The organism is Enterobacter sp. B79-1 (assembly GCF_057444735.1).
In genome coordinates this window covers 1-57671 of the sequence record NZ_JBYAZJ010000003.1, presented here as the reverse complement: position 1 = coordinate 57671, position 57671 = coordinate 1, and the positions used below count along the sequence as shown (strand labels likewise).

Sequence of the window (57671 nt, the reverse complement as noted above, 5' to 3'; positions counted from 1 at the left end):
CCTGCCGCCTGGACAAGCTATCAGCTCAGCGGTTCTCAGCAGCACTATAGCTCGGGCAATACCTCTTCAACCTGGCTCGGTCTGGAGTCGGGGATTAACCTTGGGGCGTGGCGACTGCGCAATAACAGCACCTGGAGCGACGCTTCCGGCTGGGAGGCTATCGCCAGCACGTTGCAGCGTGACATCAAAGCGTTGAAAAGCCAGCTTGAGATGGGGCAGACCTATACCAATGGCGAGCTTTTTGACAGCGTCCAGATGACCGGCGTGAAGATGGAAACGGACACCGCTATGCTGCCCGTCAGCCAGCAAGGCTTTGCGCCTGTTGTGCGGGGTATTGCTAATAGCGACGCGAAAGTCACCATCAAGCAAAACGGCTACATCATCTATCAAACAAACGTCTCGCCGGGGCCTTTTGAGATCCGCGACTTGAGCCAGGTGACATCCGGCGCCGATCTGGAAGTGACCGTCGAAGAGGCGGATGGCAGCGAGCACAGCTTCATACAGGCCAGCGCCTCGGTGCCAGTGTTACAGCGAGAAGGCGGTTTTAAGTACTCGCTGGCCGCTGGGCGCTATCGTGGTAACGAAGGTGAAGATGAACCTATCTTTGCGCAAGGTACGGCTATCTATGGTCTGCCTTACGGTGTGACGGCCTATACCGGCGCGCTGGGAGCGTCACTGTATAATGCGCTGCTGCTGGGGATTGGTGCCGACCTGGGGCACTTCGGCTCCGCATCTGTCGATCTAACGACCGCTCGTACCGCGTTTGATGACGGGCGTGACGATGCCAGCGGTTTATCGTGGCGGGCTCAGTACTCAAAAGATATTCCCGACACGGATACGACCGTCACGCTTGCCAGCTACCGCTACTCCACCTCGGGGTTTTATACCTTTCAGGAGGCTATCGATCGGCGTGATAGTGAGATCGATGACGGCATTTATACCTACCGCAGAACCAACAATCGCCGTAGCCGCATGCAGCTAAACCTTTCTCAGCGTATTTCAGACTGGGGCTCGGCGTATCTCAACGGCTATCAGCAGGATTACTGGGATATGGACGGCCATGAGCGTAGCGTCAGCGCCGGGCTGAGCTCCAGCTGGCGCGATATCACCTGGTCGATAAGCTACAACCTGACCCGCACGCCGGATGCCGATACCGACCGGCAAATGGCGTTGACGGTCAACATTCCGTTCTCAAAGTGGCTGCCTGATACCTGGGCAACCTACAGCGCGAACACCGCCAGCGGTGGGTTTGTCTCGCATCAGGTCGGGCTCGGCGGCACCGCGCTGGAGGACAACAAGCTGAGCTACAACCTCCAGCAGAGCTATGCCAATCAGAACACCGGCTACGGCGGCAGCCTGTCCGGGCGTTACCGTGGCGCTTCCGGTGAAGTCGGGATGGGGTACAGCTACGGTGGCGATAACCGACAGTGGAACTATAGCGCGCAGGGCTCGGTTGTTGCCCATGAGCATGGCGTGACGCTGGGACAACCGGTGCGTGACGCCTTCGCCATTGTGCACATCAATAAGGGCGAAAACGTCAAGGTGCAAAACGGGCGTGGCATTTATACCGATGCTTTTGGCAATGCAATTGTCCCCTCTCTGACGGCCTATCGACACAACACCATCACGGTGAATACCCAGGATCGGCAGGATATCGATATTGACGCGGCAACACAGGATCTCGTGCCGACGAAAGGGGCAGCCATAAAGGTCTCGTTCGATGCACGCGTTGGACGGCGCGCGCTGGTGACCCTGCTCTTTGCGGGCAAGCCTGTTCCGTTTGGCGCAGTGGTTGCGCTGGATACCACCACCGCCATTGTCGGAGATGGCGGAGAAGCCTATCTGACGGGGCTTCATGACAAAACGACGTTCAGCGTGCAGTGGGGAGAAGAGGCTGAACAACAGTGTCAGGGGGAAATCGACATGCCCGACGACGGCGTGACTGACATGGTTAAGGCAACGGTAACGTGCAGGTGAATAAGGAAACCCGATGAGCCAACGTATGACGATACACTCCCTTTGCGCAGGGGTTGCGCTGCTGCTCGCCACCGTTTTTCTGCATCCGGCGTATGCTAACTGCACCTTCACAGGCGAGGGGGGAAAGGACGGGGTGGTTACGTTCCAAATCCCACCCGCAATTGTTCTCGATCCCGATACGCCGGTGGGGACGGTGATTTATGATAACAACGCGGAAAGCGGCGAAGTCAGAGTGGATTGCGGCGGCGCTGACGCCCAGATTCGACGAGGGTATCTGACGCTAACGGAGGGGGATGCTCGCGAAGATGTGTTGCCGGGAGTGTATAAAACGAACGTGCCGGGGATTGGGATCCGCGCGGCCTCTTCTTCCGAGCAATTTCCTGATTATACTGAAGAAAACCTGACTCGCCCGTGGCATAGCGTTGGATCGATTCACGGCTATTCTCATTACACATCCGTTTTTCGTGCCGCCGCGCAGCTCATCGTCATTGGCGATATTCAGGAGGGGGATCTGGATACCTCGCGGTTAACCGCTCAGGATACGTTAGGGGGAGTCGTGATTGGTGAAATGCGTTTTTCGCCCACCAGCGTTCATATCACCACCAACACCTGTAATCTGGTCGACCGTAACATCTATGTACCCCTGAAAACGGTTAATGTGCAGGATTTTAACGGACAATACTCAGACATTCTCACCGACGGCAGTTTTAAGATTGAAATCACCGACTGCGCGGCGGGGACAAAGGTCGATTATCAGTTCACCAGCGCGGGTTCGACGGGGGTGACGAACGGTAATATCCTCGGCATTGCCGCAGGAGATGCCGCCGCTGCGGGTATCGGCATCCAAATTCTCGACAAGAACGATACGGTGCTGCAGTTTGACCAAAATTACACGGCGATAACCAGCACCCAGGACAAGGTTCCCGTCGAAATTCCCCTTAAGGCGCGCTACGTCAAAACGGGGGAAGTTAAAGCAGGCAAAGTCGATTCCGTCGCCACGTTCGAGGTGTTTTACCGTTAATCCTTTCCGCCCGTTTCGGCGGGCTTTAGCGATCATTTCGCTAACTCCATTAACCCCCTGTTTTCATCTGGTTAATTCTTAAACCCTTAAATCTTGTAGGGCCGCTTACTGCTTGCTATGCAACCAGCGTTTCGCATATTATTCTGCGGTCATAATAATAATTCTCGTTTACGTTATCATTCACTTTTCCATCAGAGATAAACATGGCGCTTTCCAATACTGCTCAGCCAATTAACACGTCGCTGCGTAAAATCGCGGTTGTCGTAGCCACAGCGGTTGCCGGCATGTCTACTTACGCACAGGCTGCCGAAACCCCGAAAAAAGAAGAAACCATCACCGTTACTGCCGCACCTGCTGCGCAGGAAAGTGCCTGGGGGCCAGCGCCGACAATTGCAGCAAAACGGACCGCGACAGCGACCAAAACCGATACTCCAATTGAGAAAACCCCGCAGTCCATTTCCGTGGTAACCCGTGAAGAAATGGACATGAAACAGCCGGGTATGGTTAAACAGGCTCTGGCCTATACGCCGAGCGTATTTTCAACGCGCGGCGCATCAACGACCTATGATGTAGTTTCTATTCGTGGTTTCACCACCTCCAGCACCGTAAACACCAACCAGTATCTGGATGGCATGAAGCTGCAGGGTGATAACTATTCTGAAGCCTCTATGGATCCCTATTTCCTTGAGCGCGTTGAACTGCTGCGTGGCCCAACGTCCGTGCTGTATGGTAAAAGCCATCCGGGCGGAGTGGTGAGTATGGTGAGCAAGCGTCCAACCACGGAGCCGTTGAAAGAAATCCAGTTCAAAATGGGAACGGATAACCTGTGGCAAACCGGGTTTGACTTCAGCGATGCGATTGACGATGACGGCGTATGGGCGTATCGCCTCACCGGTCTGGGGCGCAGCGAAAATGCGCAGCAGGAGATGGTGAAGTCTACCCGCTACGCGATTGCGCCTTCCTTCAGCTGGCGTCCTGATGAGAAAACCGATTTTACTTTCCTGAGCAACTTCCAGAGCGATCCGGATGCGGGCTATTACGGCTGGCTGCCGCGGGAAGGCACCGTTGTGCCTTACTACGACGCCAACGGCAACGCGCATAAACTGCCGACCGACTTCAATGAAGGCGAGGAAGATAACAAGATTTCCCGTCGTCAGAAGATGGTGGGGTATAGCTTCTCGCATCAATTCGACGACACCTTCACCGTGCGTCAAAATCTGCGCTACAGCAAAATCAATACCCTGTACCGCTCTGTCTACGGCAATGGCTATATCGCTCCGGGGCAGATCAGCCGTGCCTATGTCCGTTCTGATGAAAATCTGAATTCTTTCACGGTTGATACGCAGCTTCAGTCCAAATTTGCGACCGGCGCAGTTGATCATACCCTGTTAACGGGTGTCGATTACCTCCGCATGCGTAATGACATTAACGCTGACTATGGCACCGCTGATCCTATCAGCATGACGAAGCCTGAGTACGGTAATCCGAACGTCGATGTTTACTACCTGTATCAGATGCTTAACCGTCAGGAGCAAACGGGTCTGTATGCTCAGGATCAGGCTGAGTGGGATAAGTGGGTGCTCACGATGGGTGGACGCTATGACTTTGCAAAAACGTCAGCCCTGAACCGTGCTAGCGGAACCACCGCGGAAATTAACGACCAGGCATTCACCTGGCGCGGGGGCATTAACTACCTGTTCGACAACGGTATCACGCCGTACTTTAGCTACAGCGAATCTTTCGAACCGGTTTCCGGGACGACCCAGGACGGTAAGCCGTTCGATCCGGCTCGCGGCAAGCAGTACGAAGCGGGCGTGAAGTATGTCCCGAAAGATCTGCCAGTTGTTGTCACTGCTGCGGTGTACCAGCTGACCAAGAATAACAACCTGACCGCCGATCCTGCGAACCCGACCAGCGGCTTTAGCGTGCAGGGAGGAGAAATCCGTTCCCGTGGCTTCGAACTGGAAGCGAAAGCGGCCGTGTCTGCCAACGTGAACGTGACGGCATCCTACAGCTACACCGATGCGGAATATACGCACGATACCTGGTATGAAGGCCGTCGCCCGGCAGAAGTGCCACGCAACATGGCCTCTCTGTGGGCGGATTACACTTTCCACGAAACGGCGCTGAGCGGTCTGACTGTCGGTGCGGGCACCCGTTATATCGGCAATACCGTGTCCTACTACTCCGCCGCCTCGCCGAAAGCCTACGAGTCGTTTAATGTGGCGGGTTACGCGCTGGCAGATGCGACGGTGAAATACGATCTGGCGCGCTTCGGAATGCCAGGCTCTTCAGTCGGCGTCAACGTGAACAACATCTTTGACCGCGAGTACGTTTCCAGCTGCTACAGCGAATATGCATGCTACTGGGGCGCTGGACGTCAGGTTGTTGCCACCGCGACCTTCCGCTTCTAATCTCTCTTCGGGCACGGTTCGCCGTGCCCTTTTTATTTAAGTTGGCTGATATGCAGGATAATCAAACGCAATCCGACACCACCTTTTCGCTCAGCAATCTCTCCTTTCGCGTACCCGGGCGCACCCTGCTGCATCCGCTCTCTTTGACATTCCCTGCCGGTAAAGTCACTGGCCTGATTGGTCACAATGGCTCGGGTAAATCCACGTTGCTTAAGATGCTTGGACGCCATCAGCCGCCGTCGGAAGGCGATATCCTGCTGGACGGTCAGCCGCTGGAAAGCTGGAACAGCAAGGCCTTTGCCCGCAAGGTGGCGTATCTGCCGCAGCAGCTACCGCAGGCAGAAGGGATGACGGTGCGTGAGCTGGTGGCGATTGGTCGTTATCCGTGGCACGGGGCGCTTGGTCGCTTCGGCGTGGCCGACAGAGAGAAAGTGGAAGAGGCGATTGCGCTGGTAGGATTAAAGCCGCTGGCGCACCGTCTGGTGGATAGCCTGTCCGGCGGTGAGCGTCAGCGCGCGTGGATTGCGATGCTGGTGGCGCAGGACAGCCGTTGCCTGCTGCTCGACGAACCGACCTCTGCGCTGGATATTGCCCACCAGGTTGACGTTCTGGCGCTGGTGCATCGTTTAAGCCAGCAGCGTGGGCTGACGGTGATTGCGGTACTGCATGATATCAACATGGCAGCGCGCTACTGTGATTATCTCGTCGCGCTGCGCGGTGGCGAAATGATTGCGCAGGGAACGCCGTCCGAGCTGATGCGAAGCGAAACGCTGGAAACCATTTACGGTATTCCGATGGGGATTTTGCCTCACCCAGCCGGGGCTGCACCGGTGAGCTTCGTCTACTGATGCTGGATTCAATCTCAATGAGCCGCCGTCGCCTGCTGATGGCGATGGCGCTGTCACCGCTGCTGTTAAAAATGAATACCGCCCGTGCCGCCGGGATAGATCCACATCGGATTGTGGCGCTGGAATGGCTGCCGGTCGAGCTGATGATGGCGCTCGGCGTCACGCCGTATGGCGTGGCGGACATTCCTAACTATAACCTCTGGGTGAACGAGCCGAAGCTGCCGGACTCGGTCATCGACATCGGCCTGCGAACGGAGCCAAACCTCGAACTGCTTACCCAGATGAAACCGTCGTTCCTGTTCTGGTCAGCGGGCTACGGTCCGTCAGAAGAGACCATGGCGCGCATTGCGCCAGGGCGCGGATTCTCTTTCAGCGACGGTAAAAAACCGCTCGCGATGGCAAAAAACTCCATTAACGAGATGGCTCATTTCCTTAACCGCGAGGCGGAAGCCAAAAAACACCTCGACGAATTTGATGCCCTGATTGACTCCCTGAAGCCGCGCTTTGCTCACCGGGGCGACCGTCCTTTACTGATGGTGACGCTGCTGGATGCCCGACATATGCTGGTCTTCGGTAATAACTGCCTGTTCCAGGAAGTGCTCGACAGCTTCGGTATTCGCAACGCCTGGGAAGGGGAGATGACCTTCTGGGGCAGTACCGCCGTTGGCATTGATCGCCTGGCGGCATTTCGCGATGTGGACGTGCTGTGCTTCGATCACGGCAACGAGCGCGAAATGCAAACCCTGATGGCGACCCCGCTCTGGCAGGCGATGCCGTTCGTACGCGAGAAACGTTTCCTGCGCGCGCCGGCGGTGTGGTTCTACGGCGCGACGCTGTCGGCGATGCATTTTGCCCGCGTGCTGGACAACGCGATGGGAGGCAAGGCATGAGTACTCGCATTGCCCGTTTCCCGGCGCTTCTTCTGACGCTGCTTTGCCTTGTCGCGCTGGCGTTAACCTGGTTCAACCTCTCGACCGCGTTACCGCGCGAACAGTGGGGCGCTGCCTTTGCCGCGCCGGATATCGATAATATTCAGCAAATGCTGTTCCACTACAGCCTGCTGCCGCGTCTGGCGATCTCCCTTTTAGTCGGCGCCGGTTTAGGGCTGGTGGGCGTGCTTTTCCAGCAGGTTTTACGTAACCCGCTGGCCGAACCGACCACGCTGGGGGTCGCAACCGGCGCACAGCTTGGGATCACCATTACCACGCTGTGGGCGCTACCGGGTGCGTTAACCTCGCAGTTTGCAGCACTCGCGGGGGCATGCGTGGTGGGCGCGCTGGTCTTTGGTGTGGCCTGGGGTAAACGTCTTTCACCGGTCACCCTGATCCTCGCGGGTCTGGTGGTCAGCCTTTACTGCGGGGCGATCAACCAGCTGCTGGTGCTGTTCCATCACGACCAGCTGCAAAGCATGTTCATGTGGAGTACCGGGACGCTCACCCAGACCGACTGGAGCATCGTGCAGCGCCTGTGGCCACAGTTGATTGGCGGCGTGGTGCTGACGCTGCTGCTGCTACGTCCGCTGACCCTAATGGGGCTGGACGACGGCGTGGCGCGCAACCTGGGTCTTGCCCTGTCGCTGGCGCGTCTGGGCGCGCTGGCGCTGGCGATTGTGCTAAGTGCTTTGCTGGTAAACGCGGTCGGCATCATCGGGTTTATCGGCCTGTTTGCGCCGCTACTGGCGAAAATGCTTGGGGCGCGTCGTTTGCTGACGCGTCTGATGCTGGCGCCACTGATTGGGGCGCTGATCCTCTGGTTTTCCGATCAAATCATTCTCTGGCTGGCGCGAGTCTGGATGGAAGTGTCTACCGGGTCGGTGACCGCACTCGTCGGTGCGCCGCTGCTGCTGTGGCTGCTGCCGCGCCTGCGCAGCATGAGCGCGCCCGCCATGGATGCGGGTGATAAGGTCTATGCCGAGCGGCAGTCGGTCCTCTGGTTTAGCCTGGCGGGACTGGCGGTACTGATCATTGCCTCGTTCGCGGCGCTCTCCTTCGGACGCGATGCCTCGGGCTGGCACTGGGCAACGGGTGATTTACTCAATGAACTGCTGCAGTGGCGCTGGCCACGTATCTTCGCTGCGCTGATCGCAGGCGTGATGCTGGCGGTCGCGGGGTGCATTATTCAACGTCTCACCGGCAACCCGATGGCAAGCCCGGAAGTCCTGGGTATCAGTTCTGGCGCGGCGTTTGGCGTGGTCCTTATGCTGTTCTTCGTGCCGGGCAATGCGTTTGGCTGGCTACTGCCTGCCGGAAGTATCGGTGCGGCGGTCACGCTGATGATTATCCTGATTGCTGCCGGTCGCGGCGGATTTTCACCTCACCGCATGCTGCTGGCCGGGATGGCGCTGAGCACCGCCTTCACGATGCTGCTGATGATGCTGCAGGCCAGCGGCGATCCGCGTATGGCGAAGATCCTGACATGGATTTCTGGCTCAACCTACAATGCCACCGGCAGTCAGGTTATTTGGTCAGGCATCGTCATGATAGCACTGCTGGCGGTGGTTCCGCTGTGCCGTCGCTGGATGACCATCCTGCCGCTTGGCGGTGAAACCGCGCGTGCGGTGGGGATGGCGCTGACGCCAGCGCGCGTGGCGCTGCTGCTGCTGGCTGCCTGCCTGACGGCGACGGCAACCATGACGATTGGACCGCTAAGTTTTGTGGGGTTAATGGCGCCACATATTGCCAGAATGATGGGCTTCCGCCGGACGATGCCGCATATTGTGATGTCGGCTCTGACGGGCGGGGTGATGCTGGTGTTCGCGGACTGGTGTGGAAGAATGGTGCTTTTCCCGTATCAGATCCCGGCGGGTCTGCTGTCGACCTTTATCGGTGCGCCGTACTTTATTTATCTGTTGAGAAAGCAGAGCCGGTAGTCAGGTGCGGCCCTCTCCCACGGGGAGAGGGAGAGCATCGTAGGCCGGGTAAGCGTGAGCGCCACCCGGCAATGCCCTTACAGCTTCGCAAACACCTTACGTGCCGCGTCGATGGTGTTATTGATATCTTCTTCACTGTGCGCCACGGACATAAAGCCCGCTTCGAACGCTGACGGTGCCAGGTACACGCCTTCGTCCAGCATCAGGTGGAAGAAGCGCTTGAAGCGTTCAACGTCGCACTTCACCACGTCCTGATAGCAGGTCACGGTTTTCGCCTCGGTGAAGAAAATCCCGAACATCCCGCCCACGTGGTTGACCACCAGAGGAATACCGGCCTCTTCTGCCGCTTCCAGCAGACCGTTTGCCAGCTGCGTGGTACGGTCGGTCAGGGTTTCGTGAATACCCGGCTGAGCCACTTCGGTCAGGCAGGCGAAACCCGCTGCCATCGCGATGGGGTTGCCCGAGAGCGTGCCCGCCTGGTAAACCGGGCCGGTTGGTGCCAGCGCTTCCATGACGTCTTTACGACCACCGAATGCCCCGACCGGCATGCCGCCGCCGATGATTTTGCCGAGGCAGGTGAGGTCTGGCTCAACGCCGTAGTAAGACTGAGCACCCGCCAGCGCCACGCGGAAGCCGGTCATCACTTCATCGATGATCAGCAGCGCGCCGAACTCGTCGCACAGGGCGCGCAGGCCTGGCAGGAAGTCAGGTTGCGGTGGGATGCAGTTCATGTTGCCCGCAACCGGCTCAACGATGATGCAGGCGATCTCCTGCGGATACTGCTCGAACGCCGCGCGAACGGTGTCCAGATCGTTGTAGGTACAGGTCAGGGTATGCTTAGCGAAATCGGCCGGTACGCCCGGCGAGTTTGGCTGGCCGAGCGTCAGCGCGCCAGAGCCCGCTTTCACCAGTAGACAGTCGGCGTGGCCGTGGTAGCAACCTTCGAATTTGATGATTTTATCGCGACCGGTAAAACCTCGCGCCAGACGAATGGCGCTCATGGTGGCTTCGGTGCCGGAGTTCACCATACGTACCATGTCCATGGTGGGCACCAGTTCGGTCACCAGCTCCGCCATTTTGACTTCCATTTCGGTTGGTGCACCAAAGCTCAGGCCGCGCTGAGCCGCTTCAATCACCGCGTTACGAATGGCTGGGTGGTTGTGCCCCAGCACCATCGGGCCCCAGGAGCCGACATAATCGATATAGGCTTTGCCATCGACATCATACAGATACGCGCCGTCAGCACGTTCGATAAACAGCGGCGTGCCGCCCACGCCGGTAAAGGCGCGCACAGGTGAGTTCACGCCACCCGGAATAAGCTCGCGGGCTGCACTGTAGAGGTTTTCAGACTTGCTCATGGCGTCGTTCCTGGTTCGTATAAAATGATTAAGCACACTATTCTAAGTGATTCGGGGATGGTTATGAAATTTTTACCCTGGCAATGCTTTAAGATTTGTTAAGTAATTTTCAGGAGACGGTGGGGCGGTCTCTGGTAAAATCCTGACGGCGATTTGTATGACGAAAAGAACAGGCAATGAAATCAGACTCACCCTCATTTGAAGAACAACAGTTTGCGCGCGCGCGACACCGTATCAGCATCCGACGACTGCTCAATCGCGACAAGACGCCGCTGGCGATTCTGCTGGGCGCTGCCGTGGTGGGAACGCTGGCGGGGCTGGTGGGCGTCGCGTTCGAAAAGGCCGTCAATGGCGTGCTTAACTGGCGTATTGGCACCGTTGCGGGTTACGCCGATCGCGAATGGCTGGTCTGGATCCTGGCGTTTGGTTTATCTGCACTGCTCGCCATGGTGGGCTATTTTCTGGTACGGAAATTTGCCCCGGAAGCGGGCGGTTCAGGGATCCCGGAAATAGAAGGGGCGCTCGAAGAGCTGCGTCCGGTCCGCTGGTGGCGCGTGCTTCCCGTGAAGTTTATCGGCGGGTTGGGGACGCTTGGTGCGGGAATGGTGCTCGGGCGCGAAGGGCCGACCGTACAACTGGGCGGTAATGTTGGCCGTATGGTCAGCGATCTGTTCAGGATGCGCAGTGCTGAAGCCCGCCATACGCTGCTGGCAACCGGTGCCGCCGCAGGCCTTTCCGCCGCGTTTAATGCCCCGCTGGCGGGGATCCTGTTTATTATCGAAGAGATGCGCGCGCAGTTTCGCTATAACCTGATCTCGATAAAAGCGGTGTTTACCGGGGTGATCATGTCGAGTATCGTCTTTCGCCTTTTCAATGGCGAAGGGGCGGTCATCGAGGTCGGGAAGCTCACCAATGCGCCGGTCAATACGCTGTGGCTGTATCTGATCCTCGGCATGATTTTTGGCATAGTTGGCCCGCTGTTTAACAGCCTTATTTTACGTGCTCAGGACATGTTCCAGCGGATCCACGGCGGCAACACGACCAAATGGGTGCTGGTGGGGGGGCTGCTCGGCGGCATGTGTGGGGTTCTGGGCTTTATCGAACCCAACGCGGCAGGTGGCGGCTTTGGCCTTATCCCCATTGCGGCGGCGGGAAATTTCAGCATTGGTCTTTTGCTGTTCATGTTCATCTCGCGGGTGATCACTACCGTACTCTGCTTCTCCTCCGGCGCACCTGGCGGCATTTTTGCCCCGATGCTGGCGCTGGGCACGCTGCTGGGAACCGCTTTTGGCATGGCGGCGGCCGTGGGTTTCCCGGCCTATAACCTTGAAGCCGGGACATTTGCCGTCGCCGGAATGGGGGCGCTGCTCGCCGCGTCCCTGCGTGCACCCTTGACCGGGATCGTGCTGGTGCTTGAGATGACGGACAATTACCAGCTCATTTTGCCAATGATCATTACCTGTCTCGGCGCGACACTATTAGCCCAATTCCTGGGTGGAAAACCGCTATACTCCACCATTCTTGCACGGACCCTGGCGAAACAGGAGGCTGAACGGGCCTCAACGCAGAATACTTGAATGAATTACCAGGGTATTAGATAATGAAAAAAAGAATTGGGTGATTTTTACCCAATAGCAGTATGCAGTATTCATGGGAGCATAAGATGAGTGATGACGTAGTAGCTGTACCGCTCGAATTTACCGAAGCAGCAGCCAAAAAAGTAAAAGTCCTGATTGCCGATGAAGACAATCCGGAACTGAAACTCCGTGTTTATATTACCGGTGGTGGCTGCAGCGGCTTCCAGTATGGTTTTACCTTTGACGACCAGGTGAACGAGGGCGACATGACCATCGAGAAGCAGGGCGTCGCGCTGGTGGTTGATCCGATGAGCCTGCAATACCTGGTCGGTGGTTCTGTTGATTACACCGAAGGTCTGGAAGGTTCGCGCTTTGTGGTGACCAACCCGAACGCAACAAGCACCTGTGGGTGTGGTTCGTCGTTCAGTATTTAAGAGGGTGCGGGATGATGCCCTCACCCCGGCAAAACGCTAAAAACGGTAACCTTGCGGTTACCGTTTTGCATTTACCTGCCATTCTCATCCAGCGCAAACGTCGGCAGCTTCAGGTGCCAGCGTATCGCCGCTAAACGTATTACCAGCGTCACGACCATCCCCAGCATCGCGGCATTTTCCAGCGGGACCGCAAAGGTGTAGTACGCGGTGGCGTGAACAATTCCCCCTACAATACAGGCCGTCGCGTAAATTTCAGTACGCAGGATCATCGGCACTTCACGCGCCAGAATGTCGCGAATGATCCCGCCGCCCACGCCGGTTAATACACCCATGCAGATCGCCACCATCGGACCGGTACCTGCATTAAACGCCTTATTAACGCCAATACCGACAAACACGGCGAGGCCGACGGCATCCAGCACCGGTAATATCCATTTGGGTAATCTGCGGGGCTGACGAACCAATACAATGGTCAACATGCAGGTGACCATCGCTACCACCAGATCGGTGGGATCTTTTACCCAAAACACCGGGCCATTTGCCAGCGCCATATCACGGATTGTTCCGCCGCCCACGGCGGTCACAACGCCCAGCACCAGCACGCCAAACGGATCCATGCGCAGTTTTCCGGCGAGTAAAACGCCGGAGATAGCAAAAACGGCTGTGCCAAGAATATCCAGCCAATACACGAGCATCGTTAAATCCTCGAAAAGTATTTATCTATGTTAGTGACTCTCTGCCAGCGCGGCACAGAGTTGTTTTGCGGCGAGGATAATACGCGGGCTGGCGCGTTCAAACCAGTCACCGTTGAGCGGGATCACCGGAATTTTAAGCTGGCTTTGCCAGAAGTGTTCAACTTTAGGAATATCGCTCGCATTTCCGACCACGACGATGGCCTGCGGCTGGCGTGCAAGCACCTGTTCACGGCTAACCTGAGGCCAGGGTACCCGGCTGGCTGCAAAGATATTTTCGCCGCCGCAGATTTCCAGCACCTGGTTCTGAATCGACCCTTTTCCGGTGGTGAACAACGGCTGGCTACCAAATTGCAGAAAGATGCGTTTTTTGGCGGGGGTGTTGTACCGGGATTTCAGCGCTGCATAGTCGCTGAGCATCTGTTTCGCAGCGTCCTCGGCTTTTTTGGGCGTGGGGCTAAAAGGGGCCAGATCGCGCAGCGTCTGGGCGATTTGCTCAATACTGACTGCGTCCACCCACATGACCTTAATACCCAGTGAGGTCAGTTGGTTGACCTGCCGCTCGGCATTGCCGCCACGCCAGGCCAGCACGAGGTCAGGCTTAAGCGCCACAATGCGCTCGAGATTCATTCCTTGCCAGGTCGCGACCTGCTCAATGCTGGCGGCCTGGGGGGGATAATTCGAAAAGCTACTCACGCCCACAGGGGTGATCCCGGCAGCAAAGGCCAGTTCGGTATTCGCGGGGGAGAGAGTAATCACACGCGGCATGGCGAAAAGCCATGCCGGTGCGAGAAGAAGCAGGGCGGCCAGCGCCCTGACGGTATGTTTAGCCACGAGCCAGTTTCTGCACCAGACGCTCCACCATCACGGTGGACTGTTTTGCCGCCACAACAAGGAACTCGTCAAAGCTAATGTGGGACTGCTGGTCTGCCACGTCAGAGATCGCGCGAACCACCACAAACGGTACGCTAAAGTTATGGCAAACATGAGCAATCGCGGTTGCTTCCATCTCAACGGCAACCGCCTGCGGGAAGTTATGGCGGATTTTCGCCAGGCTCACGGAGCCGTTAATGAACGCATCACCGCTGACAATGAGGCCGCGTACCGCGTTGAGGTTCAGTTCTGCGATGCAGCTTTCTGCCGCGGCAATCAGGTTGTCGTCGGCTTTAAACCCGGCCGGGCAACCCGGAAGCTGACCATATTCGTAGCCGAAGGCGGTCACGTCGGCATCGTGGTAACGTGCTTCGTCGGAAACGACGATATCACCCACTTTCAGCGTCGGCGCCAGACCGCCCGCAGAGCCGGTATTAACGATCACGTCCGGCTTGCAGCGTTCGAGCAGCAGGGTCGCACCCAGCGCAGCCGCAACTTTACCGATGCCAGATTTCAGCAGAGCCACGTCAACACCGTTCAGCTGGCCGGTGTAGATCTCACAACCACCCAGAGAGAGAGTCTGACGGTTCTCAATTTTGTCACGCAGCAGCGTAACTTCTTCTTCCATTGCACCAATAATGCCGATTTTCATAGATTTACTCGCGATGTGCCTTGTTAAGATGCATAGTCTATCATGCGGTTAAGGGGAAACGCATTCTCACGCGGGGGAGCACATGGCACCAATCAATTTTCGCACCAAAATTAACTGGCACCGACGTTTCCGTTCGCCGCAGGGCGAAAAGAGCGAACATGAGATCCTGCGTATCTTCGAGAGCGATCGCGGGAGGATCATTAACTCGCCCGCTATCCGGCGCTTGCAGCAAAAGACCCAGGTGTTCCCGCTGGAGCGTAACGCCGCGGTGCGCACGCGCTTAACCCACTCTATGGAAGTTCAGCAGGTTGGGCGCTACATTGCCAAAGAGATTTTGAGCCGCCTGAAAGAGCAGCGGCTGCTGGAAACTTATGGTCTGGATGAACTGACCGGGCCGTTTGAAAGCATCGTTGAGATGGCCTGCCTGATGCATGACATCGGCAACCCGCCCTTCGGGCATTTCGGCGAGGCGGCAATCAACGACTGGTTTAAGCAGCGGCTTTTCCCTTTGGACGCGAAAAGCCAGCCGTTGAGCGACGATCGCTGCGTGGTGAGGGATTTACGCCTGCGTGAGGGTGAAGAGAGCCTTAACGATCTGCGTCGCAAAGTCCGTCAGGATCTCTGCCATTTTGAAGGTAACGCGCAGGGGATCCGCCTGGTGCACTCCCTGATGCGCATGAATCTGACGTGGGCGCAGGTGGGCTGCATACTCAAATACACGCGCCCGGCCTGGTGGATGGGAGAAACGCCTGCCACGCACAGCTACCTGATGAAAAAGCCGGGCTACTATCTCTCTGAAGAGGCCTATATTGAGCGGCTGCGTAAAGAACTTTCATTAACGCCAAAGGGGCGTTTCCCATTGACGTGGATTATGGAAGCCGCCGATGACATTTCCTATTGCGTGGCCGACCTGGAAGACGCCGTTGAGAAAAGAATATTCAGCGTCGAGGAGCTTTATCAGCATCTTTATGATGCCTGGGGTAAACATGAAAAAGGGTCGCTGTTTTCTCAGGTCGTCGAAAATGCCTGGGAAAAATCGCGCTCGAATTCCCTCAGCCGCAGTACCGAAGATCAGTTCTTTATGTATTTGCGGGTCAATACATTAAATAAGCTGGTGCCTTACGCGGCGTCGCGCTTTATTGATAATTTGCCGCTGATTTTCAGCGGGGAATTCAATCACGCGCTGCTGGAAGATGACAGCAGTTTCAGTCAACTCCTTGAGCTTTATAAACATGTGGCGATGCGCCATGTGTTCAGCCATCCGGACGTGGAGCAATTAGAGCTGCAGGGATACCGGGTGATCAGCGGATTACTGGAAATTTATTCCCCGTTGCTTCACTTATCAGTCGATGAATTCAGCGAGCTGGTGGAACACGAGCGCGTGCGGCGAATACCTATCGAATCCCGGCTTTATCAGAAACTTTCTACCCGTCATCGTCTGGCGTATGTCGAAGCGATTGGTAAGCTGGAACGCCACTCCCCGGAATGGCCAGTGATGGAATATTATTATCGCTGTCGCCTTATCCAGGACTATATCAGCGGCATGACAGATTTATATGCCTGGGATGAGTACCGCAAGCTCATGGCCGTGGAATAAGCGCTGAGTTTTGTAAAGACGACCAATAAATTTTTACTTTTTCCATAAACTTAATCCCGGAACTAAGCGGTATAAAACGAATCTGAGTTACACAGCAATTTTGCGTTATCTGGTAAATCGAGATTGAGAAACATGAAAAAAACCACATTAGCAATGAGTGCACTGGCTCTGAGTTTAGGTTTAGCGCTGTCTCCTCTGACTGCTACTGCAGCCGAGACCGCGTCGTCGGCAGCAACCGCGCAGCAGATGCCAAGCCTGGCACCGATGCTCGAAAAAGTGATGCCATCGGTGGTGAGTATTAACGTTGAGGGCAGCACGACCGTCAATACGCCGCGTATGCCGCGTAACTTCCAGCAGTTCTTCGGCGACAACTCGCCGTTCTGCCAGGACGGTTCGCCATTCCAGAGTTCCCCGTTCTGTCAGGGCGGTGGGGCAGGAGATGACAGCCAGGGCGGCGGCCAGCAGCAGAAATTCATGGCGCTTGGCTCGGGTGTCATCATTGACGCCGCAAAAGGCTACGTAGTAACCAACAACCACGTTGTGGATAACGCCAGCACCATTAAAGTTCAGCTGAGCGACGGTCGTAAGTTCGATGCCAAAGTCGTGGGCAAAGATCCGCGCTCCGATATCGCGCTGATCCAGATTCAGGATCCGAAAAACCTGACGGCGATTAAGCTTGCCGATTCCGACGCGCTGCGCGTGGGTGACTACACCGTGGCAATCGGTAACCCGTTTGGCCTGGGCGAAACTGTGACTTCAGGTATCGTCTCTGCGCTGGGTCGTAGCGGCCTGAACGCGGAAAACTACGAAAACTTTATCCAGACGGATGCGGCGATCAACCGCGGTAACTCCGGCGGTGCGCTGGTGAATCTGAACGGTGAACTGATCGGTATCAACACCGCCATTCTGGCACCGGACGGTGGTAACATCGGGATCGGCTTTGCTATCCCAAGCAACATGGTGAAAAACCTGACCGCGCAGATGGTCCAGTATGGCCAGGTGAAACGCGGTGAGCTGGGTATCCTCGGGACTGAGCTGAACTCCGAGCTGGCGAAAGCGATGAAGGTTGACGCCCAGCGTGGGGCATTCGTCAGCCAGGTGATGCCAAATTCCTCTGCAGCGAAGGCGGGCATTAAAGCGGGGGATGTGATTACCTCCCTGAACGGTAAGCCGATCAGCAGCTTTGCCGCCCTGCGTGCAGAAGTGGGCTCGATGCCGATTGGCAGCAAAGTCACCCTCGGCCTGCTGCGCGACGGTAAGCCGGTTAACGTAAGCCTGGAGCTGCAGCAGAGCAGCCAGAATCAGGTGGATTCCAGCACCATCTTCAGCGGGATTGAAGGTGCCGAGATGAGCAATAAAGGCGCAGACAAAGGCGTGGTGGTGAACAACGTGAAAGCGAATTCACCGGCAGCCCGTATCGGCCTGAAAAAAGGTGATGTGATCATGGGCGCTAACCAGCAGCCGGTGAAAAACATCGCTGAACTGCGCAAAATTCTCGACAGCAAGCCTTCCGTGTTGGCGCTGAATATCCAGCGTGGTGATACCTCGCTTTATCTGCTGATGCAGTAATCCTCTCAAGCCCCTGTTCGCAGGGGCTTTCTCGTTTCTGTGACTGTTACCACAACTCCATACTTCTCCCTCTCTCTTTGTGCATTCGCACAATGCAGCCGTCGCTGAACTTCCCTATGCTTGAGCTCTGCTCACAGGAGGGTTACATGGCTGGCTGGCATCTTGATACCAAAATGGCGCAGGATATCGTGGCGCGCACCATGCGCATCATTGATACCAATATCAACGTGATGGATGCTCGCGGGCGCATTATCGGCAGCGGCGATCGCGAGCGTATTGGGGAATTGCACGAAGGTGCATTGCTGGTGCTCTCCCAGGGCCGCGTGGTAGATATCGACGATGCGGTAGCGAAACACCTGCATGGCGTACGTCAGGGCATCAATTTGCCGCTGCGCCTTGAAGGTGAGATTGTGGGGGTAATCGGTCTGACCGGCGAGCCGGAGTCGCTGCGTAAATACGGCGAGCTGGTCTGTATGACGGCGGAGATGATGCTGGAGCAGTCGCGCCTCATGCACCTTCTCGCCCAGGACAGCCGCCTGCGCGAAGAGCTGGTCATGAACCTTATACAGGCGGATGAGCATACGCCTGCACTCAGCGAATGGGCGCAGCGGTTGGGGATCGATCTGAACCAGCCGCGCGTGGTGGCGGTGATTGAGGTCGATAGCGGCCAGCTTGGCGTGGACAGCGCCATGGCAGAGCTGCAGCAGCTGCAAAATGCGCTGGCGACGCCGGAACGCAATAACCTGGTGGCGATTGTGTCTCTGACTGAAATGGTGGTGCTTAAACCCGCGCTCAATCAGTTTGGCCGCTGGGATGCAGAAGACCATCGCCGCCGTGTGGATCAGCTGATTGCACGCATGCAGGAGAACGGCCAGCTGCGTTTTCGCGTCGCGCTGGGCAACTACTTCACCGGGCCGGGCAGTATCGCCCGCTCCTGGCGGACCGCACGCACCACCATGATGGTGGGTAAACAGCGTATGCCGGAAAGCCGCAGTTATTTCTATCAGGATTTGATGCTGCCGGTGCTGCTCGACAGCCTGCGCGGCGGCTGGCAGGCCAACGAGCTGGCGCGGCCATTAGTGCGCCTGAAAGCCATGGACAACAACGGCCTGCTGCGCCGTACATTGCAGGCCTGGTTCCGTCACAACGTGCAGCCGCTGGCGACCTCGAAGGCGCTGTTTATTCACCGAAATACCCTGGAGTATCGGTTAAACCGGATTTCGGAGCTGACGGGACTGGATCTGGGGAATTTTGACGACAGGCTGCTGCTGTATGTGGCGCTGCAGCTGGACGAACAGAGATGATGGTGTGTACGGTTTTCACCCTCTCCCTGTGGGAGAGGGCCGGGGTGAGGGCATCAGGCCGCACCCAACTTATTTGTTGCGAGTTAATTTCTCAAGATCTGCTTCAATCTCGCTGATCTTATTCGTCACAACGCTTTCAAGGTGACGCAGATCGTCAAGGATCTTACGCTTGAGATCAACTTCAGTGCGGTCGCGCTGGCAGATCTGATCGAGTTCATCGATCACATAGCGCAGGTTAGGGCTGATTTCCTGTACTTCTTTGTAACCCTGACCGATGCCGTCAGCCACCACGGTTTTGCGCTGGCGTGGATATTTAAACTTCACGCTTTTGGCGAAAAACTCACCTTTGTCCTTGTGAAAATAGATTTTAAGAATATCGTTATTGGCTTCCTGACGGAGGCTGTAACGATCAATTTCATCAGGATTGGTAATGCCCAGACTTTTCAGATTATCGTACATAGCGGTACCCTTGATCTCAACATAACCTTTGAATAATTAACGAAAAAATCTATTTTCGCCACCCTCAGATACAAAAAAAGCGGGGTTGCCCCCGCTTTTTGTTATACCCGATTAATCGATGGTGCGCAGCAACTCGTTGATGCCCACTTTACCGCGGGTTTTCGCATCCACTTTCTTCACGATAACCGCGCAGTACAGGCTGTATTTACCGTCTTTAGACGGCAGGTTGCCGGAAACCACCACAGAACCCGCTGGAACGCGACCGTAGTGAACTTCACCGGTTTCGCGGTCATAAATACGGGTGCTCTGGCCGATGTAAACGCCCATGGAGATCACGGAGCCTTCTTCCACAATCACGCCTTCAACCACTTCAGAGCGTGCGCCGATGAAGCAGTTGTCTTCGATGATGGTTGGGTTAGCCTGCAGCGGCTCCAGTACGCCACCGATGCCGACGCCGCCGGACAGGTGAACGTTTTTACCGATCTGCGCGCAAGAGCCGACGGTCGCCCAGGTGTCCACCATGGTGCCTTCGTCAACGTAAGCACCGATGTTCACGTAAGATGGCATCAGCACGGTATTGCGTGCGATGAACGCGCCCTGACGCACTGCCGCAGGTGGTACCACGCGGAAGCCTTCTTTCTGGAAGCGCGCTTCGTCGTAGTCAGCGAATTTCATTGGCACTTTATCGAAGTAGCGGCTTTCTGCTCCATCGATAACCTGGTTATCGTTGATACGGAAAGAGAGCAGCACGGCTTTCTTCAGCCATTGATGAGTGACCCACTGACCGTCGATTTTTTCTGCCACGCGTAATGCGCCGGAATCCAGCAGGGAAATAACCTGGTTTACCGCTTCACGGGTCACGGTATCCACATTTGCCGGGGTGATCTCGGCGCGACGCTCAAAAGCGGACTCAATAACGTTCTGTAACTGCTGCATTGTTTACTCTTTCCATTTCACTAAAAAACACGTCACCCTTTATCGTTTGGATTGAGGGCTGCTGTCAACCGTTGTTGCACTTCAAGCTGCAGGTCATTATTAAGGGCACGCCGGTCCGCTGTGGCGATTATAAATAAATCTTCTACTCGCTCGCCAATGGTTGTAATTCGGGCCCCGTGAAGCGAAATTCCCAGATCGGCAAAAACCTGGCCGACGCGAGCAAGCAGCCCTGGCTGGTCGAGCGCGATCAGCTCCAGGAACGATTTACGGTCGGTGTGGGTCGGCAGGAAATTGACCTCGGTATCGACGGTAAAATGACGCAATTTTGCAGGCTGGCGACGCGGCTGCGGCGGTTGCCAGCTGCGCTGGGTAATGGCCTGCTCCAGACCAAAACGAATCCCTTCATGCCTGTCCGACGACAGCGGGCTGCCGTCCGGCTCCAGCACAATAAAGGTGTCCATTGCCATGCCGTCGCGGGTGGTGAAAATCTGCGCGTCATGAACGCTCAGATTACGCCTGTCCAGTTCGGCGCAGACGGCGGCAAACAGATAGGGGCGGTCCGGGCTCCAGATGAAGATCTCCGTGCCCCCGCGCGTGGCCTGCGGGCTGAGCAGGATCATCGGCTTCGACAAATCGTGCTTCAGCAGATGCCGCGCGTGCCAGGCAAGCTGGTTTGGGCTGTGGCGCACAAAGTAGTTGGCGCGACAGCGCGCCCAGATCTGATGCAGCGCCTCTTCATCAATATTATCCATCCGCAGCAGCGCCAGCGCCTGCAGCTGATGGTGACGCACGCGCTCGCGCATGTCCGGGGTGTTTTGCATACCACGGCGCAGCTGTTTTTCGGTAGCGAAGTACAGTTCGCGCAGCAGGCTCTGCTTCCAGCTGTTCCACAGGGTTTCGTTGGTGGCGCAAATATCCGCCACCGTCAGGCAGACCAGATAGCGCAGGCGGTTTTCCGTTTGCACCTCTTCGGCGAATTGCTTAATGACTTCAGGATCCTGAATGTCACGACGCTGTGCGGTAACCGACATTAGCAGGTGATGACGGACCAGCCAGGCCACCAGCTGCGTTTCGCGTGAGTTCAGCCCGTGCAGCTCAGCAAATTTCAGCACGTCCTGCGCCCCCAGCACCGAGTGGTCGCCGCCGCGACCTTTGGCGATATCGTGGAACAGGGCGGCGATCAGGATCAGTTCAGGATGGGAGAGGCGTGGCCACAGTTCAACGCACAGCGGGTGGCGGGATCGCGTCTCTTCTTTCGCAAAGCTTTCCAGCTTAAGCATGACGCGGATCGTGTGTTCATCCACGGTGTAAGCGTGGAAAAGATCGAACTGCATCTGACCAACAATATGCGACCACTGGGGCATATACGCCCACAGCACGCTGTGGCGGTGCATCGGCAGCAGGCCGCGGCTGACGGCACCCGGATGGCGCAGCATGCTCAGGAACAGGGCGCGCGCTTCCGGGATATAGCACAAAGGCTGAGTCAGATGACGGCGCGCATGGCGCAGATGACGCAGGGTGGTGGAGTAGATCCCGGTGATCGTGCTGTTGCGAACCATGGTATAGAACATCCGCAGAATCGCTTCCGGCTCGCGGATGAACAGCGTTTCGTCGCGCAGATCGATAAGCGTCCCGCGCAGCTGGAACTCATCATCAATCGGGCGCGGTTTCTCGTCTGCCGTCAGGGCCAGAATGGCCTCGTCGAACAGCTGCAGCAGCATCTGGTTCAGCTCGGTCACCCGGCGGGTGACGCGGAAGAAATCCTTCATCATGTGCTCAACCGGCTCGTTGCCTTCGCCCTGGTAATTCAGGCGCTGCGCCACGCTGAGCTGGCGATCAAACAGTAGGCGGTTATCGTAGCGGGTGACTTCCAGATGCAGGGCAAACCGGATGCGCCACAGCAGGTGCAGGCACTCGTTTAGCTCGTTACGCTCGGCCTCGGTGAGGAAGCCGAAGCCGACCATCTCATCCATTGACGTCGCGCCAAAGTGGCGACGGGCGACCCACTGCAGGGTATGAATGTCGCGCAGGCCGCCGGGGCTGCTTTTAATATCGGGTTCAAGATTATAGCTGGTGCCGTGGTAACGCTGGTGGCGCTGGTTTTGCTCCTCGACCTTCGCGGCGAAGAACTTTTCTGACGGCCAGAAACCGTCGCTAAAGATGTGTTTTTGTAGCTCCAGGAACAGCGCGACGTCACCAATCAGCAGGCGGGTTTCAATCAGGTTGGTGGCGACGGTCAGGTCAGATAGCCCCTCCAGCAGACACTCTTCCAGGGTGCGCACGCTGTGGCCCACTTCCAGCTTCACGTCCCAGAGCAGGGTCAGCAGTTCGCCAATTTTTTGCGCCTGTTCGTCCGGCAGCTTTTTGCGGCTTAAGATCAGCAGGTCGATATCGGAAAGCGGATGCAGTTCACCGCGACCATAGCCCCCGACGGCAACCAGCGCGACGTCGCTAATCTGCCCGAAGCCGTAATCGATCCACAGGCGTTGCAGCAGTTGGTCGATAAACTCGGTGCGTGCTTCGATGAGCTGCTCGGCGGAAATACCTGCGTCAAACGCGCTACTGAGCCAGCGCTGGAAGACATCCATATGTGCTTTGATATCGGCACACTTCAGCTCATGCGGCGGCCAGACGCCCGGGTTGTCGGGCTGGTCGGGAAGGGTGGGAAGGGCTGTGTTAGCATACTGTTCGGGTAAAAGATTACTCATCGTGCGCCACCCATAAGAAAAAGCTATCGCCATTAAAAAAGCCGGCATTCGCCGGCTCTTTTATCACTCAATGTTCGTCAGTATCGCCGGGATGGTGTCATCCTTGCGCAACGTCATAATTTCGCAGCCGTTGTCTGTTACCACAATAGTATGCTCGTACTGTGCAGACAAGCTTCTGTCTTTGGTTTTCACCGTCCAGCCGTCTTTCATGGTGCGGATGCGGTAATCGCCAGAGTTAACCATTGGCTCAATGGTGAAGGTCATGCCTTTCTGCAGCACCACGCCGCCGTCATCCGCATCGTAGTGCAGAACCTGCGGCTCTTCGTGGAAGACGCGACCAATGCCGTGCCCGCAGTACTCGCGCACCACGGAGAAACCTTCCGCTTCCACGAACTTCTGGATAGCCGCACCGATAGTGCGCAGACGGATGCCTGGTTTCACCATCTTCAGTGCCAGGTAGAGGCTCTCTTGCGTCACTTTACACAGGCGCTCGCCGAGGATGGTCGGTTTGCCTACGATGAACATCTTAGAGGTGTCGCCGTGGTATTCGTCTTTAATGACGGTCACGTCGATGTTAACGATGTCGCCATCTTTCAGCAGTTTTGCGTCGTCCGGAATACCGTGACAAACCACTTCATTTATAGAGATGCACACGGATTTTGGAAAACCGTGGTAGCCGAGGCAGGCGGAGACCGCGTGCTGCTCGTTGACGATGTAGTCATTACAGATGCGATCCAGCTCGCCAGTGCTGACGCCCGGCTTCACGAACGGCTCGATCATTTCCAGCACTTCAGCGGCCAGACGACCGGCGACGCGCATCTTTTCAATTTCTTCAGGAGTCTTAATAGAGATAGCCATGTAATCTGTCCATCGGTGTCGATTTTTCGACAATACTAGTTCAAGTGTCGTCAATGGTAACAGTCTGGCGCACCCACTGCCAAATTGAGAATCATTAACAGCACACACCGTCAACAATTATTGGTTTCTGGCCGTGTTTTGTGGTATAAAGCGCGCCGGACTTCCGATCCATTTCAGATACACAGGCTGGACGGAAGCGACAAATCTCACTTTGTGTAACAACACACACGTATCGGCACATATTCCGGGGTGCCCTTTGGGGTCGGTAATATGGGATACGTGGAGGCATAACCCCAACTTTTACTATAGAGGTTTTAAACATGGCAACTGTTTCCATGCGCGACATGCTCAAGGCTGGTGTTCACTTTGGTCACCAGACCCGTTACTGGAACCCGAAAATGAAGCCTTTCATCTTCGGCGCACGTAACAAAGTTCACATCATCAACCTTGAGAAAACTGTACCAATGTTCAACGAAGCCCTGGCTGAGCTGAACAAGATCTCTTCCCGTAAAGGTAAGATTCTGTTCGTTGGTACTAAGCGCGCTGCAAGCGAAGCTGTGAAAGATGCTGCTAACAGCTGCGACCAGTTCTTCGTGAACCATCGCTGGTTGGGCGGCATGCTGACCAACTGGAAAACTGTTCGTCAGTCCATCAAACGCCTGAAAGATCTGGAAACCCAGTCTCAGGACGGTACTTTCGATAAGCTGACTAAGAAAGAAGCGCTGATGCGTACTCGTGAACTGGACAAGCTGGAAAACAGCCTGGGCGGTATCAAAGATATGGGCGGCCTGCCAGACGCGCTGTTCGTAATCGATGCAGACCACGAGCACATCGCAATCAAAGAAGCTAACAACCTGGGTATCCCGGTATTCGCTATCGTTGATACCAACTCCGATCCGGACGGTGTTGACTTCGTTATCCCGGGTAACGACGACGCAATCCGTGCTGTTAGCCTGTACCTGAGCGCTGTAGCTGCTACCGTTCGTGAAGGCCGTTCCCAGGATCTGGCTTCTCAGGCGGAAGAAAGCTTCGTAGAAGCTGAATAATAAGGTTTTACCCCTTATTAGTACCGTGTATGAATAGGGGCCAATTATCGGCCCCTTTTTTCAATTTATACTGTTTGGCTTATGGCCGGGCAGTTCACATCTCCCGAGGATTTAAGAATGGCTGAAATTACCGCATCCCTGGTAAAAGAGCTGCGCGAGCGTACTGGCGCAGGCATGATGGATTGCAAAAAAGCGCTGACTGAAGCGAACGGCGACATTGAGCTGGCAATCGAAAACATGCGTAAATCCGGTGCGATCAAAGCAGCTAAGAAAGCAGGCAACGTTGCTGCTGACGGCGTGATCATCACTAAAATCGACGGCACCTACGGTATCATTCTGGAAGTTAACTGCCAGACTGACTTCGTTGCTAAAGATGGCGGTTTCCAGGCATTTGCGAACAAAGTACTGGACGCAGCTGTTGCTGGCAAAATCACTGACGTTGAAGTTCTGAAAGCACAGTTCGAAGAAGAACGTGTTGCGCTGGTTGCTAAAATCGGTGAGAACATCAACATCCGTCGCGTATCTTCCCTGGAAGGCGAAGTACTGGGTTCTTACCAGCACGGCGCACGTATCGGTGTTCTGGTTGCGGCTAAAGGCGCTGATGAAGAGCTGGTTAAACAGCTGGCAATGCACATCGCTGCAAGCAAGCCAGAATTCGTTAAGCCAGAAGACGTGTCTGCTGAAGTGGTAGAGAAAGAGTACCAGGTTCAGCTGGACATCGCGATGCAGTCTGGTAAGCCTAAAGAAATCGCAGAGAAAATGGTTGAAGGCCGCATGAAGAAATTCACCGGCGAAGTTTCTCTGACTGGCCAGCCTTTCGTTATGGATCCAAGCAAGTCTGTTGCTCAGCTGCTGAAAGAGCACAACGCTGACGTAACTGGCTTCATCCGCTTCGAAGTGGGCGAAGGCATCGAGAAAGTTGAGACTGACTTCGCAGCAGAAGTTGCTGCAATGTCCAAGCAGTCTTAATGATTGAAAAGGAGCCGCCTGAGGGCGGCTTCTTTTTGTCACCCGTCATACAAAATCAGACAGGTTACTGTATCCCTGCGCTGGTTTGCGGCATAACATGTCGCCAGAATTAACCCCATCTTAATCGTTGACAGTCTCAGGAAAGAAACATGGCTACCAATGCAAAACCCGTGTACAAACGCATTCTGCTTAAGCTGAGTGGCGAAGCGCTGCAGGGAACGGAAGGCTTCGGTATTGACGCAAGCATCCTTGACCGCATGGCACAGGAAATCAAAGAACTGGTCGAACTGGGTATTCAGGTTGGCGTGGTCATTGGCGGTGGCAACCTTTTCCGTGGTGCTGGTCTGGCGAAAGCGGGGATGAACCGCGTTGTGGGCGACCACATGGGTATGCTGGCAACCGTGATGAATGGCCTGGCCATGCGTGATGCGCTCCATCGCGCCTATGTGAACGCCCGCCTGATGTCCGCTATTCCTCTGAACGGCGTGTGCGATAACTACAGCTGGGCAGAAGCCATCAGCCTGCTGCGCAACAACCGCGTGGTGATCCTCTCCGCCGGTACGGGTAACCCGTTCTTTACCACCGATTCCGCTGCCTGCCTGCGCGGTATCGAAATCGAAGCCGATGTGGTGCTGAAAGCGACCAAAGTGGATGGCGTGTTTACTGCCGATCCGGCAAAAGATCCGTCTGCGACCATGTACGATCAGCTGAGCTACAGCGAAGTGCTGGATAAAGAGCTGAAAGTAATGGATCTTGCCGCCTTCACGCTGGCTCGTGACCACAAACTGCCGATCCGTGTCTTCAACATGAACAAGCCGGGCGCACTGCGCCGCGTTGTAATGGGCGAAAAAGAAGGCACTTTGATCACGGAATAATTTCCGTCGGCGATAAATACAGGTAAGATTCCGCTTTACTTTGTAGTGGTATCTTACCCGGACGCGCCTTTGGCGTTGTCATGAATTAAACGCGACTATACTTAGCACACCTGTAGCGCTGTGCTGGCGGTTAGTCTGCCTGAGACAAGTTTTCAAGGATCCGTAACGTGATTAACGACATCAGAAAAGATGCTGAAGTACGCATGGATAAATGCGTAGAAGCGTTCAAAAACCAAATCAGCAAAATCCGTACTGGCCGTGCTTCTCCAAGCCTGCTGGATGGCATCATCGTAGAATACTACGGTACGCCAACTCCACTGCGTCAGCTGGCGAGCGTTACCGTAGAAGATACCCGTACGCTGAAAATCAACGTATTCGATCGTTCAATGAGCCCGGCTATTGAGAAAGCGATCATGGCGTCTGACCTCGGTCTGAACCCAAGCTCTGCGGGTGCTGACATCCGCGTTCCGCTGCCTGCGCTGACCGAAGAACGTCGTAAAGACCTGATCAAAGTGGTGCGCGGTGAAGCTGAGCAAGGTCGTGTTTCCGTACGTAACGTACGTCGCGACGCGAACGATAAAGTAAAAGCGCTGCTGAAAGAAAAAGAGATCAGCGAAGATGATGACCGTCGTTCCCAGGATGACGTGCAGAAGATGACCGACGCGGCTATCAAGAAAATTGATGCGGCGCTGGCAGATAAAGAAGCGGAACTGATGCAGTTCTGATTTCTGTCGTACACTGATAAACGCCGTTCAGGGGACGTTGTGTCTTACTGGCGGCGTTTTGCTTTTATCTGGTCTAACTTTTTTCCGGGCATCTCATGAAGCATTTAACACTCCTTGGCTCAACCGGCTCTATCGGTTGCAGCACTCTTGACGTGGTTCGCCATAATCCTGAAAGCTACACCGTGACCGCCCTTGTGGCCGGTAAAAACGTGCAGCGCATGGTGGAGCAGTGTCTGGAGTTTACGCCCCGCTTTGCGGTGATGGATGACGAAGAGAGTGCTCGCCAGGTGAAAGCGCAGCTGCAGGAAAAGGGCAGCCGCACCGAGGTGCTCAGCGGTCAGCAGGCGGCATGCGAGATGGCGGCGCTGGATGAGGTCGATCAGGTGATGGCCGCTATCGTTGGGGCGGCTGGGCTTCTGCCGACGCTTGCCGCTATTGATGCCGGTAAAGATGTTCTGCTGGCGAATAAAGAGTCGCTGGTGACCTGCGGACGCCTGTTTATGGAGGCGGTCAAGCAGCGCGGAGCACGTCTTTTACCGGTTGATAGTGAACACAACGCCATTTTTCAGAGTTTGCCGCAACCTTTTCAACAGAACCTGGGGTACGCTGACCTGGAGCAGAATGGCGTCGTGTCGATTCTGCTCACCGGGTCTGGTGGCCCGTTCCGTGAAACGCCACTGTCAGAACTGAGCGCAATGACGCCGGATCAGGCGTGCCGTCATCCGAACTGGTCGATGGGTCGTAAGATCTCCGTTGATTCAGCCACCATGATGAATAAAGGTCTGGAATACATTGAAGCGCGCTGGCTGTTTAATGCGTCAGCGAAACAGATGGAAGTGCTGATCCACCCGCAATCGGTGATTCACTCTATGGTGCGCTATCAGGATGGCAGCGTGCTTGCTCAGTTGGGCGAACCGGATATGCGCACGCCTATTGCTCACGCCATGGCGTGGCCAAACCGTGTGATATCCGGGGCAAAACCGCTCGATTTCTGCAAGCTGAGTTCACTGACCTTTAGCGAGCCTGATTACGACCGTTACCCGTGCCTTAAGCTCGCGATGACGGCCTTTGACCAAGGGCAGGCGGCGACGACGGCACTGAATGCAGCGAATGAAGAGACCGTTGAGGCATTTCTGAATCAGCAGATCCGCTTTACTGATATCGCAGCAATGAATCTTTCAGTGCTTGAATTGATGGATTTGCGCGAGCCACAAAGCGTGGAAGAGGTGCTGGCGGTCGATGCAGAGGCTCGCATTGTTGCGCGTAAACTGGTGACACGTCTCGCAAGCTGGTGATAAAGCAGCCACTAGTCGTCGTGCTATTTGTTAGCGTTGTGCTTCAGTGATATAGTCTGCGCCACCTGATCGCAGGTATTTGACTTTATGTGGTCAGGTAAGCCGTGGTTTGACACGGCTTTTTTATGTATAGGCTTCAGTATTCCTGTGTACCGTTAAATCCTTTTCAGGGACTAAAAACGCGTTATGTTGTCTGCGAATCAACCAATGAGCGAAAACTTGCCAGCGCATGGCTGTCGTCATGTAGCAATCATCATGGATGGCAACGGCCGCTGGGCGAAAAGACAAGGGAAGATACGAGCCTTTGGGCATAAAGCGGGGGCGAAGTCCGTTCGCCGCGCCGTTTCTTTTGCCGCCAATAACGGCATTGATGCGTTAACGCTCTATGCTTTTAGCAGTGAGAACTGGAATCGACCACCGCAGGAAGTGACTGCGTTGATGGAACTGTTTGTGTGGGCGCTCGATAGCGAAGTAAAAAGCCTGCACCGCCACAACGTCCGCCTGCGTATTATTGGCGAAACCAGTCGTTTTAACTCACGTTTGCAGGAACGGATTCGCAAAGCAGAAGCGCTGACGGAAAATAATACCGGCCTGACGCTCAATATCGCGGCGAATTACGGCGGACGCTGGGATATTATTCAGGGCGTTCGGCATCTTGCCGAGCAGGTTCAGGAAGGGCTGTTGAGACCCGACCAAATTGATGAAGAGGCGCTCAGTCGGCAAATCTGCATGAATGAACTGGCGCCTGTGGATTTGGTAATAAGGACAGGGGGAGAACACCGCATAAGTAACTTTTTGCTTTGGCAAATCGCCTACGCCGAACTTTACTTTACTGATGTTCTTTGGCCCGATTTTGATGAACAAGACTTTGAAGGTGCGCTGCATGCCTTTGCCAATCGAGAGCGTCGTTTCGGCGGCACCGAGCCTGGTGGCGACAAAGCCTGATGGGGGTAGCTTTTGCTGAAGTATCGCCTGATTTCCGCTTTTGTATTAATACCCATTGTCATTGCGGCGCTGTTTTTACTGCCCCCAGTGGGATTCGCGATTGTTACGCTGGTGGTGTGCATGCTTGCCGCCTGGGAATGGGGACAGTTTAGCGGCTTTACCTCGCGCACACAGCGGGTATGGCTGGCGGTGCTTTGTGGCTTTATCCTGGCCCTGATGCTGTTCACGTTGCCTGAATATCATCACGATATTCACCAACCGCTGGTTGCCGGATCCTTATGGATATCGCTGGCATGGTGGGTTGCTGCGCTTGTATTGGTGCTTTTTTATCCAGGCTCTGCGGCGCTGTGGCGAAATTCTAAAGTGTTGCGCCTTATTTTTGGTCTGCTCACAATTGTTCCATTTTTCTGGGGTATGGTCGCGCTGCGCGCCTGGCACTATGACGAAAACCACTATAGCGGTGCCCTCTGGCTGCTTTATGTGATGATTCTCGTCTGGGGGGCTGACTCTGGAGCCTATATGTTTGGTAAACTGTTCGGCAAACATAAACTGGCGCCGAAGGTTTCCCCGGGTAAAACCTGGCAAGGATTCATCGGCGGCCTGTTTACGGCGGCGATCATCTCCTGGGGTTATGGCCTCTGGGCGAATCTGGAGGTTGCACCGTCAACATTGCTGGTGTGCTCAATTTTCGCTGCGCTGGCCTCGGTGCTGGGTGATCTCACCGAAAGTATGTTCAAGCGTGAAGCAGGGATTAAAGACAGTGGTCACTTGATTCCAGGCCATGGCGGGATACTGGATCGTATTGACAGCCTGACGGCGGCTGTTCCAGTGTTTGCTTGCTTGCTTTTACTGGTATTCGGGACGATTTAACGGAAGGTTTTATGCTGAGCATTCTCTGGAATCTGGCGGCGTTCATTGTTGCACTGGGTGTACTGATTACCGTGCATGAATTTGGCCATTTCTGGGTTGCTCGACGCTGTGGCGTGCGGGTGGAGAGATTTTCCATCGGGTTTGGTAAATCGCTCTGGAAGCGTACCGATCGCCATGGCACCGAGTTTGTCATCGCCCTTATTCCGCTGGGTGGCTACGTTAAAATGCTCGACGAGCGCGTCGAGCCTGTTGCGCCAGAACTGAGACACAGCGCGTTTAACAACAAAACCGTTGGGCAACGTGCTGCCATCATTGCTGCCGGTCCGGTAGCCAATTTCATCTTTGCTATCTTCGCTTACTGGCTGGTGTTTATCATCGGTGTCCCTGGCGTGCGTCCGGTTGTCGGTGAAATTGCCCCTGGCTCTATCGCAGCGAGTGGGCAAATTGCACCTGGGATGGAACTTAAAGCGATTGATGGCATCGAAACCCCTGATTGGGATGCCGTGCGATTGCAGCTGGTTGCGAAAATTGGTGATGAGAAGACGACTGTCAGCGTGTCGCCTTTTGGATCAGACCAGCGGCAGGAAAAAGTGCTGGATTTACGCCACTGGAGTTTCGAACCCGACAAAGAAGATCCCGTTTCCGCTCTGGGGATTCGGCCGCGCAGCGCGCAAATCGAACCGGTATTAGCCGAAGTACAGGCTAACTCCGCAGCGAGTAAAGCGGGTTTGCAAGCGGGCGACAGGATCGTTAAAGTCGATGGTCAACCATTAACACAATGGATGACCTTTGTTACTCTGGTACGCGATAATCCGGGTACATCGCTCGCGCTGGAAGTGGAAAGACAGGGGAGTCCGCTCTCACTGACGCTGATTCCGGATACCAAATCGAGCAGCGGAAAGGCAGAAGGGTTTGCAGGCGTTGTGCCGAAAGTGATACCACTGCCAGATGAGTACAAGACAATACGCCAGTATGGGCCGTTCAGCGCCATCCTTGAAGCCACGGATAAAACATGGCAACTGATGAAGCTGACGGTAAACATGTTGGGGAAATTGATAACCGGTGATGTGAAACTGAACAACCTCAGTGGGCCTATTTCGATTGCTCAGGGGGCTGGGATGTCAGCGGAGTTCGGGGTGATTTACTATCTCATGTTTCTCGCGCTCATTAGCGTGAACCTCGGGATAATCAACCTGTTCCCGCTTCCCGTATTAGACGGGGGCCATCTGCTGTTTTTAGCCATTGAAAAGCTAAAAGGCGGACCGGTATCCGAGCGAGTTCAAGACTTTAGTTATCGCATTGGCTCGATTTTGCTGGTGCTGTTAATGGGGCTTGCACTTTTCAATGATTTCTCTCGGTTGTAAGAGAGTGTTAGGAAGAACGCATAATAACGATGGCGATGAAAAAGTTGCTCATAGCGTCGCTGCTGTTTAGCAGCGCCACCGTATACGGTGCTGACGGGTTCGTAGTGAAAGATATTCATTTCGAAGGCCTCCAGCGTGTCGCCGTTGGTGCGGCCCTCCTCAGTATGCCTGTGCGCCCCGGCGATACGGTTAATGATGAAGATATCAGTAACACCATCCGTGCTCTGTTTGCCACTGGCAACTTTGAGGACGTTCGCGTTCTGCGCGATGGTGATACGCTGCTGGTACAGGTAAAAGAACGTCCAACGATCGCCAGTATCACCTTCTCCGGCAACAAGTCGGTGAAAGATGACATGCTCAAGCAAAACCTTGAAGCATCCGGTGTTCGTGTGGGGGAGTCCCTGGACCGCACAACCCTTGCAGACATTGAAAAAGGTCTGGAAGACTTCTATTACAGCGTCGGTAAATACAGCGCCAGCGTGAAAGCGGTAGTGACGCCGCTACCGCGTAACCGTGTTGACCTGAAACTGGTCTTCCAGGAAGGTGTTTCTGCGAAGATCCAACAGATCAACATTGTGGGTAACCACGCGTTCAGCACCGACGAGCTGATCTCAACGTTCCAGCTGCGTGACGAAGTGCCGTGGTGGAACGTGGTGGGCGATCGTAAATACCAGAAACAGAAACTGGCAGGCGACCTTGAAACCCTGCGCAGCTATTATCTGGATCGCGGTTATGCCCGTTTCAACATTGATTCAACTCAGGTCAGTCTGACTCCGGACAAGAAAGGGATCTACATTACGGTTAACATCACAGAAGGCGATCAGTACAAGCTTTCTGGCGTTGAAGTAAGTGGAAACCTGGCGGGGCATTCTGCTGAGATCGAGTCGCTGACCAAAATTCAGCCGGGCGATCTGTATAGCGGTTCTAAAGTCACCAAAATGGAAGACAGTATTAAAAAGCTGCTCGGCCGCTATGGTTACGCCTATCCGCGCGTACAAACTCAGCCGGAAATCAACGACGCAGAGAAAACCGTTAAGTTGCACGTGAACGTTGATGCGGGTAACCGTTTCTACGTGCGTAAGATCCGCTTCGAAGGTAACGATACTTCTAAAGATTCCGTTCTGCGCCGCGAAATGCGCCAGATGGAAGGGGCGTGGTTGGGTAGCGACCTGGTTGACCAGGGTAAAGAGCGTCTGAATCGTCTGGGTTACTTCGAGACGGTTGATACTGATACCCAGCGTGTACCAGGCAGCCCGGATCAGGTTGATGTCGTCTATAAAGTAAAAGAGCGTAACACCGGTAGCTTCAACTTCGGTGTGGGCTACGGTACTGAAAGCGGTGTGAGCTTCCAGGTCGGTGTTCAGCAGGATAACTGGCTGGGGACGGGGTACTCTGTTGGTATCAACGGTACCAAAAACGACTACCAGACCTACTCTGAGTTTTCTGTCACAAACCCATACTTCACCGTTGACGGTGTGAGCCTGGGGGGTCGTATCTTCTATAACGACTTTAAAGCAGACGACGCGGATCTGTCCTCCTATACCAACAAGAGTTACGGTGTAGACGGTACGCTCGGCTTCCCTGTGAACGAATACAACACCCTGCGTGCGGGCTTAGGTTATGTGCATAACGACCTGTCCAACATGCAGCCGCAGGTGGCAATGTGGCGTTATCTGGATTCCATTGGTCAGTCGGCAAGTACGTCCAGCGATGACAACGGTTTCGCGGCGGATGACTTCACCTTCAACTACGGCTGGACCTATAACCGCCTTGACCGTGGCTACTTCCCTACGGAAGGTTCTCGCGTCAACCTGAACGGTAAAGTGACCATTCCTGGCTCTGATAACGAGTTCTACAAGTTGACGCTGGACACGGCGTCTTACTTCCCAATTGATGATGACCACAAGTGGGTTGTCCTGGGTCGTACTCGTTGGGGTTACGGTGACGGGATTGGCAGTAAAGAGTTGCCGTTCTATGAGAACTTCTATGCGGGCGGTTCCAGCACCGTTCGTGGCTTCCAGTCCAACAACATTGGTCCGAAAGCGGTCTACTACGGCGGTAATGACGAAGATAACTGCGCAAGCCGTGATCCGAAACAAGTATGTAGCTCTGATGATGCAGTCGGCGGTAACGCCATGGCCGTGGCGAGCCTTGAGTTCATCACGCCTACGCCGTTCATCAGCGACAAGTACGCGAACTCTGTCCGTACCTCCTTCTTTATGGATGCGGGTACGGTGTGGGATACCAACTGGGAGAATACCGCCCAGATGCGTGCGGCAGGTGTTCCAGACTACAGCGATCCGGGCAACATTCGCATGTCCGCAGGTATCGCATTACAATGGATGTCACCGCTGGGGCCGTTGGTCTTCTCTTACGCCCAGCCGTTTAAGAAATACGATGGAGACAAAGCGGAGCAATTCCAGTTTAACATTGGTAAAACCTGGTAATAATTCGCTGCAAAGGAATGCGTTGGCAGTGTAGCGCTGACAACTGGCGATCGGTAACACGATCGCCTTGCCACGCAAAGAACGGTACCTTCAGGTGCCAATGGGATGGTAAGGAGTTAATTGTGAAAAAGTGGTTATTAGCTGCAGGTCTCGGTTTAGCGATGGCAACTTCTGCTCAGGCAGCGGACAAAATCGCAATCGTCAACATGGGTAATTTGTTCCAGCAAGTTGCACAGAAAACGGGCGTTTCTGCGACGCTGGAAAACGAATTCAAAGGCCGTGCTAGCGAACTGCAACGTATGGAAGGCGACCTCCAGACTAAAATGCAGCGTCTGCAGCGCGATGGTTCTACCATGAAAGCAAGCGATCGCAGCAAGCTGGAAAAAGACGTGATGGCTCAGCGTCAGACCTTCTCCCAGAAAGCGCAGGCTTTCGAGCAGGATCGTCAGCGTCGTTCTAACGAAGAGCGCGGTAAACTGGTTACTCGCATTCAGTCTGCAGTTAAAGCTGTTGCTGCCGACCAGAGCATCGATCTGGTTGTTGATGCGAATGCCGTTGCTTTCAACAGCAGCGATGTTAAAGACATCACCGCTGATGTTCTGAAACAGGTTAAATAAGTAATGCCTTCAATTCGACTGGCTGATTTAGCTCAGCAGTTGGATGCAGAATTACACGGTGATGGCGATATCGTCATCACCGCTGTTGCGTCCATGCAATCTGCTAAAGCTGGCAACATCACTTTCATGGTAAGCCCTAAGTACCGTGAACACCTGGCTCAATGCCAGGCGTCTGCCGTTGTTCTGACGCAGGACGATCTTCCGTTTGCCACTGGCGCTGCTCTGGTAGTGAAAAATCCCTACCTGACGTATGCACGCATGGCCCAAATTCTTGATACCACGCCGCAGCCGGCGCAGAACATTGCGGCTAGTGCCTCAATTGATCCGACGGCTCAGCTGGGTAACAACGTTGCAGTTGGCGCAAACGCTGTCATTGAATCCGGCGTTGTGCTGGGTGACAACGTGGTGATTGGTCCTGGCTGCTTTGTTGGTAAAAATACGAAGATTGGTGCAGGGTCCCGCTTGTGGGCCAATGTATCTGTCTACCACGAGGTTGAGATTGGCGAAAATTGCCTCATTCAATCCAGCACGGTGATTGGTTCTGACGGTTTCGGTTACGCCAACGATCGGGGTAACTGGGTTAAGATCCCACAGTTGGGTCGCGTGATTATCGGCGATCGTGTTGAGATCGGTGCCTGTACCACTATTGACCGCGGTGCGCTTGACGACACCATTATTGGCAATGGTGTTATCATTGATAACCAGTGCCAGATTGCACATAACGTTGTGATTGGCGACAATACCGCAGTTGCGGGCGGCGTGATCATGGCAGGCAGCCTCAAAATTGGCCGTTACTGCATGATTGGCGGTGCCAGCGTGATCAACGGCCATATGGAAATATGCGACAAAGTGACGGTGACAGGTATGGGCATGGTTATGCGTCCTATCACTGAACCTGGCGTCTATTCCTCAGGCATTCCGCTGCAACCGAACAAGGTCTGGCGTAAAACAGCTGCTCTGGTGATGAATATTGATGATATGAGCAAGCGTCTCAAAGCGATTGAGCGCAAAATCGATCAACAAGACTAAGCGTTCATCCGTTTAACGCTAATTTTCCCGGCCTGTCGGCTTTTTTATAAACCGGCAGGCCGTGTTATTATTGCTACTTAGTACATTTGACAGGAAGAGTATTTTGACTACTGACACTCATACTCTGCATATTGAAGAGATTTTAGAACTTCTGCCGCACCGCTACCCGTTTTTGCTGGTAGACCGTGTGCTGGATTTTGAAGAAGGTCGTTTTCTGCGCGCAGTGAAAAATGTCTCCGTTAACGAGCCTTTCTTCCAGGGACACTTCCCTGGTAAGCCTATCTTCCCGGGTGTGTTGATCCTGGAAGCAATGGCACAGGCAACCGGTATTCTGGCGTTTAAAAGCGTAGGTAAACTGGAGCCGGGTGAACTCTATTACTTCGCAGGTATCGATGAGGCGCGCTTTAAGCGTCCAGTTGTGCCTGGTGATCAGATGATCATGGAAGTCACTTTTGAAAAAACGCGTCGCGGCCTGACTCGCTTTAAAGGCGTAGCTCTGGTTGACGGCAAAGTTGTTTGCGAAGCGACGATGATGTGTGCTCGTAGCCGGGAGTCCTGATACGTGATTGATAAATCTGCCTTTATTCATCCTACTGCCATCGTGGAAACCGGTGCCATCATTGGTGCTAACGTCCACGTTGGTCCGTTCTGTATTGTTGGACCCCATGTCGAAATTGGTGAGGGTACAGTACTGAAATCTCACGTTGTGGTGAATGGTCACACGACCATTGGCTGTAATAACGAGATCTATCAGTTCGCTTCCATCGGTGAAGTTAACCAGGATCTGAAATATGCTGGTGAAGCCACCCGTCTGGAAATTGGCGATCGTAACCGTATTCGTGAAAGCGTCACCATTCATCGTGGAACAGTACAGGGCGGTGGGTTGACGAAGGTAGGCAGCGACAACCTGTTTATGGTTAATGCGCATATCGCGCACGACTGTACCGTGGGTGACCGCTGTATCCTCGCCAACAACGCAACGCTGGCGGGGCACGTATCGGTAGATGATTTCGCAATTATCGGTGGTATGACCGCAGTTCATCAGTTCTGCATCATTGGTGCACACGTGATGGTCGGCGGCTGCTCAGGTGTGGCGCAAGACGTTCCACCTTACGTTATTGCGCAGGGTAACCATGCCACGCCATTTGGCGTGAACATCGAAGGCCTCAAGCGCCGTGGCTTTAGCCGCGAAGCGATTACAGCCATCCGCAACGCGTACAAACTGCTGTACCGTAGCGGGAAAACGCTGGAAGAGGCGAAGCCGGAAATTGCCGAGCTGGCGAACAAACACCCTGAAGTGAACGCGTTCATGGAGTTCTTTGACCGTTCAACAAGGGGTCTGATTCGTTAATGGTCGATAGTCGTCCGCTTACGATAGCCCTGGTCGCCGGAGAAACCTCCGGCGATATTCTTGGTGCTGGTCTCATCCGCGCGCTAAAAGCTCGCGTACCTAATGCTCGCTTTGTGGGTGTTGCTGGCCCGCTGATGCAGGCTGAAGGTTGCGAAGCCTGGTATGAGATGGAAGAGCTGGCCGTGATGGGCATCGTTGAGGTGCTGGGGCGTCTGCGTCGCTTACTTCATATTCGTGCCGATCTCACCCGCCGTTTTACCGACCTCAAACCTGATGTGTTTGTCGGTATCGATGCGCCTGATTTCAACATTACCCTCGAAGGGAATTTGAAAAAACAGGGGATCAAAACCATTCATTACGTCAGTCCGTCCGTCTGGGCGTGGCGACAGAAACGCGTTTTCAAAATCGGGCGGTCCACCAACCTGGTGCTGGCTTTCCTGCCTTTCGAAAAAGCGTTTTACGACAGATTTAATGTTCCGTGCCGTTTTATCGGTCATACCATGGCGGATGCGATGCCATTGGATCCGGATAAAAACGCGGCGCGCGACGTACTGGGTATTCCCCATGACGTGCACTGTCTGGCACTGCTGCCTGGCAGCCGCGGTGCTGAAGTTGAAATGCTGAGCGCCGATTTCCTCAAAACAGCGCAAATTCTTCGCCAGACCTATCCCGACCTTGAAGTGGTTGTGCCGCTGGTGAATGCCAAACGCCGCGAGCAGTTTGAGCGTATCAAAGCGGAAGTCGCCCCGGATCTTCACGTCCGTCTGCTGGACGGAAAAGGGCGGGAAGCGATGTATGCGAGCGATGCCGCGCTGCTGGCCTCCGGCACGGCGGCGCTGGAGTGTATGCTGGCGAAATGCCCGATGGTGGTCGGTTATCGCATGAAGCCGTTCACCTTCTGGCTGGCAAAACGTCTGGTGAAAACGGATTATGTCTCCCTGCCAAACCTGCTTGCCGGTCGTGAGCTGGTGAAAGAGCTGTTGCAGGATGATTGTCAGCCGCAGGCGCTCGCGGATGCACTGCTGCCGCTGCTGGCAAACGGCAAGACCAGCCACCAGATGCACGATAACTTCCGTGAACTGCATCAACTGATCCGCTGTAATGCTGATGAGCAAGCGGCTGATGCGGTGCTGGAGCTAGCAAAATGATGGAATTTGTTTATCCTCACACCCACCTTGTGGCGGGCGTGGATGAAGTAGGACGCGGCCCGTTGGTAGGCGCAGTGGTCACCGCGGCGGTGATCCTCGATCCGGCTCGTCCCATTATCGGGCTGAACGACTCTAAAAAATTGTCTGAAAAGCGCCGACTGGCGTTGTTTAGTGAGATTCAGGAGAAGGCGCTGGCCTGGAGCCTGGGGCGCGCTGAACCGCATGAAATAGACGAGCTGAATATTTTGCATGCTACGATGCTGGCGATGCAGCGTGCGGTAGCGGGCCTGAAAATTTCTCCTGAATATGTCCTGATTGACGGAAACCGCTGTCCGGCATTGCCTATGCCTTCAATGGCGGTCGTCAAAGGCGATAGCCGGGTCGCAGAAATTAGCGCAGCTTCTATTATTGCCAAAGTGACGCGCGACGCCGAAATGGCCGCGCTGGACCTCACTTACCCTCAGTATGGTTTCGCCCAGCATAAGGGGTATCCCACACCTTTCCATCTGGAAAGGCTGGCTGAACATGGCGCAACCGAACACCACCGTCGCAGCTTTGGCCCGGTGAAGCGCGCGCTGGGACGGGTGTCCTGAATCAATACGCAAGTCATTAAGTAACGCGGAATCTGAAGATGGCTGAACCACGTTTCGTACACCTGCGGGTGCATAGCGACTACTCCATGATCGATGGGCTGGCAAAGACCGGACCGCTGGTAAAAAAGGCGGCCGCGCTTGGCATGCCTGCGCTGGCGATCACCGATTTTACCAACCTGTGTGGCCTGGTGAAGTTCTACGGAACCGCGCATGGCGCCGGGTTAAAGCCAATTGTCGGCGCGGATTTTCATGTCCAGAGCGAGCTGCTCGGCGATGAGATGACGCAGATCTCCGTGTTGGCGATGAACAACACCGGTTATCAGAACCTTACCCTGCTTATCTCTAAAGCCTATCAGCGTGGATATGGTGCGATGGGCCCGTGGATTGACCGCGACTGGCTGGCAGAGCTGAACGAAGGCCTGCTGCTGATTTCCGGAGGTCGCATGGGCGATGTCGGCAAGTGTCTGCTGCGTGGCAACAGTGCGCTGGTGGATCAGTGCGTCTCGTTCTACGAAGAGTATTTCCCGGATCGCTACTATCTTGAGCTGATCCGCACCGGGCGTGCGGACGAAGAGAGCTATCTGCATGCCGCCGTGGCACTCGCCGAAGAGCGCGGTCTGCCTGTGGTGGCCACCAATGATGTCCGTTTCCTTGAAGCGGGTGATTTTGACGCACATGAAATTCGTGTGGCGATCCATGACGGCTTCACCCTCGACGATCCTAAACGTCCGCGTAACTACTCCTCTCAGCAGTATATGCGCAACGAAGAGGAGATGTGTGAGCTCTTCTCTGACATCCCGGAAGCGCTGGAAAACAGCGTTGAAATAGCAAAACGCTGTAACGTCACCGTGCGTCTCGGCGAGTACTTCCTGCCGCAGTTCCCGACGGGTGACATGACCACGGAAGATTTCCTGGTCGTAAAATCGAAGGAAGGCCTGGAAGAGCGTCTGGAGTTCCTGTTCCCGGATGAAGCCGTTCGCAAAGAGAAACGCCCACCGTACGATGAACGTCTGGATATTGAACTCCAGGTGATCAACCAGATGGGCTTCCCCGGCTACTTCCTGATCGTTATGGAGTTTATCCAGTGGTCGAAGGATAACGGCGTGCCGGTAGGTCCGGGCCGTGGTTCCGGTGCGGGATCGCTTGTGGCCTACGCGCTTAAAATTACCGATCTCGACCCGCTGGAGTTTGACCTGCTGTTCGAACGTTTCCTTAACCCGGAACGTGTTTCCATGCCCGACTTTGACGTCGACTTCTGCATGGAGAAACGCGACCAGGTGATCGAGCACGTCGCCGATATGTACGGCCGTGATGCGGTATCGCAGATTATTACGTTCGGTACGATGGCGGCGAAAGCGGTTATCCGTGACGTCGGCCGCGTGCTGGGCCACCCGTACGGGTTTGTTGATCGTATCTCCAAGCTGGTGCCGCCCGATCCGGGCATGACGCTGGCAAAAGCGTTTGAAGCCGAACCTCAGCTGCCGGAAATCTACGAAGCCGACGAAGAAGTTAAAGCGCTGATCGACATGGCGCGCAAGCTGGAAGGCGTCACGCGTAACGCCGGTAAGCATGCGGGGGGCGTGGTTATCGCCCCGACCAAAATCACCGACTTCGCACCGCTATACTGCGATGAAGCGGGCCAGCACCCGGTTACCCAGTTCGATAAGAACGACGTAGAATACGCCGGGCTGGTGAAGTTCGACTTCCTTGGCCTGCGTACGTTGACGATCATCGACTGGGCGTTGAAGATGATCAACCCGCGCCGGGAAAAGCAGGGCCTTGAGCCAATAGACATCGCTGCCATCCCGCTGGATGACAAAAAAAGTTTCGACATGCTGCAGCGCTCGGAGACTACCGCCGTCTTCCAGCTTGAATCCCGCGGCATGAAAGATCTGATTAAACGTCTGCAGCCCGACTGCTTCGAAGATATGATCGCACTGGTGGCCCTGTTCCGTCCGGGCCCGCTGCAGTCGGGGATGGTAGATAACTTTATTGACCGTAAGCACGGGCGCGAAGAGATTTCCTATCCGGACGTTCAGTGGCAGCACGAAAGCCTGAAGCCGGTGCTGGAGCCAACCTACGGCATCATCCTGTATCAGGAACAGGTGATGCAGATTGCCCAAGTGCTTTCCGGCTATACGCTCGGCGGCGCGGACATGCTGCGTCGTGCAATGGGTAAGAAAAAGCCGGAAGAGATGGCCAAGCAGCGAGGCACTTTCGAAGAAGGCGCGAGAAAAAACGGCGTTGATGGTGAACTGGCGATTAAGATCTTTGACCTGGTGGAGAAATTCGCCGGGTACGGATTTAACAAATCCCACTCCGCCGCCTATGCTTTGGTGTCGTATCAAACGCTGTGGCTGAAAGCGCACTATCCTGCTGAATTTATGGCGGCGGTAATGACGGCCGATATGGACAACACCGAGAAGGTGGTTGGCCTGGTGGACGAGTGCTGGCGCATGGGGCTCAAGATCCTGCCGCCGGACATTAACTCGGGGCTCTACCACTTCCACGTCAACGACGACGGGGAGATCGTTTACGGGATCGGCGCGATCAAAGGCGTGGGCGAAGGCCCGATCGAGGCGATCATCGAAGCGCGTAACAACGGCGGGTATTTCCGCGAGCTGTTCGATCTTTGCGCCCGTACTGATACTAAAAAACTGAACCGCCGCGTGCTGGAAAAACTGATCATGTCCGGCGCGTTTGACAGGCTGGGGCCGCACCGCGCCGCGCTGATGAACTCGCTGGGCGACGCCCTGAAAGCGGCGGATCAGCATGCAAAAGCGGAAGCGATTGGTCAGGCGGATATGTTTGGCGTGCTGGCGGAAGAGCCAGAGCAGATTGAACAGTCATACTCCAACTGCCAGCCGTGGCCTGAACAGGTGGTACTGGATGGGGAGCGTGAAACGTTAGGCTTGTACCTGACGGGGCACCCAATCAACCAGTACATCAAAGAAATTGAGCGCTATGTCGGCGGCCACAGGCTAAAAGACATGCATCCGACAGATCGTGGTAAAATCACCACGGCTGCGGGGCTCGTGATTGCTGCAAGGGTAATGGTCACCAAGCGCGGCAATCGTATCGGCATCTGTACGTTGGATGACCGTTCCGGGCGTCTGGAGGTGATGTTATTCACCGACGCGCTGGATAAATACCAGCACTTGCTGGAAAAAGACCGCATACTTATCGTCAGCGGACAGGTCAGCTTTGATGACTTCAGCGGGGGGCTTAAAATGACCGCCCGCGAAGTGATTGACATTGACGAAGCCCGGGAAAAATATGCTCGCGGGCTTGCTATCTCGCTGACGGACAGGCAAATTGATGACCAGCTTTTAAACCGACTCCGTCAGTCTCTGGAACCCCACCGCTCGGGGACCATTCCAGTACATCTCTACTATCAGAGGGCGGATGCACGTGCGCGGTTGCGCTTTGGTGCAACGTGGCGTGTCTCTCCGAGCGATCGTTTACTGAACGATCTCCGTGGCCTCATTGGTTCGGAGCAGGTGGAACTGGAGTTTGACTAATACAGGAATACTATGAGTCTGAATTTCCTTGATTTCGAACAGCCGATTGCAGAGCTGGAAGCGAAAATCGATTCTCTGACAGCGGTAAGCCGTCAGGATGAAAAACTGGATATTAACATCGACGAAGAAGTGCATCGTCTGCGCGAGAAAAGCGTAGAACTGACGCGCAAAATCTTTGCCGATCTCGGCGCATGGCAGGTGGCCCAGCTGGCACGCCATCCACAGCGTCCGTACACCCTGGATTATGTCCGCCTGGCGTTTGACGAATTTGACGAACTGGCAGGCGATCGCGCATACGCTGACGATAAAGCTATCGTTGGCGGTATCGCGCGTCTGGACGGACGCCCGGTGATGATCATTGGTCATCAGAAAGGTCGTGAAACCAAAGAGAAAATCCGTCGTAACTTCGGGATGCCAGCACCAGAAGGCTACCGTAAGGCCCTGCGTCTGATGGAGATGGCTGAACGGTTCAACATGCCTATCATCACCTTCATTGACACCCCGGGTGCTTACCCTGGCGTGGGCGCAGAAGAGCGCGGTCAGTCTGAAGCTATCGCGCGCAACCTGCGCGAGATGTCTCGTCTGAAGGTGCCGGTCATCTGTACCGTTATTGGTGAAGGCGGTTCCGGTGGTGCGCTGGCCATTGGCGTGGGCGATAAAGTGAATATGCTGCAGTACAGCACCTATTCCGTTATCTCCCCGGAAGGCTGTGCGTCCATTCTGTGGAAAAGCGCCGATAAAGCGCCGCTGGCTGCAGAAGCAATGGGCATCATTGCGCCGCGCCTGAAAGAGCTTAAGCTGATCGACTCCATCATCCCGGAACCGCTGGGTGGTGCGCATCGTAAGCCGGAAGTGATGGCCGCTTCCCTGAAAGCACAGCTGCTGGCTGACCTGGCGGATCTGGACGTGCTGAGCAAAGACGATCTGCTCAACCGTCGCTACCAGCGTCTGATGACCTACGGTTACGCGTAAGCTTCATAATTATCTGAAAAAGCCGCACACTGTTGCGGCTTTTTTTATACCTGCGGTTTAGCCGGGCTATGCTTAGCTAATGTTTTTTAAGGAGGAAGCCCATGAATATCATTGCCATTATGGGGCCACACGGCGTCTTTTATAAAGATGAGCCGATTAAGGAGCTGGAGCAAGCCCTGCAGTCGCGCGGATATCAGCTGATCTGGCCGCACAACAGCGCCGACCTGCTGAAGTTCATCGAGCATAATCCGCGTATCTGTGGCGTGATCTTCGACTGGGATGAATATGACCTCGAACTGTGCAGCGATATCAACAAGCTGAACGAATATCTCCCGCTTTACGCGTTTATCAATACCCACTCAACCATGGACGTCAGCGCCAATGATATGCGAATGGCGCTGTGGTTCTTTGAATATTCGCTCGGCGTGGCGGAGGATATTGCGACCCGCATTCAGCAATATACCGGTGAATATCTCGATAACATTACGCCGCCGTTTACCCGCGCGCTCTTCACCTACGTGAAGGAAGGCAAATATACCTTCTGTACGCCAGGCCATATGGCGGGAACGGCCTATCAAAAAAGCCCGGTGGGCTGCCTGTTCTATGATTTCTTTGGCGGCAACACGCTGAAAGCGGACGTGTCGATTTCAGTCACCGAATTAGGCTCTCTACTGGATCACACCGGTCCGCACCTGGAGGCCGAAGAGTATATTGCCCGCACCTTTGGCGCAGAGCAGAGCTATATGGTGACCAACGGCACCTCGACCTCGAACAAAATCGTCGGGATGTACGCTGCCCCTGCAGGCAGTACCTTGCTGATTGACCGCAACTGTCATAAATCGCTGGCGCATCTGCTGATGATGAGCGACGTCGTGCCGCTCTGGCTGTCACCCACGCGCAACGCGCTCGGTATTCTTGGCGGCATCCCGCGTCGTGAGTTTACGCATGACGCCATAGAAGGTAAGGTCGCGGCGATCCCCGGCGCGAGCTGGCCTGTTCACGCGGTGATCACTAACTCCACCTACGACGGCCTGCTGTACAACACCAACTGGATCAAGCAGACGCTGGATGTGCCGTCGATCCACTTTGATTCAGCGTGGGTGCCGTACACCAATTTCCACCCGATTTACGCCGGTAAAAGCGGTATGAGCGGCGAGCGTGTGCCGGGCAAAGTGTTCTTCGAAACGCAGTCGACCCATAAAATGCTGGCTGCGTTTTCGCAGGCTTCGTTAATTCACATCAAAGGTGAGTACGACGAAGATACGTTTAACGAAGCCTTTATGATGCACACCACTACCTCGCCAAGCTATCCGCTGGTGGCCTCGATTGAAACGGCCGCGGCGATGTTGCGCGGCAATCCGGGCAAACGCCTGATCAACCGCTCGGTGGAGCGCGCGCTGCATTTCCGCAAAGAAGTTCAGCGGCTGAAAGATGAAGCCGACGGCTGGTTCTTTGATATCTGGCAGCCGGAAGAGATTGATGAAGCAGAATGCTGGCCCGTCTCGCCCGGCGAAGACTGGCATGGTTTCCGAGATGCCGATGCCGACCATATGTTCCTCGATCCGGTCAAAGTGACGATCCTGACGCCGGGCATGGACGAGCAGGGCATTATGGGTGATGAAGGGATCCCCGCCGCGCTGGTGGCGAAGTTCCTGGACGAGCGCGGCGTGGTGGTGGAGAAAACCGGGCCGTATAACCTACTGTTCCTGTTCAGCATTGGGATCGACAAAACCCGCGCGATGGGGTTGTTGCGCGGCCTGATGGAGTTTAAGCGCGCCTACGATCTCAACCTGCGGGTGAAGAACATGCTGCCGGATCTCTACGCGGAGGATCCTGACTTCTATCGGAATATGCGTATTCAGGATCTGGCTCAGGGGATCCACAAACTGATCCGCCAGCACGACCTGCCGCGTCTGATGCTGCAGGCGTTTGATGTCCTACCGGAAATGAAACTCACGCCACACAAAGCGTGGCAGCGGCAGGTGAAAGGCGAGGTGGAAACCATCGAGCTGGAAAATTTGGTCGGGCGGGTGTCGGCCAACATGATCCTGCCTTATCCGCCGGGTGTTCCGCTTTTAATGCCCGGTGAGATGATCACCGAAGAGAGTCGGGCGGTGCTCGATTTCTTGTTGATGCTCTGCTCTGTCGGACGCCATTATCCGGGCTTTGAGACCGATATCCACGGTGCGAAGCGCGATGAGCAGGGCGTGTACTGGGTGCGAGTCCTAAAATAAAGGTGACCGCTTGCAAGGTGCGGGTTTTCGGTTGTAACGTTCAGGCATCATAAAAAGGAGAAGATATGCTGGGTTTAAAAGCTGTTCATCATATTGCGATTATTGCGACCGATTACGCAAAAAGTAAGTCCTTCTATTGCGATATCCTTGGCTTTACGCTGCTCAGTGAGGCTTATCGCGAGGAGCGCGACTCCTGGAAGGGCGATCTGGCGTTAAACGGGCAATATGTGATTGAGCTGTTCTCATTTCCTTTTCCGCCTGCGCGCCCTTCCCGCCCGGAAGCCTGCGGCCTGCGCCATCTGGCCTTTAGCGTTGATGACCTTAATAGCGCGGTCAAGCATCTGGAATCGCACGGCGTGATGTGCGAAGCGATACGCGTCGATCCGTTCACCGACAAGCGTTTTACCTTTTTCAACGACCCCGATGGCCTGCCGCTGGAGCTTTACCAGCAGTAATCGCCGTCATGTGTGATAATGCCCGCTTAGTCCGGGCATTTTTTATGTGTAATTTCCTATGACCTCACCCGCTATTGCACAAGCCGTTTCACCGTACCGCCAGCTGCTGGTGGGGTTTAGCGGTGGGCTGGATTCCACCGTTTTGCTCCATCGCCTTAAGCTCTGGCGTGACCAGGTGTCTGACGTCCAACTCCGGGCGATACATATCCATCACGGGTTAAGTCCTCATGCTGATGCATGGGGAGCGCACTGTGAAGCACTCTGTGAGGCGTGGAGCATTCCGTTGAGGGTTGAACGCGTGATTCTCCACGAGGAAGGGCTGGGCATTGAGGCGCAGGCGCGCAAGGCCCGCTATGCCGCTTTTGCTCGCGCCTTACGGCCCGGTGAAGCACTCGTTACGGCGCAGCATCTTGACGATCAGTGCGAAACGTTTTTGCTTGCGCTTAAGCGGGGCAGTGGTCCGGCGGGGTTATCCGCCATGCCTGAGCGTGCGCGTTTTGCCGGAACCGAATTAATCCGCCCGCTGCTGGGTGAAACACGTGCTTCTCTTGAATCCTGGGCGCATGAACATCAGCTGAGCTGGATTGAAGACGAAAGCAATCAGGACGACAGCTACGATCGTAACTTCCTGCGTCTGCGCGTCGTACCGTTACTGACCGAACGCTGGGAGCACTTTGCTGAGGCGACGGCCAGGAGCGCCGCGCTTTGTGCCGAGCAGGAGAGCCTGCTGGATGAGTTGCTAAGTGATGATTTGGCCAAGCTGATTTCCTCTGAGGGTTCGCTGGCAATTGCGCCGCTGGAAGCGATGAGTGCGGTACGCCGTGCCGCAGTTTTACGCCGCTGGTTGGCCTCTCATCATGCCGTCATGCCGTCGCGAGCAATGCTCGGCAGAATATGGGATGAAGTGGCGCAGGCGCGAGAAGATGCCACACCGAGCGTTTACCTGAACGGCTTCGAGGTCAGGCGCTATCAGGGCAAACTGTGGTGGGTTAAATCCCGCTGTTCTCTTTCTGATGTTGTTCTCGACTGGCCCTGCCTGGTGGAAGCACTGACATTACCCGCTGGTGCGGGTAGCGTATCCCTGAAGAATGCCGGTCACGTGCGTCTGCCTGAAGCGGATGAGCCCGTTACGGTGCGTTTTAAAGCCGGTGGTTTGCTGCATATCGTCGGGCGTAATGGCGGACGAAAGCTGAAGAAAATCTGGCAGGAGAACAATGTGCCGCCCTGGCTGCGCGATACCACGCCGCTGCTGTTTTATGGTGAGACGCTTATTGCCGCTGCGGGCGTGTTTATCACTGAAGAAGGGTGGACAGAAAAGGGCGTTTCGTTTGAGTGGAATGCGTAACGGGCAGCCGGGCTGCCCGTGAGTGTCATCAGGATTCGCTTACCACAACGGTACCGATTTCCGGATGGCTGAAGCTGGCAATTTTGTCCAGACGAAGCTCGCGCGTCGCGCCGGCATCTTCCACTATCAGATATTCCACATTCTTACGTGAAACCAAATCGCTGGCTTTCGCCTTCAACACTTCGCCATCTTTTAGCTCCAGCGTCAGTATTAAATGATGCTGGCAGGCGAGTTCGAGGTTGTCATAGTCATCACAATTGATGGGTTGATAAGTATCATTCATCGACATAATCGCTCACCAGTAAATTCGCCGCAGCATACGCTGCTTTTTCCCTGACCGACTCTGAAAGGCTCTCATCAGAGGCCACTTCATTAAGCACCTTCAATACACAGCCCAACGCGTCCGGGACATACCCCAGATCGCCGCTGGCGATTTCCGCATACCGTTTGCGAATTAACTCACAATAATTATTCACATCCCCTCCCGCCAGCGCACTGACTTACTGTGAGATATCATTAAGCCTACGAAGATAAACTCGGTTTAGCAAGGTGACTATACCATACTCATTTAAGCAATATCAGCGCCTTGATAGCGCACTATTCATCACCTCGTAACAGCGTTTTGCTCCGGTTTTCGCTACAATGTCCGCCTGAATCGAAAGGAGTTCTCTGATGGCGCTGAAAGCGACAATTTATAAAGCTGTGGTCAATGTGGCGGATCTTGACCGCAACCAGTTCCTCGATGCGTCATTGACGCTGGCGCGTCACCCCTCTGAAACCCAGGAACGCATGATGCTGCGCCTGCTGGCGTGGATTAAATACGCCGACGAGCGTTTGCAATTTACGCGTGGTTTGAGTGCGGAAGATGAACCCGAAGCCTGGCTGCGCAACGATCATCTCGGTATCGATTTGTGGATTGAGCTTGGCCTGCCGGATGAGCGCAGGATTAAAAAGGCGTGCACCCAGTCCGCTGAGGTGGCGTTATTCGCGTATAATCAACGCGCTGCGGAGATCTGGTGGCAGCAAAACAAGGGCAAGTGCGGACAGTTTAAAAATCTCACCGTCTGGTATCTGGATGATGAGCAGCTGGCGCAACTGAGCGAGTTTGCTGGCCGAACGATGGTTCTGCAGGCGACGATTCAGGACGGTGCGATCTGGCTTTCTGATTCTCAGAATAATCTGGAAATCCATTTAACGGCGTGGCAACCGGCGTCATGATAGTTTTGTCCCGAAACGTCAGCATTCCGGATAACGAGCTGGAGATCACTGCCATCCGGGCGCAGGGCGCGGGCGGTCAGCACGTTAACAAGGCCTCAACGGCTATCCATTTGCGCTTTGACATTCGGGCCTCCAGCCTGCCAGAGTATTATAAAGAAAGTCTGCTTGCCGCCAGCCATCATCTGATCACCAGCGATGGCGTCATTGTGATTAAAGCGCAGGAGTACCGCAGCCAGGAGTTAAACCGGGAAGCGGCGATTGCGAGGCTGGTGGCGATGATTAAAGAATTAACGACAGTGCAGAAAAGCCGTCGGGCAACGCGGCCCACACGTGCATCGAAAGAGCGTCGGCTATCGTCAAAGGCGCAGAAATCCACAGTGAAAGCACTACGCGGTAAAGTTCGTCGCCCTACAGAGTGACGAAAGGGAACACACTTTTCATAAGGAATTCATTGTGAAAAAAGTATTATGGTCAGCGCTGGCAGTGAGTACGCTGTTTGCGCTTTTTGGGTGTAACAACCGTTCGGAAACGCAGGTATTACAGCCTACGCAAACGGAAGAATTAAAGCCGATGCAGCAGAGCTGGCGTGGCGTATTGCCTTGTGCAGACTGTGAGGGCATCGAAACATCCCTGTTCCTGCAAAAAGACGGCACATGGGTAATGAACCAGCGCTATCAGGGCGCGAAAGAGCCTTCTTCGTTTGGGACTTACGGAACCTGGGCACGTACGGCTGAGAAGCTGGTTCTGACGGATACGACCGGTGAGAAAACCTGGTTCCGCCCTAAAGGTGACAGCATGGAAATGCTTGACCGTGAAGGCAATCCTATTGAGTCTCAGTTCAACTACACGCTCGCCCCGGTAAAAGCGGCACTGCCTGCCACGCCAATGGCGATGCGAGGAATGTATTTCTACATGGCAGATGCGGCAATCTTCACCGATTGCGTCACCGGTAAGAAAGTCAGCGTGGCAAACAATGCTCAGCTGGAGCGTGATTACGCCGTGGCGCGCGGCAACGACAGCAAGCCGGTTCTGCTGACGGTGGATGGTCACTTTACCCTGGAGCCGAACCCGGACAGCGGTGAGATGGTGAAAACACTGGTGGCCGATAAAGACGCGAAATTTGTTGCAGGTAAAAACTGCGACAGTAAATAGGCTGACGTAGCGCCATTAAAAAACCCCGCCGGAGCGGGGTTTTTTGTTTCTTAACCTTTAATGGCTTTCACCAGGTAATCAAGAATGTCGCCAGTCTTGATCATCTGTTTCTCGCCGCTGCGACGGTATTTGTATTCAATCTCGTCGCTATCGAGGTTACGGTCGCCGATGACAACGGTGTGCGGAATACCGATCAGTTCCATATCAGCAAACATCACGCCAGGACGCTCTTTACGGTCATCCATCAGCACGTCGATGCCCTTGGCGCGCAGCTCAGCGTAAAGTTTTTCCGCCAGTTCCTGCACGCGGTAAGACTTATGCATATTCATTGGCAGAATCGCAACCTGGAACGGCGCGATGTTGTCCGGCCAGACGATGCCGCGCTCGTCGTAGTTTTGCTCGATAGCCGCAGCAACAACACGCGTCACCCCGATACCGTAGCAGCCCATTGTCAGAACCTGGTTACGGCCATCTTCGCCCTGAACGGCAGCGTTCATCGCGCGGGAGTATTTATCGCCTAACTGGAAGATATGACCCACTTCGATACCACGCTTGATCATCAGCGTACCCTGGCCGTCCGGGCTTGGATCGCCTGCAACCACGTTACGGATGTCAGCCACTTCTGGCGTCGCCACGTCGCGATCCCAGTTGATGCCGAAGTAGTGCTTACCGTCGATGTTTGCTCCAGCAGAGAAGTCGCTCATTGCGGCAACCGTGCGGTCAATAACAACCGGAACCGGCAGATTGACTGGACCCAGTGATCCTGGCCCCGCATTCACAACGGCGCGGATTTCCGCTTCCGTGGCGAAGGTCAGCGGGCTGGCAACCTGCGGCAGCTTCTCGGCTTTCACTTCGTTCAGCTCGTGATCGCCACGGACCAGCAGGGCAACCAGCGGGTATGCGCTACCCTCGGTGGATTTCACCAGCAAGGTTTTTACCGTTTTCTCAATCGGCAGGTTGAACTGTTCAACCAGCTCGGCGATGGTTTTCGCGTTTGGCGTATCAACCAGCTTCATCTCTTCGGTGGCAGCAGCGCGTGGCGTTTTTGGTGCCAGTGCTTCAGCAAACTCGATGTTTGCCGCGTAATCAGAGGAGTCAGAGAAGATCACATCGTCTTCACCACTCTGTGCCAGTACCTGGAACTCATGCGATGCGCTACCGCCAATAGAACCCGTATCAGCCTGCACCGCACGGAAATCCAGACCCATGCGGGAGAAGATTTTGCTGTACGCAGCGTACATGGCGTCGTAAGTCTCTTGCAGCGATTCCTGAGAAGTATGGAAAGAGTAGGCGTCTTTCATCAGGAATTCGCGAGAGCGCATGACGCCAAAGCGTGGACGCACTTCGTCACGGAATTTAGTCTGGATCTGGAAGAAGTTCAGCGGCAACTGTTTGTATGAGCTCAGCTCATTACGGATCAGATCGGTAATGACTTCTTCATGCGTTGGGCCGAGGACAAACGGACGATCGCCGCGATCGGCAATACGCAGCAGTTCCGGACCGTACTGCTCCCAGCGACCGCTCTCCTGCCACAGTTCAGAGGGCTGAACGACCGGCATTAACACCTCGATAGCACCGGCGTTGTTCATCTCTTCACGCACGATGTTTTCGACTTTTTTCAGGACGCGCACGCCGGTCGGCAGCCAGGTGTATAACCCGGAGGCCAGCTTGCGGATCATCCCGGCGCGCAGCATCAGCTGATGGCTGATCACTTCGGCGTCGGCAGGTGTCTCCTTTAAAGTGGAGAGCAGATATTGGCTAGTACGCATGTTGTTACGGTTCCGTTTCGACGAGTAGGGCTGGCTTAAAGGCCAACCTGACACAAAAAAAGTGGTTTAGTTTACCAGTGTGGCAAAGATGCCAAAAGAGAGGAGGTTAAAATTACCTGGGTTCCAGGGCAAACACTTCAAAACCTGCCCCGGTTACGCGCCAGCGCACGTTAAAATCCAGTAGCCAGACGGCATAGGTTTTACCGGCTTCCTCTTCTTTTCGGTAGGCGGGACGAGGGTCCTGCGCCAGTACTTCAACGATAAAGTCCCGAAGATGGGGATAACGCTTTTCGAGCTGATGTATCTGGACGGTGAGCTCAGGCGTGAAGTGTACCGGCATATCGGCCTGTGGGGCGTCCTGAGCATAACTTGCCCGGGCGTCCGGTAGCGCTTCAGCGAAAGGCAAATACGGCTTGATGTCGATAACCGGCGTGCCATCCACCAGGTCAAGACTGCCTAACTCGAGGATCACTTGATCCTTCTGACAGCGTATACCTTTCAGTTCAACCAGCGACATGCCGATGGGGTTGGGACGAAAGGTCGAACGGGTGGCGAAAACGCCCATTCTTGCATTTCCTCCCAGACGAGGAGGGCGCACCGTAGGGCGCCAGCCACCTTCCATGGTCTGGTGAAACACAAAGACAACCCACAGGTGGCTGAAGGCGTCGAGCCCGCGTACCGCATCGGCCTGATTGTAGGGCGCGATCAGATGAAGCTCGCCGCCGCCCCGTGTCACCAGACCGGGCTGGCGCGGTACGGCGAATTTCTCTTTATAAGGAGAGTGGATAACGCCTATTTGCTCAAACTGAAATGCACTCATTTCGCCGTAATGTTTAGTGCAGAACCGATACAAACAGCCTGACGATAACATCCTGGCGTACCGCTGGTCACTTCACAGCTGTGCAGCAGCACCGCGTTGGCTTTCATTTTGGACGCGTTAATCTGCATACGCTTGCGGGCCGTTGGAATGTTTGGAGGAGAGTCCTGATTCGTTGCCTGGCAGGATTCGCCGCTCACTTCACCCAGTTCACGGAATGGCTTGCCCACGAGATCGTCGGCTTTAGTGATAATGCGTACCGGTGCAGGGCGAGGCGCTTTCGGTTTTGCTGGCTCCGCTTTTGGCGGGGTTGCTGTGCTTTGAACAGGTTCAACAGGAGATCTGCTTAGCATAGAACAGCCGCTCAGCATGAGTGCTAAGAGACAGATCGGTAAAGCACGCATAATAGTTCCTCAATGGATAATCAAAACAACGGATATTGAATCAGTTGCCTGCATAAATGACAAGACGGGCATAAGCCCGCCCTGATGATATTACACTGAGAGGAGATTACCAGCCTTTAACAGCACCGCCGTTAAACACCTTGTTGGCTTCCTGGTAAACTTCGTCAGACTGATAAGCCTGAACAAATTTCTTCACGTTTTCCGCGTCTTTGTTGTCTTCGCGAGTCACGATCAGGTTGACGTATGGGGAGTCTTTATCTTCAACGAAGATGCCGTCTTTCGCAGGGGTCAGGCCGATCTGGCTGGCGTAAGTGGTGTTGATCACCGCCAGTGCGATCTGTGCATCGTCAAGTGAACGTGGCAACTGTGGTGCTTCCAGCTCAACCAGTTTCAGATTTTTCGGATTCTCGATAACGTCCAGTGCAGTCGGCAGCAAACCCACGCCGTCTTTCAGTTTAATCAGGCCCACTTTCTGCAGCAGCAGCAGGGAGCGACCGAGGTTTGTTGGGTCGTTAGGGATCGCAACCTGGGAGCCGGGCTGCAGTTCATCAAGCGATTTGATTTTTTTCGAGTAACCGGCAATTGGGTAAACGAAGGTGTTACCGGCCGCAACGAGCTTGTAGCCGCGATCTTTGATCTGCTGATCCAGGTATGGTTTGTGCTGGAAGGCGTTGGCGTCAATATCGCCTTTGCTCAGCGCTTCGTTCGGCAGCACGTAATCGTTGAAGGTTACCAGCTCAACGTCCAGACCATATTTTTCTTTCGCCACTTTCTGCGCAACTTCAGCAACCTGCTGCTCAGCACCCACGATAACGCCCACTTTAATGTGGTTTGGATCTTTTTCGTCCTGACCGCAACCCACCAATGCCAGAGAGCCGATCAGCGCGCCTACCGCTGCAAAGGTCTTTAATTTAAACGCCATGTTTTATCCTTAACTCGTCGAGTTTGTGTTGTGTGTAACGTTATTTGTGAGTAACAGCCCGGACGATGCGATCGCCAGAGAATTGGATTAAGTAAACCAGCACAACCAGCAATACCAGAACGGTATTCATTACGGTAGCGTTATAACCAATATAGCCATATTGATAGCCGATCTGGCCTAAACCGCCAGCACCCACTGCGCCACCCATCGCGGAATAGCCGACCAGCGTGATGAGCGTGATGGTCGCTGCGTTCACCAGGCCAGGCAACGCTTCAGGCAGCAGCACTTTGCGTACGATCTGCATCGGCGTTGCGCCCATTGCGCGGGAGGCTTCGATCAGACCGGTTGGGATCTCCAGCAGGGCGTTTTCCACCATACGGGCGATAAACGGCGCTGCACCTACGGTTAGCGGAACGATGGCCGCCTGCAGACCGATAGACGTTCCGACGATCACGCGGGTAAACGGAATCATCCATACCAGCAGGATAATGAACGGGATAGAACGGAAGATATTCACCAGCGCAGAGAGGGTGCGATACAGCTTCGCGTTCTCAATGATTTGACCGGGACGCGTCACGTACAGCAGGACGCCGACCGGCAGACCAATCACAAAACCAAAGAAGCCCGATACAAAGGTCATTGCCAGCGTTTCCCAAACGCCGCGAACCAGCAGCCACATCATCGGCTCAGACATAACCCAGTACCTCTACTTTTACATGGTGTTCTTGCAGCCAGGCAATCGCCGCCTGGGTTTCTTCTTGTGTCCCGTGCATTTCCGTCAGCATGATGCCGAACTTCACGCCACCGGCGTAATCCATCTGCGCGCTAATGATGTTGTTGTTCACGTTAAAGCGACGGGCAGTTTCGGAAAGCAGTGGAGCGTCAACGGACTGACCGGTGAATTCCATACGCAGCATTGGGACGCTGTCTGCCGTTGCTTCTGTTTTCAGACGTTCCAGATAATCTTCCGGAATATCCAGATGCAGCGTGGACTGAATAAACTGCTGCGCCAGCGGAGTTTTCGGATGCGAGAACACTTCACTTACCGTGTCCTGCTCGATCAGTTCACCGTTACTGATGACCGCCACGCAGTCACAGATGCGTTTCACCACATCCATTTCGTGCGTAATAAGGAGGATCGTCAGGCCCAGGCGACGATTAATATCTTTCAGCAGTTCCAGAATCGAACGAGTGGTCGCTGGGTCCAGTGCGCTGGTCGCTTCATCGCACAGCAGCACCTTAGGATTACTTGCCAGCGCGCGGGCAATGGCCACACGCTGTTTCTGCCCACCGGACAGGTTCGCCGGGTAGCTATCATGTTTATCGCCCAGACCCACGAGGTCGAGCAGTTCGGTGACGCGACGCTTCACTTCTTCTTTAGGCGTGTTGTCCAGCTCCAGCGGTAATGCGACGTTACCGAAAACGGTACGGGAAGCCAGCAGGTTGAAGTGCTGGAAGATCATGCCAATCTGGCGGCGTGCTTTAGTGAGTTCTTTCTCTGAGAGGGCGGTAAGCTCTTGCCCGCCAACTTCAACGCTGCCCTGGGTTGGACGCTCAAGCAGGTTAACACAACGGATCAGCGTACTTTTACCTGCACCCGATGCGCCAATGACGCCATAAATTTGACCAGCAGGAACATGCAGGCTGACATTGTTCAACGCCTGAATGGTTCGGTTCCCCTGCTGGAACACTTTGGTGATATTGGAAAGTTTAATCATTAGATTATTTTTATCATATGTAAGTTAGCCGTGGCATTTTGTTCTGCCAGATACGGGTGATGACCGTAAACAAAACGGATGTTAAGGCATCCAGACGTCTAAATCAATCCAACTCTGTGCGATGAGCACTTTATTGCGCTGCGATTCATGAGATACTAGCGGAACATGCCTTTTTCAGGAGCAAACCGGTGGCAAAATCAGTACCCGCAATTTTTCTCGATCGTGATGGCACTATTAATGTGGATCATGGTTACGTCCATGAGATTGATGAGTTCGAGTTTATCGAGGGCGCAATAGATGCCATGCGCCAGCTGAAAGAGATGGGTTATGCGCTGGTGGTTGTGACTAACCAGTCCGGTATTGCACGCGGTAAATTCACCGAAGCGCAGTTCGAGACGCTGACGGAATGGATGGACTGGTCGCTGGCCGATCGCGGTGTGGATCTCGACGGCATCTATTATTGTCCGCATCACCCGCAGGGAACGGTAGAAGAGTATCGCCAGACCTGTGATTGCCGTAAACCGCATCCGGGGATGTTCATCTCTGCGCAGGAATTTCTGCACATTGATATGGCTGCCTCTTATATGGTGGGCGATAAACTGGAAGATATGCAGGCAGCTGCTGCTGCGGGGGTTGGGACCAAAATATTAGTTCGCACCGGTAAGCCAGTGACGCCAGAAGCAGAGAATGCGGCAGATTGGGTAATTAATAGTCTGGCAGACCTGCCTGGAGAGATTAAAAAGCACCAAAAATAGCCTTTTTGGTGAAAAGGTGAGCGGTCGAAATAAAAATGCATATTTCCGCTTGTCATTCCTCGGCGGCTCCCTATAATGCGCCTCCATCGACACGGAACATGTGAATCACTTCACAAACAACCGGGTCGGTGAAGAGAAAAAATCCTGAAATAACGGGTTGACTCTGAAAGAGGAAAGCGTAATATACGCCACCTCGCAACGGTGAGCGAAAGCCGCGTTGCACTGCTCTTTAACAATTTATCAGACAATCTGTGTGGGCACTCAAAGTGACATGGATTCTTAATGTCTTCGGACAATAAATGAATACCAAGTCTCTGAGTGAACATACGTAATTCATTACGAAGTTTAATTCACGAGCATCAAACTTAAATTGAAGAGTTTGATCATGGCTCAGATTGAACGCTGGCGGCAGGCCTAACACATGCAAGTCGAGCGGCAGCGGGAAGTAGCTTGCTACTTTGCCGGCGAGCGGCGGACGGGTGAGTAATGTCTGGGAAACTGCCTGATGGAGGGGGATAACTACTGGAAACGGTAGCTAATACCGCATAACGTCGCAAGACCAAAGAGGGGGACCTTCGGGCCTCTTGCCATCAGATGTGCCCAGATGGGATTAGCTAGTAGGTGGGGTAACGGCTCACCTAGGCGACGATCCCTAGCTGGTCTGAGAGGATGACCAGCCACACTGGAACTGAGACACGGTCCAGACTCCTACGGGAGGCAGCAGTGGGGAATATTGCACAATGGGCGCAAGCCTGATGCAGCCATGCCGCGTGTATGAAGAAGGCCTTCGGGTTGTAAAGTACTTTCAGCGGGGAGGAAGGCGATAAGGTTAATAACCTTGTCGATTGACGTTACCCGCAGAAGAAGCACCGGCTAACTCCGTGCCAGCAGCCGCGGTAATACGGAGGGTGCAAGCGTTAATCGGAATTACTGGGCGTAAAGCGCACGCAGGCGGTCTGTCAAGTCGGA

51 protein-coding genes and 1 rRNA gene (1 of these 52 running past the window's edge) are annotated in these 57671 nt (G+C 54.8%); 36 read left to right on the top strand and 16 right to left on the bottom strand.

Going from position 1 to position 57671, the window contains the following annotated elements; translation table 11 throughout:
- The 6 genes from AC2T6E_RS10685 to fhuB form a co-directional block, all read left to right on the top strand.
- Window positions 1-1977 carry the 3' portion of a fimbria/pilus outer membrane usher protein gene (locus AC2T6E_RS10685; protein ID WP_486691635.1) on the top strand. 501 nt of this gene lie to the left of the window's left edge, so 1977 of the gene's 2478 nt are visible here — the last part of the coding sequence; the start codon falls outside the window, past its left edge; its stop codon occupies window positions 1975-1977.
- Between the two features lie 13 nt (window positions 1978-1990).
- Window positions 1991-2998 (top strand): fimbrial protein, encoded by a 1008-nt coding sequence (locus AC2T6E_RS10680; RefSeq protein WP_486691633.1) that lies wholly within the window; start codon window positions 1991-1993, stop codon window positions 2996-2998.
- Between the two features lie 203 nt (window positions 2999-3201).
- The gene (fhuA, locus tag AC2T6E_RS10675; protein ID WP_486691631.1) at window positions 3202-5412 is read left to right on the top strand and encodes a ferrichrome porin FhuA; all 2211 of its coding nucleotides are present in this window, start codon (window positions 3202-3204) and stop codon (window positions 5410-5412) included.
- Window positions 5413-5462: 50 nt separating this feature from the next.
- Window positions 5463-6260 carry a Fe3+-hydroxamate ABC transporter ATP-binding protein FhuC gene (gene fhuC, locus AC2T6E_RS10670; RefSeq protein WP_108417052.1) on the top strand — a complete coding sequence of 266 codons (798 nt, stop codon included), beginning with the start codon at window positions 5463-5465 and terminating at the stop codon, window positions 6258-6260.
- Window positions 6260-7150 (top strand): Fe(3+)-hydroxamate ABC transporter substrate-binding protein FhuD, encoded by an 891-nt coding sequence (gene fhuD, locus AC2T6E_RS10665; RefSeq protein ID WP_312960677.1) that lies wholly within the window; start codon window positions 6260-6262, stop codon window positions 7148-7150. The genes fhuC and fhuD overlap by 1 nt, the downstream gene beginning before the upstream one ends.
- Complete coding sequence (gene fhuB / locus AC2T6E_RS10660; RefSeq protein ID WP_486691628.1) at window positions 7147-9129, top strand: Fe(3+)-hydroxamate ABC transporter permease FhuB; 1983 nt, start codon at window positions 7147-7149, stop codon at window positions 9127-9129. The genes fhuD and fhuB overlap by 4 nt, the downstream gene beginning before the upstream one ends.
- Window positions 9130-9206: 77 nt before the next feature.
- Here fhuB and hemL read toward each other — a convergent pair whose 3' ends face one another.
- Entirely contained in the window at window positions 9207-10487 is a 1281-nt protein-coding gene (gene hemL / locus AC2T6E_RS10655; RefSeq protein WP_486691626.1) for a glutamate-1-semialdehyde 2,1-aminomutase, read from the bottom strand.
- Window positions 10488-10663: 176 nt separating this feature from the next.
- On the opposite strand from hemL, the gene clcA reads away from it, so the two are divergent.
- Window positions 10664-12064, top strand: a complete 1401-nt coding sequence (clcA, locus tag AC2T6E_RS10650) for a H(+)/Cl(-) exchange transporter ClcA (protein WP_486691624.1) — start codon at window positions 10664-10666, stop codon at window positions 12062-12064.
- An 86-nt stretch (window positions 12065-12150) separates the two neighbouring features.
- Window positions 12151-12498 carry an iron-sulfur cluster insertion protein ErpA gene (erpA, locus tag AC2T6E_RS10645; protein WP_010426752.1) on the top strand — a complete coding sequence of 116 codons (348 nt, stop codon included), beginning with the start codon at window positions 12151-12153 and terminating at the stop codon, window positions 12496-12498.
- A 71-nt stretch (window positions 12499-12569) separates the two neighbouring features.
- On the opposite strand, the gene AC2T6E_RS10640 is transcribed toward erpA, so the two are convergent.
- From AC2T6E_RS10640 to mtnN, 3 genes are read right to left on the bottom strand one after another with little or no spacing between them, the layout of a single operon-like run.
- Entirely contained in the window at window positions 12570-13193 is a 624-nt protein-coding gene (locus tag AC2T6E_RS10640; RefSeq protein ID WP_108417049.1) for a TRIC cation channel family protein, read from the bottom strand.
- Window positions 13194-13223: 30 nt separating this feature from the next.
- Window positions 13224-14024: a vitamin B12 ABC transporter substrate-binding protein BtuF gene (gene btuF, locus AC2T6E_RS10635; protein ID WP_108417048.1), complete on the bottom strand. Its 801-nt coding sequence runs from the start codon at window positions 14022-14024 to the stop codon at window positions 13224-13226.
- Window positions 14017-14715: a 5'-methylthioadenosine/S-adenosylhomocysteine nucleosidase gene (gene mtnN / locus AC2T6E_RS10630; protein ID WP_460212920.1), complete on the bottom strand. Its 699-nt coding sequence runs from the start codon at window positions 14713-14715 to the stop codon at window positions 14017-14019. The genes btuF and mtnN overlap by 8 nt, the downstream gene beginning before the upstream one ends.
- An 82-nt stretch (window positions 14716-14797) precedes the next feature.
- Between mtnN and dgt the strand changes: the two genes are divergently transcribed.
- The 3 genes from dgt to AC2T6E_RS10615 all read left to right on the top strand — a co-directional run bounded on the left by dgt (window position 14798) and on the right by AC2T6E_RS10615 (window position 19185).
- Window positions 14798-16312, top strand: a complete 1515-nt coding sequence (gene dgt, locus AC2T6E_RS10625; protein WP_486691620.1) for a dGTPase — start codon at window positions 14798-14800, stop codon at window positions 16310-16312.
- Between the two features lie 132 nt (window positions 16313-16444).
- Window positions 16445-17881 (top strand): serine endoprotease DegP, encoded by a 1437-nt coding sequence (degP, locus tag AC2T6E_RS10620; RefSeq protein WP_010426743.1) that lies wholly within the window; start codon window positions 16445-16447, stop codon window positions 17879-17881.
- A gap of 146 nt (window positions 17882-18027) precedes the next feature.
- Complete coding sequence (locus AC2T6E_RS10615) at window positions 18028-19185, top strand: CdaR family transcriptional regulator (RefSeq protein WP_010426741.1); 1158 nt, start codon at window positions 18028-18030, stop codon at window positions 19183-19185.
- A 69-nt stretch (window positions 19186-19254) separates the two neighbouring features.
- On the opposite strand, the gene AC2T6E_RS10610 is transcribed toward AC2T6E_RS10615, so the two are convergent.
- The 4 genes from AC2T6E_RS10610 to map form a co-directional block, all read right to left on the bottom strand.
- A complete protein-coding gene (locus AC2T6E_RS10610) occupies window positions 19255-19644 on the bottom strand; it encodes a DUF3461 family protein (protein WP_010426739.1) in 390 nt (129 codons plus the stop codon).
- Window positions 19645-19755: 111 nt separating this feature from the next.
- Window positions 19756-20580, bottom strand: coding sequence for a 2,3,4,5-tetrahydropyridine-2,6-dicarboxylate N-succinyltransferase (dapD, locus tag AC2T6E_RS10605; protein WP_008501915.1), 825 nt, complete (start codon window positions 20578-20580; stop codon window positions 19756-19758).
- Window positions 20581-20612: 32 nt separating this feature from the next.
- Window positions 20613-23288 (bottom strand): bifunctional uridylyltransferase/uridylyl-removing protein GlnD, encoded by a 2676-nt coding sequence (glnD, locus tag AC2T6E_RS10600; RefSeq protein WP_010426735.1) that lies wholly within the window; start codon window positions 23286-23288, stop codon window positions 20613-20615.
- 63 nt (window positions 23289-23351) lie between these two features.
- Window positions 23352-24146: a type I methionyl aminopeptidase gene (gene map / locus AC2T6E_RS10595; RefSeq protein ID WP_010426734.1), complete on the bottom strand. Its 795-nt coding sequence runs from the start codon at window positions 24144-24146 to the stop codon at window positions 23352-23354.
- Window positions 24147-24466: 320 nt separating this feature from the next.
- Here map and rpsB point away from each other — a divergent pair, with 320 nt between their 5' ends.
- The 20 genes from rpsB to tilS all read left to right on the top strand — a co-directional run bounded on the left by rpsB (window position 24467) and on the right by tilS (window position 47947).
- Complete coding sequence (gene rpsB / locus AC2T6E_RS10590; protein ID WP_003856207.1) at window positions 24467-25192, top strand: 30S ribosomal protein S2; 726 nt, start codon at window positions 24467-24469, stop codon at window positions 25190-25192.
- Between the two features lie 117 nt (window positions 25193-25309).
- Window positions 25310-26161 carry a translation elongation factor Ts gene (gene tsf, locus AC2T6E_RS10585; RefSeq protein ID WP_028015579.1) on the top strand — a complete coding sequence of 284 codons (852 nt, stop codon included), beginning with the start codon at window positions 25310-25312 and terminating at the stop codon, window positions 26159-26161.
- Between the two features lie 149 nt (window positions 26162-26310).
- Complete coding sequence (pyrH, locus tag AC2T6E_RS10580; protein ID WP_006173609.1) at window positions 26311-27036, top strand: UMP kinase; 726 nt, start codon at window positions 26311-26313, stop codon at window positions 27034-27036.
- A 167-nt stretch (window positions 27037-27203) separates the two neighbouring features.
- Window positions 27204-27761 (top strand): ribosome recycling factor, encoded by a 558-nt coding sequence (gene frr, locus AC2T6E_RS10575; RefSeq protein ID WP_006173607.1) that lies wholly within the window; start codon window positions 27204-27206, stop codon window positions 27759-27761.
- Window positions 27762-27856: 95 nt separating this feature from the next.
- The gene (gene ispC / locus AC2T6E_RS10570) at window positions 27857-29056 is read left to right on the top strand and encodes a 1-deoxy-D-xylulose-5-phosphate reductoisomerase (RefSeq protein WP_182402857.1); all 1200 of its coding nucleotides are present in this window, start codon (window positions 27857-27859) and stop codon (window positions 29054-29056) included.
- 186 nt (window positions 29057-29242) lie between these two features.
- Window positions 29243-30001 carry a (2E,6E)-farnesyl-diphosphate-specific ditrans,polycis-undecaprenyl-diphosphate synthase gene (gene ispU, locus AC2T6E_RS10565; protein WP_089599138.1) on the top strand — a complete coding sequence of 253 codons (759 nt, stop codon included), beginning with the start codon at window positions 29243-29245 and terminating at the stop codon, window positions 29999-30001.
- A gap of 12 nt (window positions 30002-30013) precedes the next feature.
- Window positions 30014-30871 carry a phosphatidate cytidylyltransferase gene (cdsA, locus tag AC2T6E_RS10560; protein ID WP_010426717.1) on the top strand — a complete coding sequence of 286 codons (858 nt, stop codon included), beginning with the start codon at window positions 30014-30016 and terminating at the stop codon, window positions 30869-30871.
- 11 nt (window positions 30872-30882) lie between these two features.
- A complete protein-coding gene (gene rseP / locus AC2T6E_RS10555) occupies window positions 30883-32235 on the top strand; it encodes a sigma E protease regulator RseP (protein WP_042719072.1) in 1353 nt (450 codons plus the stop codon).
- A gap of 29 nt (window positions 32236-32264) precedes the next feature.
- Window positions 32265-34682, top strand: coding sequence for an outer membrane protein assembly factor BamA (gene bamA, locus AC2T6E_RS10550; protein ID WP_042719073.1), 2418 nt, complete (start codon window positions 32265-32267; stop codon window positions 34680-34682).
- A gap of 122 nt (window positions 34683-34804) precedes the next feature.
- Entirely contained in the window at window positions 34805-35299 is a 495-nt protein-coding gene (gene skp, locus AC2T6E_RS10545) for a molecular chaperone Skp (RefSeq protein ID WP_010426710.1), read from the top strand.
- A gap of 3 nt (window positions 35300-35302) precedes the next feature.
- On the top strand, window positions 35303-36328 hold the full coding sequence (gene lpxD / locus AC2T6E_RS10540; RefSeq protein WP_126545048.1) for a UDP-3-O-(3-hydroxymyristoyl)glucosamine N-acyltransferase: 1026 nt from the start codon (window positions 35303-35305) through the stop codon (window positions 36326-36328).
- 103 nt (window positions 36329-36431) lie between these two features.
- A complete protein-coding gene (gene fabZ, locus AC2T6E_RS10535) occupies window positions 36432-36887 on the top strand; it encodes a 3-hydroxyacyl-ACP dehydratase FabZ (protein ID WP_010426706.1) in 456 nt (151 codons plus the stop codon).
- A 3-nt stretch (window positions 36888-36890) separates the two neighbouring features.
- A complete protein-coding gene (lpxA, locus tag AC2T6E_RS10530) occupies window positions 36891-37679 on the top strand; it encodes an acyl-ACP--UDP-N-acetylglucosamine O-acyltransferase (RefSeq protein WP_010426704.1) in 789 nt (262 codons plus the stop codon).
- On the top strand, window positions 37679-38827 hold the full coding sequence (gene lpxB, locus AC2T6E_RS10525; protein ID WP_460212922.1) for a lipid-A-disaccharide synthase: 1149 nt from the start codon (window positions 37679-37681) through the stop codon (window positions 38825-38827). Before lpxA ends, lpxB begins: the two co-directional genes overlap by 1 nt.
- Entirely contained in the window at window positions 38824-39420 is a 597-nt protein-coding gene (gene rnhB / locus AC2T6E_RS10520) for a ribonuclease HII (protein WP_010426699.1), read from the top strand. The genes lpxB and rnhB overlap by 4 nt, the downstream gene beginning before the upstream one ends.
- A 38-nt stretch (window positions 39421-39458) precedes the next feature.
- Complete coding sequence (gene dnaE, locus AC2T6E_RS10515; RefSeq protein WP_458667314.1) at window positions 39459-42941, top strand: DNA polymerase III subunit alpha; 3483 nt, start codon at window positions 39459-39461, stop codon at window positions 42939-42941.
- Between the two features lie 12 nt (window positions 42942-42953).
- Complete coding sequence (gene accA / locus AC2T6E_RS10510; protein ID WP_023310466.1) at window positions 42954-43913, top strand: acetyl-CoA carboxylase carboxyl transferase subunit alpha; 960 nt, start codon at window positions 42954-42956, stop codon at window positions 43911-43913.
- A gap of 101 nt (window positions 43914-44014) precedes the next feature.
- Window positions 44015-46147 (top strand): lysine decarboxylase LdcC, encoded by a 2133-nt coding sequence (locus AC2T6E_RS10505; RefSeq protein WP_126816905.1) that lies wholly within the window; start codon window positions 44015-44017, stop codon window positions 46145-46147.
- Window positions 46148-46212: 65 nt separating this feature from the next.
- Window positions 46213-46602: a VOC family protein gene (locus tag AC2T6E_RS10500; protein WP_214594861.1), complete on the top strand. Its 390-nt coding sequence runs from the start codon at window positions 46213-46215 to the stop codon at window positions 46600-46602.
- Between the two features lie 58 nt (window positions 46603-46660).
- Window positions 46661-47947 (top strand): tRNA lysidine(34) synthetase TilS, encoded by a 1287-nt coding sequence (tilS, locus tag AC2T6E_RS10495; protein WP_486691606.1) that lies wholly within the window; start codon window positions 46661-46663, stop codon window positions 47945-47947.
- Window positions 47948-47975: 28 nt separating this feature from the next.
- Here the strand turns inward: tilS and rof are convergent, their stop codons facing one another.
- Both rof and AC2T6E_RS10485 read right to left on the bottom strand, forming a co-directional pair.
- Window positions 47976-48236, bottom strand: a complete 261-nt coding sequence (gene rof, locus AC2T6E_RS10490) for a Rho-binding antiterminator (protein WP_010426685.1) — start codon at window positions 48234-48236, stop codon at window positions 47976-47978.
- On the bottom strand, window positions 48223-48423 hold the full coding sequence (locus AC2T6E_RS10485) for a YaeP family protein (RefSeq protein ID WP_008501889.1): 201 nt from the start codon (window positions 48421-48423) through the stop codon (window positions 48223-48225). The genes rof and AC2T6E_RS10485 overlap by 14 nt, the downstream gene beginning before the upstream one ends.
- 196 nt (window positions 48424-48619) lie before the next feature.
- Here AC2T6E_RS10485 and AC2T6E_RS10480 point away from each other — a divergent pair, with 196 nt between their 5' ends.
- From AC2T6E_RS10480 to nlpE, 3 genes are read left to right on the top strand one after another with little or no spacing between them, the layout of a single operon-like run.
- The gene (locus AC2T6E_RS10480; protein WP_108417039.1) at window positions 48620-49165 is read left to right on the top strand and encodes a YaeQ family protein; all 546 of its coding nucleotides are present in this window, start codon (window positions 48620-48622) and stop codon (window positions 49163-49165) included.
- Window positions 49162-49584 (top strand): alternative ribosome rescue aminoacyl-tRNA hydrolase ArfB, encoded by a 423-nt coding sequence (gene arfB / locus AC2T6E_RS10475; RefSeq protein ID WP_089599130.1) that lies wholly within the window; start codon window positions 49162-49164, stop codon window positions 49582-49584. Before AC2T6E_RS10480 ends, arfB begins: the two co-directional genes overlap by 4 nt.
- A 34-nt stretch (window positions 49585-49618) precedes the next feature.
- Window positions 49619-50317 (top strand): envelope stress response activation lipoprotein NlpE, encoded by a 699-nt coding sequence (gene nlpE, locus AC2T6E_RS10470; RefSeq protein ID WP_089599129.1) that lies wholly within the window; start codon window positions 49619-49621, stop codon window positions 50315-50317.
- 50 nt (window positions 50318-50367) lie between these two features.
- Here nlpE and proS read toward each other — a convergent pair whose 3' ends face one another.
- The 6 genes from proS to metN form a co-directional block, all read right to left on the bottom strand.
- Window positions 50368-52086 carry a proline--tRNA ligase gene (proS, locus tag AC2T6E_RS10465; protein ID WP_010426668.1) on the bottom strand — a complete coding sequence of 573 codons (1719 nt, stop codon included), beginning with the start codon at window positions 52084-52086 and terminating at the stop codon, window positions 50368-50370.
- Between the two features lie 112 nt (window positions 52087-52198).
- Window positions 52199-52906: a tRNA (N6-threonylcarbamoyladenosine(37)-N6)-methyltransferase TrmO gene (gene tsaA / locus AC2T6E_RS10460; protein WP_010426666.1), complete on the bottom strand. Its 708-nt coding sequence runs from the start codon at window positions 52904-52906 to the stop codon at window positions 52199-52201.
- Complete coding sequence (gene rcsF, locus AC2T6E_RS10455) at window positions 52903-53307, bottom strand: Rcs stress response system protein RcsF (protein ID WP_010426664.1); 405 nt, start codon at window positions 53305-53307, stop codon at window positions 52903-52905. The genes tsaA and rcsF overlap by 4 nt, the downstream gene beginning before the upstream one ends.
- A 106-nt stretch (window positions 53308-53413) precedes the next feature.
- Window positions 53414-54229, bottom strand: a complete 816-nt coding sequence (gene metQ / locus AC2T6E_RS10450) for a methionine ABC transporter substrate-binding lipoprotein MetQ (protein WP_126545035.1) — start codon at window positions 54227-54229, stop codon at window positions 53414-53416.
- 40 nt (window positions 54230-54269) lie between these two features.
- Window positions 54270-54923: a methionine ABC transporter permease MetI gene (locus tag AC2T6E_RS10445; RefSeq protein WP_003856130.1), complete on the bottom strand. Its 654-nt coding sequence runs from the start codon at window positions 54921-54923 to the stop codon at window positions 54270-54272.
- On the bottom strand, window positions 54916-55947 hold the full coding sequence (gene metN / locus AC2T6E_RS10440; RefSeq protein WP_028015600.1) for a methionine ABC transporter ATP-binding protein MetN: 1032 nt from the start codon (window positions 55945-55947) through the stop codon (window positions 54916-54918). The genes AC2T6E_RS10445 and metN overlap by 8 nt, the downstream gene beginning before the upstream one ends.
- Before the next feature lie 188 nt (window positions 55948-56135).
- On the opposite strand from metN, the gene gmhB reads away from it, so the two are divergent.
- Window positions 56136-56702: a D-glycero-beta-D-manno-heptose 1,7-bisphosphate 7-phosphatase gene (gene gmhB, locus AC2T6E_RS10435; RefSeq protein ID WP_444508158.1), complete on the top strand. Its 567-nt coding sequence runs from the start codon at window positions 56136-56138 to the stop codon at window positions 56700-56702.
- 367 nt (window positions 56703-57069) lie between these two features.
- Window positions 57070-57671 (top strand): 16S ribosomal RNA (locus AC2T6E_RS10430); the annotation flags it as partial.

Coding starts and splice junctions, on each gene's coding strand:
- AC2T6E_RS10680 (WP_486691633.1), top strand. CDS start 1,991: ATGAGCCAACGTATGACGATACACTCCCTTTGCGCAGGGGTTGCGCTG.
- fhuA (WP_486691631.1), top strand. CDS start 3,202: ATGGCGCTTTCCAATACTGCTCAGCCAATTAACACGTCGCTGCGTAAA.
- fhuC (WP_108417052.1), top strand. CDS start 5,463: ATGCAGGATAATCAAACGCAATCCGACACCACCTTTTCGCTCAGCAAT.
- fhuD (WP_312960677.1), top strand. CDS start 6,260: ATGCTGGATTCAATCTCAATGAGCCGCCGTCGCCTGCTGATGGCGATG.
- fhuB (WP_486691628.1), top strand. CDS start 7,147: ATGAGTACTCGCATTGCCCGTTTCCCGGCGCTTCTTCTGACGCTGCTT.
- hemL (WP_486691626.1), bottom strand. CDS start 10,487: ATGAGCAAGTCTGAAAACCTCTACAGTGCAGCCCGCGAGCTTATTCCG.
- clcA (WP_486691624.1), top strand. CDS start 10,664: ATGAAATCAGACTCACCCTCATTTGAAGAACAACAGTTTGCGCGCGCG.
- erpA (WP_010426752.1), top strand. CDS start 12,151: ATGAGTGATGACGTAGTAGCTGTACCGCTCGAATTTACCGAAGCAGCA.
- AC2T6E_RS10640 (WP_108417049.1), bottom strand. CDS start 13,193: ATGCTCGTGTATTGGCTGGATATTCTTGGCACAGCCGTTTTTGCTATC.
- mtnN (WP_460212920.1), bottom strand. CDS start 14,715: ATGAAAATCGGCATTATTGGTGCAATGGAAGAAGAAGTTACGCTGCTG.
- dgt (WP_486691620.1), top strand. CDS start 14,798: ATGGCACCAATCAATTTTCGCACCAAAATTAACTGGCACCGACGTTTC.
- degP (WP_010426743.1), top strand. CDS start 16,445: ATGAAAAAAACCACATTAGCAATGAGTGCACTGGCTCTGAGTTTAGGT.
- AC2T6E_RS10615 (WP_010426741.1), top strand. CDS start 18,028: ATGGCTGGCTGGCATCTTGATACCAAAATGGCGCAGGATATCGTGGCG.
- AC2T6E_RS10610 (WP_010426739.1), bottom strand. CDS start 19,644: ATGTACGATAATCTGAAAAGTCTGGGCATTACCAATCCTGATGAAATT.
- dapD (WP_008501915.1), bottom strand. CDS start 20,580: ATGCAGCAGTTACAGAACGTTATTGAGTCCGCTTTTGAGCGTCGCGCC.
- glnD (WP_010426735.1), bottom strand. CDS start 23,288: ATGAGTAATCTTTTACCCGAACAGTATGCTAACACAGCCCTTCCCACC.
- map (WP_010426734.1), bottom strand. CDS start 24,146: ATGGCTATCTCTATTAAGACTCCTGAAGAAATTGAAAAGATGCGCGTC.
- rpsB (WP_003856207.1), top strand. CDS start 24,467: ATGGCAACTGTTTCCATGCGCGACATGCTCAAGGCTGGTGTTCACTTT.
- tsf (WP_028015579.1), top strand. CDS start 25,310: ATGGCTGAAATTACCGCATCCCTGGTAAAAGAGCTGCGCGAGCGTACT.
- pyrH (WP_006173609.1), top strand. CDS start 26,311: ATGGCTACCAATGCAAAACCCGTGTACAAACGCATTCTGCTTAAGCTG.
- ispC (WP_182402857.1), top strand. CDS start 27,857: ATGAAGCATTTAACACTCCTTGGCTCAACCGGCTCTATCGGTTGCAGC.
- ispU (WP_089599138.1), top strand. CDS start 29,243: ATGTTGTCTGCGAATCAACCAATGAGCGAAAACTTGCCAGCGCATGGC.
- rseP (WP_042719072.1), top strand. CDS start 30,883: ATGCTGAGCATTCTCTGGAATCTGGCGGCGTTCATTGTTGCACTGGGT.
- bamA (WP_042719073.1), top strand. CDS start 32,265: ATGGCGATGAAAAAGTTGCTCATAGCGTCGCTGCTGTTTAGCAGCGCC.
- lpxD (WP_126545048.1), top strand. CDS start 35,303: ATGCCTTCAATTCGACTGGCTGATTTAGCTCAGCAGTTGGATGCAGAA.
- lpxB (WP_460212922.1), top strand. CDS start 37,679: ATGGTCGATAGTCGTCCGCTTACGATAGCCCTGGTCGCCGGAGAAACC.
- rnhB (WP_010426699.1), top strand. CDS start 38,824: ATGATGGAATTTGTTTATCCTCACACCCACCTTGTGGCGGGCGTGGAT.
- dnaE (WP_458667314.1), top strand. CDS start 39,459: ATGGCTGAACCACGTTTCGTACACCTGCGGGTGCATAGCGACTACTCC.
- accA (WP_023310466.1), top strand. CDS start 42,954: ATGAGTCTGAATTTCCTTGATTTCGAACAGCCGATTGCAGAGCTGGAA.
- AC2T6E_RS10505 (WP_126816905.1), top strand. CDS start 44,015: ATGAATATCATTGCCATTATGGGGCCACACGGCGTCTTTTATAAAGAT.
- AC2T6E_RS10500 (WP_214594861.1), top strand. CDS start 46,213: ATGCTGGGTTTAAAAGCTGTTCATCATATTGCGATTATTGCGACCGAT.
- tilS (WP_486691606.1), top strand. CDS start 46,661: ATGACCTCACCCGCTATTGCACAAGCCGTTTCACCGTACCGCCAGCTG.
- rof (WP_010426685.1), bottom strand. CDS start 48,236: ATGTCGATGAATGATACTTATCAACCCATCAATTGTGATGACTATGAC.
- AC2T6E_RS10480 (WP_108417039.1), top strand. CDS start 48,620: ATGGCGCTGAAAGCGACAATTTATAAAGCTGTGGTCAATGTGGCGGAT.
- arfB (WP_089599130.1), top strand. CDS start 49,162: ATGATAGTTTTGTCCCGAAACGTCAGCATTCCGGATAACGAGCTGGAG.
- proS (WP_010426668.1), bottom strand. CDS start 52,086: ATGCGTACTAGCCAATATCTGCTCTCCACTTTAAAGGAGACACCTGCC.
- tsaA (WP_010426666.1), bottom strand. CDS start 52,906: ATGAGTGCATTTCAGTTTGAGCAAATAGGCGTTATCCACTCTCCTTAT.
- rcsF (WP_010426664.1), bottom strand. CDS start 53,307: ATGCGTGCTTTACCGATCTGTCTCTTAGCACTCATGCTGAGCGGCTGT.
- metQ (WP_126545035.1), bottom strand. CDS start 54,229: ATGGCGTTTAAATTAAAGACCTTTGCAGCGGTAGGCGCGCTGATCGGC.
- AC2T6E_RS10445 (WP_003856130.1), bottom strand. CDS start 54,923: ATGTCTGAGCCGATGATGTGGCTGCTGGTTCGCGGCGTTTGGGAAACG.
- metN (WP_028015600.1), bottom strand. CDS start 55,947: ATGATTAAACTTTCCAATATCACCAAAGTGTTCCAGCAGGGGAACCGA.